The organism is Kitasatospora sp. NPDC058190, from assembly GCF_042883685.1.
GTDB lineage: Bacteria > Actinomycetota > Actinomycetes > Streptomycetales > Streptomycetaceae > Kitasatospora.
Genome location: NZ_JBHVVI010000033.1, coordinates 1 through 56,900, shown reverse-complemented (window position 1 = coordinate 56,900; position 56,900 = coordinate 1). Strand labels below are relative to the sequence as shown.

Annotated in this window: 54 protein-coding genes, 1 tRNA gene and 1 other RNA gene (1 of these 56 running past the window's edge); 26 read left to right on the top strand and 30 right to left on the bottom strand. The window is 70.3% G+C overall.

Going from position 1 to position 56,900, the window contains the following annotated elements:
• From ACFVWU_RS17530 to ACFVWU_RS17500, 7 genes are all read left to right on the top strand, one after another.
• Positions 1–1,055: the 3' portion of a DUF262 domain-containing protein gene (locus ACFVWU_RS17530; RefSeq protein ID WP_387621283.1), read on the top strand. Its footprint begins 73 nt before the window's first position; only the last 1,055 of its 1,128 coding nucleotides appear in the window; its start codon lies off the left edge, out of view; its stop codon occupies positions 1,053–1,055.
• A 3-nt stretch (positions 1,056–1,058) separates the two neighbouring features.
• A complete protein-coding gene (locus ACFVWU_RS17525; protein WP_387621280.1) occupies positions 1,059–1,775 on the top strand; it encodes an MAE_28990/MAE_18760 family HEPN-like nuclease in 717 nt (238 codons plus the stop codon).
• A 287-nt stretch (positions 1,776–2,062) separates the two neighbouring features.
• A complete protein-coding gene (locus tag ACFVWU_RS17520) occupies positions 2,063–2,725 on the top strand; it encodes an HNH endonuclease (protein ID WP_387621277.1) in 663 nt (220 codons plus the stop codon).
• 252 nt (positions 2,726–2,977) lie between these two features.
• Entirely contained in the window at positions 2,978–3,208 is a 231-nt protein-coding gene (locus tag ACFVWU_RS17515; protein ID WP_387621274.1) for a hypothetical protein, read from the top strand.
• 489 nt (positions 3,209–3,697) lie between these two features.
• Positions 3,698–4,165: a hypothetical protein gene (locus ACFVWU_RS17510; protein ID WP_387621271.1), complete on the top strand. Its 468-nt coding sequence runs from the start codon at positions 3,698–3,700 to the stop codon at positions 4,163–4,165.
• A gap of 188 nt (positions 4,166–4,353) precedes the next feature.
• Complete coding sequence (locus ACFVWU_RS17505; RefSeq protein ID WP_387621268.1) at positions 4,354–6,561, top strand: tetratricopeptide repeat protein; 2,208 nt, start codon at positions 4,354–4,356, stop codon at positions 6,559–6,561.
• A 434-nt stretch (positions 6,562–6,995) separates the two neighbouring features.
• Complete coding sequence (locus ACFVWU_RS17500) at positions 6,996–7,835, top strand: IS5 family transposase (RefSeq protein ID WP_387621266.1); 840 nt, start codon at positions 6,996–6,998, stop codon at positions 7,833–7,835.
• Positions 7,836–8,427: 592 nt separating this feature from the next.
• On the opposite strand, the gene ACFVWU_RS17495 is transcribed toward ACFVWU_RS17500, so the two are convergent.
• Positions 8,428–11,157, bottom strand: coding sequence for a helix-turn-helix transcriptional regulator (locus ACFVWU_RS17495; protein ID WP_387621263.1), 2,730 nt, complete (start codon positions 11,155–11,157; stop codon positions 8,428–8,430).
• Between the two features lie 158 nt (positions 11,158–11,315).
• Here ACFVWU_RS17495 and ACFVWU_RS17490 point away from each other — a divergent pair, with 158 nt between their 5' ends.
• From ACFVWU_RS17490 to ACFVWU_RS17475, 4 genes are all read left to right on the top strand, one after another.
• Positions 11,316–11,693: a nuclear transport factor 2 family protein gene (locus tag ACFVWU_RS17490; protein ID WP_387621260.1), complete on the top strand. Its 378-nt coding sequence runs from the start codon at positions 11,316–11,318 to the stop codon at positions 11,691–11,693.
• Positions 11,694–11,817: 124 nt separating this feature from the next.
• Complete coding sequence (locus ACFVWU_RS17485; RefSeq protein ID WP_387621258.1) at positions 11,818–13,317, top strand: MFS transporter; 1,500 nt, start codon at positions 11,818–11,820, stop codon at positions 13,315–13,317.
• 209 nt (positions 13,318–13,526) lie between these two features.
• A complete protein-coding gene (locus ACFVWU_RS17480) occupies positions 13,527–15,383 on the top strand; it encodes a S9 family peptidase (RefSeq protein ID WP_387621256.1) in 1,857 nt (618 codons plus the stop codon).
• A complete protein-coding gene (locus tag ACFVWU_RS17475; RefSeq protein ID WP_387621253.1) occupies positions 15,380–16,021 on the top strand; it encodes a hypothetical protein in 642 nt (213 codons plus the stop codon). Before ACFVWU_RS17480 ends, ACFVWU_RS17475 begins: the two co-directional genes overlap by 4 nt.
• 12 nt (positions 16,022–16,033) lie before the next feature.
• Here the strand turns inward: ACFVWU_RS17475 and ACFVWU_RS17470 are convergent, their stop codons facing one another.
• From ACFVWU_RS17470 to ffs, 10 genes are all read right to left on the bottom strand, one after another.
• Positions 16,034–16,819, bottom strand: coding sequence for an SURF1 family protein (locus ACFVWU_RS17470; protein WP_387621250.1), 786 nt, complete (start codon positions 16,817–16,819; stop codon positions 16,034–16,036).
• Positions 16,820–16,993: 174 nt separating this feature from the next.
• Complete coding sequence (locus tag ACFVWU_RS17465; protein WP_387621246.1) at positions 16,994–18,157, bottom strand: hypothetical protein; 1,164 nt, start codon at positions 18,155–18,157, stop codon at positions 16,994–16,996.
• Positions 18,150–18,788 (bottom strand): SigE family RNA polymerase sigma factor, encoded by a 639-nt coding sequence (locus ACFVWU_RS17460; protein WP_387621353.1) that lies wholly within the window; start codon positions 18,786–18,788, stop codon positions 18,150–18,152. Before ACFVWU_RS17460 ends, ACFVWU_RS17465 begins: the two co-directional genes overlap by 8 nt.
• Before the next feature lie 168 nt (positions 18,789–18,956).
• Positions 18,957–20,060: an aspartate-semialdehyde dehydrogenase gene (locus ACFVWU_RS17455; protein WP_387621243.1), complete on the bottom strand. Its 1,104-nt coding sequence runs from the start codon at positions 20,058–20,060 to the stop codon at positions 18,957–18,959.
• 28 nt (positions 20,061–20,088) lie between these two features.
• Positions 20,089–21,369: an aspartate kinase gene (locus ACFVWU_RS17450; protein ID WP_030288196.1), complete on the bottom strand. Its 1,281-nt coding sequence runs from the start codon at positions 21,367–21,369 to the stop codon at positions 20,089–20,091.
• Between the two features lie 306 nt (positions 21,370–21,675).
• A complete protein-coding gene (locus ACFVWU_RS17445; RefSeq protein ID WP_380612905.1) occupies positions 21,676–22,368 on the bottom strand; it encodes a DUF5063 domain-containing protein in 693 nt (230 codons plus the stop codon).
• On the bottom strand, positions 22,361–22,960 hold the full coding sequence (gene recR / locus ACFVWU_RS17440) for a recombination mediator RecR (RefSeq protein ID WP_355668740.1): 600 nt from the start codon (positions 22,958–22,960) through the stop codon (positions 22,361–22,363). Before recR ends, ACFVWU_RS17445 begins: the two co-directional genes overlap by 8 nt.
• Positions 22,961–23,207: 247 nt before the next feature.
• Positions 23,208–23,546 carry a YbaB/EbfC family nucleoid-associated protein gene (locus ACFVWU_RS17435; RefSeq protein WP_380612906.1) on the bottom strand — a complete coding sequence of 113 codons (339 nt, stop codon included), beginning with the start codon at positions 23,544–23,546 and terminating at the stop codon, positions 23,208–23,210.
• Between the two features lie 66 nt (positions 23,547–23,612).
• Complete coding sequence (locus ACFVWU_RS17430; protein WP_387621236.1) at positions 23,613–25,775, bottom strand: DNA polymerase III subunit gamma and tau; 2,163 nt, start codon at positions 25,773–25,775, stop codon at positions 23,613–23,615.
• 91 nt (positions 25,776–25,866) lie between these two features.
• Positions 25,867–25,957, bottom strand: an RNA gene (ffs, locus tag ACFVWU_RS17425) — signal recognition particle sRNA small type.
• Positions 25,958–26,067: 110 nt separating this feature from the next.
• On the opposite strand from ffs, the gene ACFVWU_RS17420 reads away from it, so the two are divergent.
• Positions 26,068–26,152, top strand: a tRNA-Ser gene (locus tag ACFVWU_RS17420).
• A gap of 81 nt (positions 26,153–26,233) precedes the next feature.
• On the opposite strand, the gene ACFVWU_RS17415 is transcribed toward ACFVWU_RS17420, so the two are convergent.
• Entirely contained in the window at positions 26,234–26,401 is a 168-nt protein-coding gene (locus ACFVWU_RS17415) for a hypothetical protein (RefSeq protein WP_387621233.1), read from the bottom strand.
• Between the two features lie 53 nt (positions 26,402–26,454).
• On the opposite strand from ACFVWU_RS17415, the gene ACFVWU_RS17410 reads away from it, so the two are divergent.
• Together ACFVWU_RS17410 and ACFVWU_RS17405 are read left to right on the top strand one after the other, a co-directional pair.
• On the top strand, positions 26,455–26,817 hold the full coding sequence (locus ACFVWU_RS17410; RefSeq protein WP_387621230.1) for an ArsR/SmtB family transcription factor: 363 nt from the start codon (positions 26,455–26,457) through the stop codon (positions 26,815–26,817).
• Complete coding sequence (locus ACFVWU_RS17405) at positions 26,814–27,527, top strand: cation diffusion facilitator family transporter (RefSeq protein ID WP_387621227.1); 714 nt, start codon at positions 26,814–26,816, stop codon at positions 27,525–27,527. Before ACFVWU_RS17410 ends, ACFVWU_RS17405 begins: the two co-directional genes overlap by 4 nt.
• A 74-nt stretch (positions 27,528–27,601) precedes the next feature.
• Here the strand turns inward: ACFVWU_RS17405 and ACFVWU_RS17400 are convergent, their stop codons facing one another.
• From ACFVWU_RS17400 to ACFVWU_RS17390, 3 genes are all read right to left on the bottom strand, one after another.
• A complete protein-coding gene (locus ACFVWU_RS17400; protein WP_387621224.1) occupies positions 27,602–28,846 on the bottom strand; it encodes a tyrosine-type recombinase/integrase in 1,245 nt (414 codons plus the stop codon).
• A gap of 10 nt (positions 28,847–28,856) precedes the next feature.
• Positions 28,857–29,162, bottom strand: coding sequence for a helix-turn-helix domain-containing protein (locus ACFVWU_RS17395; protein WP_387621221.1), 306 nt, complete (start codon positions 29,160–29,162; stop codon positions 28,857–28,859).
• A gap of 335 nt (positions 29,163–29,497) precedes the next feature.
• The gene (locus ACFVWU_RS17390) at positions 29,498–30,070 is read right to left on the bottom strand and encodes a helix-turn-helix domain-containing protein (protein ID WP_387621218.1); all 573 of its coding nucleotides are present in this window, start codon (positions 30,068–30,070) and stop codon (positions 29,498–29,500) included.
• Positions 30,071–30,276: 206 nt separating this feature from the next.
• Here ACFVWU_RS17390 and ACFVWU_RS17385 point away from each other — a divergent pair, with 206 nt between their 5' ends.
• Positions 30,277–31,827, top strand: a complete 1,551-nt coding sequence (locus tag ACFVWU_RS17385) for a DnaB-like helicase N-terminal domain-containing protein (protein WP_387621215.1) — start codon at positions 30,277–30,279, stop codon at positions 31,825–31,827.
• 726 nt (positions 31,828–32,553) lie between these two features.
• Here the strand turns inward: ACFVWU_RS17385 and ACFVWU_RS17380 are convergent.
• Together ACFVWU_RS17380 and ACFVWU_RS17375 are read right to left on the bottom strand one after the other, a co-directional pair.
• The gene (locus tag ACFVWU_RS17380; RefSeq protein WP_387621211.1) at positions 32,554–33,129 is read right to left on the bottom strand and encodes a GNAT family N-acetyltransferase; all 576 of its coding nucleotides are present in this window, start codon (positions 33,127–33,129) and stop codon (positions 32,554–32,556) included.
• A 23-nt stretch (positions 33,130–33,152) separates the two neighbouring features.
• Positions 33,153–34,559 carry a hypothetical protein gene (locus tag ACFVWU_RS17375; RefSeq protein ID WP_387621208.1) on the bottom strand — a complete coding sequence of 469 codons (1,407 nt, stop codon included), beginning with the start codon at positions 34,557–34,559 and terminating at the stop codon, positions 33,153–33,155.
• A gap of 305 nt (positions 34,560–34,864) precedes the next feature.
• Between ACFVWU_RS17375 and ACFVWU_RS17370 the strand changes: the two genes are divergently transcribed.
• The 6 genes from ACFVWU_RS17370 to ACFVWU_RS17345 all read left to right on the top strand — a co-directional run bounded on the left by ACFVWU_RS17370 (position 34,865) and on the right by ACFVWU_RS17345 (position 39,992).
• A complete protein-coding gene (locus ACFVWU_RS17370) occupies positions 34,865–35,122 on the top strand; it encodes a hypothetical protein (RefSeq protein ID WP_387621206.1) in 258 nt (85 codons plus the stop codon).
• 84 nt (positions 35,123–35,206) lie between these two features.
• A complete protein-coding gene (locus tag ACFVWU_RS17365) occupies positions 35,207–35,947 on the top strand; it encodes a hypothetical protein (RefSeq protein ID WP_387621203.1) in 741 nt (246 codons plus the stop codon).
• A gap of 2 nt (positions 35,948–35,949) precedes the next feature.
• On the top strand, positions 35,950–37,254 hold the full coding sequence (locus ACFVWU_RS17360; RefSeq protein ID WP_387621200.1) for a UDP-N-acetylglucosamine 1-carboxyvinyltransferase: 1,305 nt from the start codon (positions 35,950–35,952) through the stop codon (positions 37,252–37,254).
• Between the two features lie 2 nt (positions 37,255–37,256).
• Positions 37,257–38,300: a serine hydrolase domain-containing protein gene (locus tag ACFVWU_RS17355; RefSeq protein ID WP_387621198.1), complete on the top strand. Its 1,044-nt coding sequence runs from the start codon at positions 37,257–37,259 to the stop codon at positions 38,298–38,300.
• Positions 38,301–38,311: 11 nt separating this feature from the next.
• A complete protein-coding gene (locus tag ACFVWU_RS17350; protein ID WP_387621196.1) occupies positions 38,312–39,346 on the top strand; it encodes a UDP-N-acetylmuramate dehydrogenase in 1,035 nt (344 codons plus the stop codon).
• A gap of 79 nt (positions 39,347–39,425) precedes the next feature.
• Entirely contained in the window at positions 39,426–39,992 is a 567-nt protein-coding gene (locus tag ACFVWU_RS17345) for a peptide deformylase (protein ID WP_387621193.1), read from the top strand.
• A 1,119-nt stretch (positions 39,993–41,111) separates the two neighbouring features.
• On the opposite strand, the gene ACFVWU_RS17340 is transcribed toward ACFVWU_RS17345, so the two are convergent.
• Both ACFVWU_RS17340 and ACFVWU_RS17335 read right to left on the bottom strand, forming a co-directional pair.
• Positions 41,112–41,645, bottom strand: coding sequence for a hypothetical protein (locus tag ACFVWU_RS17340; RefSeq protein WP_387621190.1), 534 nt, complete (start codon positions 41,643–41,645; stop codon positions 41,112–41,114).
• A gap of 469 nt (positions 41,646–42,114) precedes the next feature.
• Positions 42,115–42,543, bottom strand: a complete 429-nt coding sequence (locus ACFVWU_RS17335; RefSeq protein WP_387621187.1) for a CBS domain-containing protein — start codon at positions 42,541–42,543, stop codon at positions 42,115–42,117.
• A 254-nt stretch (positions 42,544–42,797) separates the two neighbouring features.
• On the opposite strand from ACFVWU_RS17335, the gene ACFVWU_RS17330 reads away from it, so the two are divergent.
• Positions 42,798–43,247: a DUF5994 family protein gene (locus tag ACFVWU_RS17330; RefSeq protein WP_387621184.1), complete on the top strand. Its 450-nt coding sequence runs from the start codon at positions 42,798–42,800 to the stop codon at positions 43,245–43,247.
• 523 nt (positions 43,248–43,770) lie between these two features.
• Here ACFVWU_RS17330 and ACFVWU_RS17325 read toward each other — a convergent pair.
• The gene (locus tag ACFVWU_RS17325; RefSeq protein ID WP_387621350.1) at positions 43,771–45,021 is read right to left on the bottom strand and encodes an MFS transporter; all 1,251 of its coding nucleotides are present in this window, start codon (positions 45,019–45,021) and stop codon (positions 43,771–43,773) included.
• A 60-nt stretch (positions 45,022–45,081) separates the two neighbouring features.
• Here ACFVWU_RS17325 and ACFVWU_RS17320 point away from each other — a divergent pair, with 60 nt between their 5' ends.
• On the top strand, positions 45,082–45,993 hold the full coding sequence (locus ACFVWU_RS17320) for a LysR family transcriptional regulator (RefSeq protein ID WP_387621181.1): 912 nt from the start codon (positions 45,082–45,084) through the stop codon (positions 45,991–45,993).
• A 115-nt stretch (positions 45,994–46,108) separates the two neighbouring features.
• On the top strand, positions 46,109–46,579 hold the full coding sequence (locus tag ACFVWU_RS17315) for a GNAT family N-acetyltransferase (RefSeq protein WP_387621179.1): 471 nt from the start codon (positions 46,109–46,111) through the stop codon (positions 46,577–46,579).
• A 712-nt stretch (positions 46,580–47,291) separates the two neighbouring features.
• Here the strand turns inward: ACFVWU_RS17315 and ACFVWU_RS17310 are convergent.
• From ACFVWU_RS17310 to ACFVWU_RS17295, 4 genes are all read right to left on the bottom strand, one after another.
• A complete protein-coding gene (locus tag ACFVWU_RS17310) occupies positions 47,292–48,443 on the bottom strand; it encodes a Shedu anti-phage system protein SduA domain-containing protein (protein ID WP_387621176.1) in 1,152 nt (383 codons plus the stop codon).
• Between the two features lie 187 nt (positions 48,444–48,630).
• Positions 48,631–48,909: a type II toxin-antitoxin system RelE/ParE family toxin gene (locus ACFVWU_RS17305; RefSeq protein WP_387621173.1), complete on the bottom strand. Its 279-nt coding sequence runs from the start codon at positions 48,907–48,909 to the stop codon at positions 48,631–48,633.
• Between the two features lie 3 nt (positions 48,910–48,912).
• The gene (locus ACFVWU_RS17300; RefSeq protein WP_387621171.1) at positions 48,913–49,194 is read right to left on the bottom strand and encodes a type II toxin-antitoxin system Phd/YefM family antitoxin; all 282 of its coding nucleotides are present in this window, start codon (positions 49,192–49,194) and stop codon (positions 48,913–48,915) included.
• A gap of 325 nt (positions 49,195–49,519) precedes the next feature.
• A complete protein-coding gene (locus ACFVWU_RS17295) occupies positions 49,520–49,897 on the bottom strand; it encodes a MerR family transcriptional regulator (RefSeq protein ID WP_387621348.1) in 378 nt (125 codons plus the stop codon).
• A 147-nt stretch (positions 49,898–50,044) separates the two neighbouring features.
• Here ACFVWU_RS17295 and ACFVWU_RS17290 point away from each other — a divergent pair, with 147 nt between their 5' ends.
• Complete coding sequence (locus tag ACFVWU_RS17290; protein ID WP_387621168.1) at positions 50,045–50,710, top strand: class II aldolase/adducin family protein; 666 nt, start codon at positions 50,045–50,047, stop codon at positions 50,708–50,710.
• On the top strand, positions 50,707–51,111 hold the full coding sequence (locus tag ACFVWU_RS17285) for a carboxymuconolactone decarboxylase family protein (RefSeq protein WP_387621166.1): 405 nt from the start codon (positions 50,707–50,709) through the stop codon (positions 51,109–51,111). Before ACFVWU_RS17290 ends, ACFVWU_RS17285 begins: the two co-directional genes overlap by 4 nt.
• 457 nt (positions 51,112–51,568) lie before the next feature.
• On the opposite strand, the gene ACFVWU_RS17280 is transcribed toward ACFVWU_RS17285, so the two are convergent.
• The 6 genes from ACFVWU_RS17280 to ACFVWU_RS17255 all read right to left on the bottom strand — a co-directional run.
• A complete protein-coding gene (locus ACFVWU_RS17280) occupies positions 51,569–52,837 on the bottom strand; it encodes an ABC transporter permease (protein ID WP_387621163.1) in 1,269 nt (422 codons plus the stop codon).
• The gene (locus ACFVWU_RS17275; RefSeq protein ID WP_387621160.1) at positions 52,837–53,517 is read right to left on the bottom strand and encodes an ABC transporter ATP-binding protein; all 681 of its coding nucleotides are present in this window, start codon (positions 53,515–53,517) and stop codon (positions 52,837–52,839) included. Before ACFVWU_RS17275 ends, ACFVWU_RS17280 begins: the two co-directional genes overlap by 1 nt.
• A complete protein-coding gene (locus ACFVWU_RS17270; RefSeq protein ID WP_387621156.1) occupies positions 53,514–55,127 on the bottom strand; it encodes a peptidoglycan-binding protein in 1,614 nt (537 codons plus the stop codon). The genes ACFVWU_RS17275 and ACFVWU_RS17270 overlap by 4 nt, the downstream gene beginning before the upstream one ends.
• A gap of 50 nt (positions 55,128–55,177) precedes the next feature.
• Positions 55,178–55,690 carry a hypothetical protein gene (locus tag ACFVWU_RS17265; protein ID WP_387621153.1) on the bottom strand — a complete coding sequence of 171 codons (513 nt, stop codon included), beginning with the start codon at positions 55,688–55,690 and terminating at the stop codon, positions 55,178–55,180.
• Positions 55,690–56,595 (bottom strand): hypothetical protein, encoded by a 906-nt coding sequence (locus ACFVWU_RS17260; RefSeq protein WP_387621150.1) that lies wholly within the window; start codon positions 56,593–56,595, stop codon positions 55,690–55,692. Before ACFVWU_RS17260 ends, ACFVWU_RS17265 begins: the two co-directional genes overlap by 1 nt.
• A 34-nt stretch (positions 56,596–56,629) precedes the next feature.
• The coding region (locus tag ACFVWU_RS17255; protein WP_387621147.1) for a hypothetical protein at positions 56,630–56,900 on the bottom strand (271 nt) is incomplete at its 5' end.

The following is a 56,900-nucleotide window of genomic DNA, read 5'->3' as shown; positions in this document are numbered from 1 at the left end:
AACCTCTGAACCTTGCAGACCGTGAACGCCGCCTGGTTACTCAGCCTTACGACCTTTCCCTCAGCACCCTTGTTGATGACATTAAGAAAGATCGCCTACTCCTCAGCATTGAATACCAGCGCCAATATGTCTGGGATAATGCAAAGGCGAGCCGCCTGATTGAGAGCCTTTTGCTCAATATTCCAGTGCCGGTCTGCTATTTTGCAGAGAACGAGGAGGGAGCCTATGAAGTAATCGATGGGCTCCAGAGAATCACAACCATCAGCAACTATCTTGAAAACGGCTTTGCGCTAAAGGGAATTCCAGTCCTCTCTGAGCTCGAAGGGAAGACTTTTTCCGAGCTCAGCATGCGTGATCAGAGGCGGCTAAGCGGTCGCACTATCCGATGCATTGTAATTACCGAGGACTCCGACCCTGATATCAAGTTTGACGTGTTCGAGAGGCTCAATACCGGCTCGGCTCGATTGGGGTCACAGGAGCTACGGAACTGCATTTATCGGGGCGACCTAAATGACTTCTTGAAGCGGACGGCAAGGGTGCCCTACTTTGAGGGGATTCTGAGCGGCATCAGGAATCATCGAATGGATTTCCAGGAGCTAATTCTCCGGTTCTTTGCCCTGAACGAAGATATCGCTAAGTATCGCCCGCCGCTTCGGCAGCTTCTAAACGGGTATATGCGCAAAAACCGGGCCAAACCACCGGCAGAGGAAGAAGTCGATCTTTTTGCGGATGTATGTCGCACCGTCGGTGATGTATTTGGGTCAACGGCTTTCAGGCTCCCCACTGCCTCTGGGCGTCCAGCTCCTGGCATGAATAAGGCGCTGTTTGACGCAATTATGATTTCTTTTGCTCATGCCGACCGGTCCGCAATCCGGGCGAAAGCGCGCGAAGTAAATGAATTGCGATTGCAACTTCTTGCGGATGAGGATTTTCTATTCTCAATTGGGCGCGCGACCGCTGACCGCTCGCGTATGCACTACAGGGTACTCAGGTTCGCCGTTGGCCTTGAGGAGTTGGGCGTGCGGTGTGAGCTGACGAATCTTCTGGGTGCGTGAGGAATGCCGGCGAAGATTGCTGCGTATGATGATTTTGTCAATAGTACGGACGAGATCAATCACCTTCTTGCGGCGCGCCCATCCTCACCATTGATGCCCAGAGCAGAGGACGCGGTGAGATTGGAGAACGCTGTCCACCGCGCCTGCCTAGTTCTGCTAGTGGCCCACTTTGAGGGCTTCGCTAAAGCTGCTCTGCGGGAATATGTAGACGAGATCTGCGCAGTACGCCCGCCAGCTCGAAAAGTTCCACCTGCTTTCCTTGAGCTGTTCACGCGGGAACGCATTCAAGAAATTGCTTCACTCTCTCCCGGGGAGGAGAGGGTTAATAGAACTAGGAGGCTTTTTTCGGGGTTCTCCGGACTATGGGATGATGAGCGCTCCATAGACCCGAGAGTAATATCTTCAAAAATTCTCGCGCGGCAAATGACCAGCTTGCGCCCTGATGTTCTACGCGAGGCATTTGCCCTGATTGGAATTTCCGACATAATTCATGAAGCAACTGAAGCTCTGCACATAGACGGATTTAGCATTAGGGTCGATGTCAAGCTGGAGGAGATCGTAAATAAGCGAAACCTGATTGCCCATGGCGACTATTCCGTGAAACCCACTTCGGCGGAATTGGAGGGTTATGTCGAGTTCTTCATGTCTGTGGGTGGAGCATTCTCGGAGATCGTAGCGAAGGCAATTGATGGCGCATGCACGCTCCGACCATCGCGGTAGAGAGCGAGATTGTTACAAGTTTCGCTACTGGTTCAAGGGCGCGCACAGCACGCCAGCGCGCGGCCCAGCCGCTCGCCGTCGCTCCTGTCTTGCGCCCCGCTTCGGCGGCGGCCGGCCGCGCACGTCGAGCGTGCGGCCGGGAGGGATGCCGAGGTTAGAGCCCGCCGGGGCTGAGGGCGGGCCGGGTTCCGACCGTCGCCTTACCCCGAGGGAACTAGCTTCTGCTCAAGGGGATTTGAGGACCTGAGTCGCATGCGGTGTCAGTGCTCGTGGCTAGCATGGCGGGCATGGGAGCCAAGCGTCCAAAAGTGCCAAGCGACCTACGGCGGCGCGTGCTCATCGAGGCTGGTCATCGATGCGCCATTCCTACATGCCGTTCCACGCCTGTCGAGATCGCCCATATCGTTCCATGGGCAAAGGTTCGAACGCACGAGTTCAAGAATCTCATCGCGCTTTGTCCGACATGCCATGCCCGCTTCGATGACCCGCGTGGGGCTATCGATCGGACTGCAATGAGGCAGTACAAGGCGAACCTAAATCCGCTGCTTATAGCTGCCAGTGTTGGCAAGCCGGAGCAGATCGGACTCCTGGCGGCCTACCAGGAGTTTAGGGTGCGCTTCTCCTCGTGGATTACATCGGAGCTAGAGCATGCTGCGATGAAAAGAAAGCGGCGCTCGTCTCCTGAGATGGTAGAGGAGATTCGACTAAAGTCGATTGACTGTTTCGCATGGGCGCTCGGCGCGACTCTCGATTTTCAGCGAGCGTGGGAGAATTCTGACGCTTCCGGGCTGGCTGGCGCCATCTTCTTTCACGTTGCCGAATGGAGTGACGACTTGGCCGAAAGCCCTCTCCCTCTGCCCAAAAAGATCGCCCAGCGCGACATTATGGAGGAGATTTCCGAAGCGTCGGCAGAACTTCATCTTGCAGTGTGCGAGGCGGTCGGATTCTAGGGTCGGCCCGACCCGGTACATGCCCCCTACGCGAGGACTGCGATCGCCCCACCTACTGACGGCCCGCAGGCGGGATCCCGCGTGCCACAGGCGTGCCAGATTCGGCGGTACGTGGCGGTCAGTCGCGGGTGCCGGCGGTGCGGTGGCCGGGGAACGGGCAGGTCGGGTGGGGTACAGGTCACGCCGGGTGTCGAATGCCTGTCCTTGTAAAGAAGGTGTCCAGACCGACGGAACCGGACGATGATGGCCCGCATGATGCTCAACGGTTCACCGGCCGCGGCCCCCAGGATGCTGCTCCTGGACCGCGTCGACTTCGAACCTGGCTGCTATGTGTTCGATCTCGACCAGCCACTGTTCCTGAACCCTGGAGACCAGATCTGGGCGGAGCGCAGTTCGGTGATCGTGCAGCGCGCGGTCACCGGGCTGGTGGAGCGACCTGCTGGCAGCATGAACGCCGAGCGGTGGGCCTACAAGCTGTTGTAGTGCGGCCTGGCTGAGCCGCGCGCAGCAGTCAGGCTGAGTGTCTAACTGCGCTACAACAGGTGCGCACATCGGCGGACGGCTACGGACAGCCGGGGACCGTCCGGGCAGGTCAGTGGCACTACTCCCCAAGGTCGGACGGGTGGTCAGGTTGCTTCGGGACGAAGAGGCCGTGGGTTAAGTCCCGCCACCCCGACCCAGGTCAGAGGCTCTATCGGAGAGATCCGATAGAGCCTCTGACGTATGTGCCAGCAGGAAAGTACAGCAACCCCGTGAACACTTGATGCCCTTCATCGACCACGCCAGCGCAACTCATCGTGACACAGTCCGCCGACGGCCCGTGCAGCCGCCGTCGGGCCTCTTAGCGATTGACATCGCTTACACCTGCTGTCGCCTCAGGCCGGATTTGCTCCGCTCATCGTGATCGGCCCTCTGAGGGTGACGTCTTGGGGGTACGGTCTGAGACAGTGTCAGTGACGATTCGGGGGCACGATGACGGGCATTGAAATCGCGGTCGGGTACGTGTTCGCCTGGGTACTCCGCAAGACGCACCGACTGGCTGGTCGGGCTGATGCAGAGGTCGATCGTGGTCTGGACGCTGGAATGGACCGGCTGCATGACCTGGTTAGCCGCAAGTTGGGACAAGACCCCGCGCTTCAGCGGGCGTGTGAGGAGGCTGAGTCCGGGCACGAGGAGCTGCACCCGCGCACTCGTCAGCGCCTCGAACTTGCGTTGGAAGACGCGACGGAGCACGACGCAGACTTCGCTGCCGCACTGCAGCGGGAGGTGGACGAGTTGCAGGCGCTGTCTGGCTCGGCCGGAGGGGTGTCAGCTGGCAACGGCGGGCAGGCCGTAGGCGGGAACGTGGAAATCCGCGCCGACCATGGGTCTGCGGCTGCTTTCACCATGGGGGACGTGAGCCTGGGAAACCCTCCACAGCCGGGTCCGCACCAGGGCTGAACGCACCCGGCAATATCTCAGCCCCTCAGGTCACAGCGGACAACGCTGTCTACGCCGATCACCATGCGGTCGCCGTCGGCCACGCGGAGTTCGTCGCGTACTACTCCGCTCCTAAGCCTCCGGTGTCCTGGCCCCACCAGGTAGGTGTGATCCCTTCTCGCGCCCGCTCCTTCCAGCACCGGGCTGTCGTGGACGAGGTACGGAAGGCAATCGCCAACGGCGGGACGGCAGTGCTCTACCACGTACTGTCGGGAGCCGGCGGAGTTGGCAAGACCCAGCTGGCCGCAGACTATGCCCGCAACGCATTGCGGTCTGGCACGGTGGACCTGCTCGTTTGGATCAACGCCGGTACCCGCACGACGGCGGTGTCCGGGTATGCCCAGGCCGCTGTCGAGGTTCTGGGCGCCGACCCGGCCAATCCAGAGCGCGCCGCAGAGGAGTTCCTCGCCTGGCTTGAACCCAAGGCCGAAGCAGAGCCGTGCCGATGGCTGATCGTCCTGGATGACATCACCGACCCTGCCGATCTACGCGGTCTCCGGCCACCGGCCAACCTCAACGGCCGCACCCTGGTCACCAGCCGACGCCGTGATGCCGCCATAGTTGGGGATGGCCAGCTCCGGGTGCCGGTGGGTCTGTTCACCCCGAACGAGGCCACCGCCTACTTGCGCGCAGCGCTGGCCGCACACGGTCGCTACGAGCCAGCCCAGCATCTTCGGGGCCTCGCCGCCGACCTCGGCTATCTCCCACTCGCCTTGTCCCAAGCCGTCGCCTACCTCATCGACGCTGACCTGAACTGCGCCGACTACCGCGAACTTCTAGCCGACCAGACACGCCGCTTGGCGGATCTGCTGCCTGAGCCCGATGCCCTGCCGGATGACCAGACCGCAAGCGTGGCCGCCGCCTGGTCGTTGTCGATCACCCGCGCGGAACGGCTCAGCCCAGCCGGCCTCGCCCGCCCCATACTTCAGCTGGTAGCGATGCTCGACTCCAATGGCATCCCTGACGCTATTCTAACAAGTCGACCTTTTCTCGCCTTTCTCTCTGTAGTCCTCGACCGCAACGAAGTGACCAACGCTGCTAGGCCGCAAGGTCGGCGGTCCTGGCTTTGGAAACGTCAACGGTCGCCTAACTGGGTCACAGATATGCAAGTAACTAGTGCCATCAGGGCTCTGCATCGTCTTAATCTGATAGACCACACCCCTAGCACCCCCCTCCAGGCAGTAAGCATTCATCAGCTCATCCAGCGCGCGGTCCGAGATGGCATTACTTACGGGCAGCACCTCCTGATCACCCAAGTCGCCGCAGACGCAATCCGTGCCGTCTGGCCCGAGAGCGAACGGGAGGCCGACCTGGTCCGCGCCCTGCATGCGAATGCCGACGCCCTCACCCGTCACGCCGGTGATGCCCTGTGGCAACCCAGCTGCCACTCCCTGCTCGTTCACGCCGGACAAAGTCTCAGCAAGAGCGGCCAGTTCACTGCGGCGGTCAGCCACCACCAATATCTGGCGAACACATCCCACCGTCGTCTCGGCCCCGACCACCCCGAGACCCTAGCCTTCCAAGTGAGCCTCGCAATTGCGCGCGGTGAAGCTGGCGACGCCGTCGGCGCAGCCGTCGAACTCAGCGAGCTGCTGGATCGCACGCTGCGAGTGCTGGGCCCAAAACACATCCACACTCTGACGGTCCGGGGCTACCTCGCCCACTGGCGAGGCGAAGCAGGGGACGCAGCCGGTGCAGTCACAGCCAGCAGGGAGCTGCTGGAACGCATGAGGCGGGTGCTCGGCCCCAAGCATCCTCACACTCTGGCAGTCCGGGGCTACCACGCCCACTGGCAGGGACGTGCGGGGAACGCAGCCGACGCCGTCGACGATTTCGCCAAACTACTGGAGCACACCCTGCAGTTATCGGGACCTGAACACCCCGGCACGCTGACGATCAGGGGCTACTTGGCCCACTGGCGGTGTCAAGCAGGAGACCTAGCCGGGGCGAGCACCGAGTTCGCCCACCTACTGAACGTCAGGCTTCGCGTACAGGGCCCTGACCATCGCGACACCCTAATTACACGGGGCAGTCTCATCGAGTGCCAGGGGCGGGCCGGTGACGCCGCAGGGGCGGCAGCGGATCAAGCCGAGCTACTCGAGCACATGCTGCGGGTACTGGGCCCGGACCACCCTGACACCCTGGGGGTCCGAGTCGGTCTCGCCAAATGGCGGGGGATGGCGGGCGACGCAGCCGATGCTGTCAGTCTGCTTTCAGCGGCCTTTCCCGATGTCGTGCGGGTAATGGGCGCGGATCACCCTGCTGCTCTGGCTGTCGGGAGCAGCCTCACCTACTGGCGTGGCAAATCCGGAGACACAACCGCTGCAGCTGCTGCTGAGGAAACAACTGACGAATGACGCAGGGCGCAGCGCGCTGTGAACCCGCCACCCGGAAGCCGGCCGCTGGCCGATCTCGCAGCGAGGTCAGTGCCACCTACGCCGCCCTCGGCTCCGAGTCCAGCGATCAGAGCCCGTAACTGGCACGAAGTCTTGCTCCCGCCACCATCTCGGACCCTCATCACCCCACCGCCAGAGGCTGACGCTCCGGAAGGTGATCTAAGTGGGCGTTTCAGCTAGGAACATGCCCATTGATCCCGGTTCCTGGGAAGGTCTGCAGGCCCGCTCTGCGCGACTCCCGAGGCCAGGGTGGCTGGAGTGCCGCTGGTGCAGGATGGCCTGCCCGAACCGTGTGGCTCGTCCTGTCTCGTCCCAGGAGGCCGGGCCTGGCGGCACACGTCCCCCGACTGCCGCGGCCTCTGGCCACAGCGGCGATCCCGCAGTATGCCTTCATCATGACGGCCCGCCGACCGTATCCGAGCGACCTGTCCGACGCCCGCTGGGCCCTGGTCGAACCCACCCTCACCGCCTGGCGCGAGGAACGTACCGCACGAGCCCGCACCTTCGGCCGGCCACCCGAGCACGACCTACGCGACCTGCTGGACGCGATCCTCTACGTCGACCGCACCGGCATCCCCTGGCGATACCTCCCGCACGACTACCCGCCGCACCAGACCGTCTACGCCTACTTCGCCCGCTGGCAACGCGACGGAGTGTTCGAGCAGCTCAACGGCTTCCTGCGGCGCCTCGTCCGCACCGCCGAGGGCCGCGATCCAGCACCGAGCGCCTGCAACCTCGACTCCCAGAGCGTGAAGACCTCCACCAACGTCCCCACCGCGACCCAGGGAATCGACGTCGGAAAGAAGATCGTCGGCAGGAAGCGAAACATCGTCACCGACACCATCGGCCTGCTGCTGGCCGTGCTGGTTACCGCCGCGAGCGTGCACGACGGCACCGCCGGCCGACAGCTCCTGACGCGGGTTGCCACCGACCACCCCACCATCCGCAAGGCCTGGGCCGACATGGGCTACAAGAACGCCGTCATCGAACACGGCGCCACCCTCGGCATCGACGTCGAGATCGTCCTTCGCGACCCCGCAACCAGGGGGTTCGCCGTCCAGCCCCGCCGCTGGATCGTCGAACGCACCCTGGGCTGGCTAATGAACCACCGCCGCCTCGCCCGCGACTACGAAGCCCTCCCCGCCAGATCCGAAGCCATGATCCACGTCGCAATGATCAGCCTCATGACCCGCCGCCTCACCGGCGAAACCACCCCCACCTGGCGCGGAACCTGACCTCGCCAACCAGGAACGAAACGCCCACTAAGTTGGCCCGCTGCCTACGGGGCAGCGACTTGGGAGGAAGTTCGCAAGATCCTCGATGCTCGGCGCGCTGTCCCCGGAGACGGTAGAGCTGGGGAGTGAGCGGGGAGTGGATCTTGAATCAGCAACCCCGCTCAACCGCATGGAGCCAACGCCACCAACCTCCTCACATAGAGGTTCGAATCTTCCTCCTGAGTGCGGCCACACCGTGACCTCATTCGGGACGAAGAGGCCGTGGGTTCAAATCCCGCCACCCCGACCCAGCCCAGAGGGCCCATCGGAGAGATCCGATGGGCCCTCTGGCGTTTCCGGTTGCTGAGGAGCCGTCGGCGGGGCCGTGCGCCTCTGTCGGCGACTGCCGCGTGATCCACGACGCATGGCGGGCCCGAGGGCCTTTCGGCGTGACAGGGTGTCCGCTCGACGGCGGCCTGGCCGTCGCCCACCGTGCGCAGGCGGGCCCGGTTCCGGCCGTCACGCCCAGGTCCGAGCCGCCGATCAGGACTCCGCTGTGGCTGCCGGCCGCACTGGGGCCCTGGAGCCGGTGGGTGTCCCCGCCGGCGTCGCGTCAGAGCACGGACGCGAGGGCCGTGCGGGAGGTGATGCCCAGCTTGGGGTAGGCCTTGTAGAGGTGGTGGGCGACGGTGCGAGGGCTCAGGAAGAGTTGGGCGGCGATGTCGCGGTTGGTGAGGCCTTGGGCGGCCAGGCGAGCGATCTGGAGTTCTTGAGGGGTCAGCGGGGTCAGGGGGGTCTGCGGGCTCTGTGGGGACAGCGGGGTGTCGGGAGCGGGGGTGCCGGTGGCGGAGAGTTCGGTGCGGGCGCGGGTGGACCAGGGGTGGGCGGCGAGGCGGTCGAAGGTTTCCAGGGCGAAGTGGAGGTGGGGGCGGGCGTCGGTGCGGCGGCGGGTGCGGCGGAGCCATTCGCCGTAGAGGAGGGCGGTGCGGGCGTGTTCGAAGGGGCGGTGGGTGGTGGCGTGGAGGTCGAGGGCCGCGCGGTAGGCCGGTTCGGCGAGTTCGTCGGGGCCGAGGAGCGCCTGGCAGCGCAGGCGTAGGGCTTCGGCCCAGGGGCGGTCGGCGGCGGCGGTCCAGCGGGCGAAGCGTTCGTAGGGTTCGGCGGCGCGGTCCGGGGTGCCGAGGCGGACGGCGGCCTCGACCAGGTCGGGGACGGCGCGGGTGGCGCAGACGTGGTGGCGGTGCGGGCCGGTGGTGAGGGGGTGGAGGCGGTCCGCGGCGCCGGCGGCCCGGCCCTGGCCGAGGTCGAGCAGGGCGAGTGCCCAGTGGGCCCAGGGGCGGCCGGCGGCGGGGGCGGCGGTCTGCGGGCCGATGGTGGCGAGGGCGGTGGTGGCCAATTCGGTGCAGCGCTCGGTGCGGCCGTCCAGGGCGGCCAGGTAGGCGAGCAGGGCGCTGAGTTGGCTGACCCACTGGTGCTGGCCGGTGTCCTGGGCGAGTGCGAGGGCCTCGGTGGCGGTGAGTTCGGCGTCGGCGTGGCGGCCGTGGAAGAGCTCGGCCTCGGCGAGGAAGAACTGCAGGGTGGGCATCACCCCGACGGTGCCCCTGGCACGGGCCTCGGCGACCAGTTCGCCGCCCAGTTCGACGGTCTCCTCGTCCCGGCCGAGGATGAGGGTGGCGCCACAGAGCTGGACGAGGTCGACGGGGGTCTCGGCGCCGGCCCGGCGGGCGGCCCCGGCGCTCTCCCGGACGGGCGGCAGGGGCCCGGCGGGCCTGCCGAGGGCCGGGAGGACGGCGGCGGGCAGGTGGCGGGCGAGCGGGGCCAGGGGGTCGTCGGGGGCGAGCGGGAGCGCGGCGAGCCGGTCGAGCACCGCGACCACCGCCTCCTCCCCCGCGTACCAGGCGGCGTGGAAGGCCTGGAACAGCATCCGGGCGGCGTGCGAGGGCTCGATGTCCGTGCCGGCGGCGTCGAGCAGCAGCCGGTTCGCCGTCGGGTACGAGCCGCGCCAGAAGTGCGCGGTGGCCCGGACCTGGTCCAGCAGGGCGTGCGCGAGGACGTTGTCGGTGCGGCCGGCGGCCTCGTCCGCGAGCGCCTCGGCCCGTACCAACTCACCTTCCTCGGTGGCGGCTTCGGCGGCCAGGACGAGTCGGCGGGTGGCGGCGTCGCGGTCGGGGGTGAGCCGGGCGGCGCGCTCGTACGCGGCGGCACCGCCGTGGCCGCCGCGGCGCTCGGCGCGGACGGCGGTGCGTTCCAGCGCGTCGGCGAGGTCGGCGTCGGGGACGGTGGCGGCGAGGGCGCGGTGCCAGGTGCGGCGGTCGCCGTCGGGCAGCGCCTCGGCGATGGTCCGGTGGACCGTCAGCCGCTGGTGGTGCGGGGCGCGTTGCAGGATCGCGGAGCGCAGCAGTGGGTGGCGGAACGCGATCCGGCGGTCGGCGGTGACCGTCACCAGGCCGGATTCCTCGGCGGGGGTGAGCTGTTCGGCGCCGACGCCGAGCGCGGCCGCCGCGGGCAGCACGACGTCCAGCTCGCCGCTCTCCTCGGCGGCGGCGATCAGCAGCAGGGTCTGGGTGGCCGGGGGCAGGCTGGTGACCTGGCCGTGGAAGGCGATCAGCAGCCGGCTGGTGAGCGGCAGCCCGCCCGCGGTGTGCGGCTGCGGCCCGGCGGCGACCGGGAGTTCGGTGAGGGCGAGCGGGTTGCCGGCGGCCTCGGCGAGCAGCCGGTCGCGGACGGCGGCGGGCAGGTCGGGGCCGGCCCGGTGTGCCAGCAGGCGGGTGGCGTCGGTCTCGGACAGGCCGCTCACCCGCAGTTCGGGGAGGCCGAGTTGCCGCTCCGCGGAGGCGCCGCCCTCGGTGCGGGTGGCGAGCAGCAGGGCGACCCCCTCGGCCTGGAGCCGCCGGGCGGCCAGCAGCAACGCGTCCAGGGAGGCGCGGTCCAGCCACTGCACGTCGTCGATCACGCACAACAGCGGCTGTTCGGAGGCGAGTTCGGCGAGCAGTCCGAGGGTGGCGAGGCCGACCAGCAGCCGGTCCGCAGTCGCCGTCGACGAGTCGCCGAGCCCGAACGCCGCTTCCAGGGACCGTCGTTGCGGCCCGGGCAGGGCGTCCAGCCGGTCCAGACCGGGGGTGAGCAGCAGGCTCAGCCCGGCGAAGGGCAGTTCGGCCTCGTACTCGACGCCGGCCGCCCGGATCACCCGGAAGCCCGTCCCGGCCCGCGCGACGGCGTCGTCGAGCAGCGCGGTCTTGCCGATCCCCGCCTCGCCGCGCAGCAGCAGGGCCCCGCTGCGTCCGTCCCCCGCCGCCGCCAACAGCCCGGCCACGGCGGCCTGTTCGTGTTCCCTCCCGTACAGCATGCCCCCGACCCTACCCAGCCGGCCGTCGGTACCCCGCGGCGAGAGCTACGTACCGCCATGCCTATACGTGACCGATTCGCCCGGCCCGGCCCGTCCATACCTTGGTTGAGCAGCGGGAACGACCCGCCCAACCACCCACCGGAACACGGGAGACAGCCATGACCGAGATCACCGTCGCTGCCCTCCAGCAGCTCGCCGAGCGCTACCTCGCGGTCTGGAACGAGACCGACCCGGCGGCCCGCCGCAAGCTGATCGACGAGGTCTGGGCCGAGGACGGCCGCTACACCGACCCGCTGGCCGCCGTCGCCGGCCGGGACGCGATCGACGCGCTGATCGGCGCGGCCCAGGCCCAGTTCCCGGGGCTGGAGTTCACCCTCGGCCCGGTGGACGCGCACCACGACATCGCCCGGTTCACCTGGAACCTCGGCCCGGCCGGCGCCGAGCCGGTGGTGATCGGCTTCGACGTGCTGGCGGCCACCCCGGACGGCCGGATCGGCGCGGTGTACGGCTTCCTGGACCGCGTGCCGGGCGCCTGAGCCGCCGGCGCGACCCGCCCGGAGGGGCGCCGCCGGGCCACCCGGCGGCGCCCCTCCCCGAACCGGACCCCGGTCCCCGCCCCGATCCCCGCCCCGAGCCCCGAGCCCTTGAGGAGAGCCCGAGATGAGCACCGCCCTGGACACCCGGCGGTCGGCCGAAGCCGCGGCCGCCGCTGCGCCGAAGGCAGCCACGGCCCCCAGGGGCCTGCTGCTGGTCGTCCTGACCGCCACCTTCATGACCTCCCTCGACGTCTTCGTCGTCAACGTCGCCGTCCCCTCCCTCCAGGCCGACCTGGGCGCCGGCCCCGCCGCCGTCCAGTGGGTGATGGCCGGGTTCAGCCTGGCCCTGGCGGCCGGGCTGGTCACCGCCGGCCGGCTCGGCGACCGCTACGGCCGCCGCCGGGTGTTCGCGCTCGGCCTGGCCCTGTTCACCCTCGCCTCCGCCGCCTGCGGCCTCGCCCCCACCGCAGGTGCCCTGGTCGGCTCCCGGGTCGTCCAGGGCCTGGCGGCGGCGCTGATGGGCCCGCAGGTGCTGGCGATCCTGCGGACCGCCTTCGGCGGCGCGGCGCAGGCGCGGGCCTTCGCCCGGTACGGGCTGACGATGGGCGTCGGCGCGGTGTTCGGCCAGCTGATCGGCGGGCTCCTGATCCGCGCGGACCTCCTCGGTCTCGGCTGGCGCAGCTGCTTCCTGATCAACCTGCCGATCGGTCTGGCCGCCCTCGCCCTGGTCCGCCGCTGCCTGCCGGAGTCGCGCGCCCCGCAGCGGCCCGGCCTGGACCCGGTCGGCGTCCTGCTGGTCACCCTCGGGCTGACCGCCCTGGTGCTGCCGCTGATCCAGGGGCCGGGGCTCGACTGGCCGCTGTGGACCGGGCTCTGCCTCGCCGCCTCGCTCGCCCTGCTCGCCGCCTTCGCCGTCCACCAGCACCGCACCACGCGTGCCACGCGGGCCACGCGGACCACGCGGACCACCACCCACATCGGCGACACAGCCCCGCTGGTCGACACCCGGCTGTTCCGCAGCCGCGCGTTCAGCGCCGGACTGCTCGCCCAGCTCGCCTTCTGGCTCGGCCAGGCCTCCTTCTTCCTGGTGCTCGCCCTGCACCTGCAGTTCGGCCGCGGCCTGGACGCGCTCGGCGCCGGACTGGTGTTCACCGCGATCGGCCTCGGCTACCTGATCACCTCCAACACCACCCACCTGGTCACCGCCCGGCTCGGCGAGCCGCGCACGATCACCGTCGGCGGCCTGCTGATGGCCGCCGGGCTGGGGCTGCTCGCCCTCGCCGCCTACGGCGCGGCGGACGGCAGCGTCTGGTGGCTGGCGCCCGGGCTGTTCGTCGACGGCCTCGGCATGGGCCTGGTGATCGCCCCGGTCACCACCGTCGCCCTGGCTGCCGTCGAGCCGCAGCTGGCCGGTTCGGCGGCCGGGGTGGTGGCCACCGTGCAGCAGGTCGGCGGCGCCGTCGGGATCGCGCTGATCGGCCTGGTCTACTACGGCGCGGGCGACGCGACCGCCGCCTTCGGCCGCAGCGTGACGGCGCTCGCGGTGCTGGAGCTGGTCCTCGTGGGACTGGTCCGGCTGCTGCCGCGCACGGCCGGGCGTTCCCAGAGCCCCGGGCGCGGTTAGAACCCGAGCGCGGTCAGAACCCGGGCGCGGTTGGAACCCGAGCGCGGTTGGAACCCGAGCGCGGTTGGAACCCCGAGCGTTCTCAGGACTCCGAGCGTTCGTGAACGTCCCGGGAACGGAACGGACAGAACGGCGGGAACGGAACCGGCGGGTGGGTCGAACCCACCCGCCGGTTCCGTTCCCTCCCGCCGATCGGGTTGGATGGTCGGATGAGCGAGGAGAAGAGCGCCGTACCGGCGTGGGAGCAGCGCTTCAGGGCGGCCCGGGTGTCGCTGCCGGACTGGGCCGAGGACGCCCCCGGCCGGGCCCTGTACGTGTCCAACTCGACCGGCACCTACGAGGTCTACGCCTGGGACCGCGCCACCGGAACCCACCGTCAGGTCACCGACCGCCCGAACGGCACCACCGACGCCGAGCTGTCCCCGGACGGCGCCTGGGTCTGGTGGTTCGACGACCACGACGGCGACGAGTTCGGCGTCTGGCGCCGCCAGCCCTTCGCGGGCGGCCCGGACGAGGAGGCCGTGCCCGGTCTCGCCCCCTCCTACTCGGCCGGTCTGGCCCTCGGCCGCGACGGCACGGTGGTCGTCGGCCGCTCCACCGACGAGGACGGCACCACCCTGCACCTGCGCCGCCCCGGCGCCGCCGAGCCGGTCGAGATCTACCGGCACGAGGAGTACGGCGGCGTCGGCGACCTGAGCCACGACGGCACCCTGCTCGCCATCGACCACACCGAGCACGGCGACGCGATGCACTCCGCGATCCGCGTGGTCCGCCTCGGCGGGGACGGCGTCGAGACGGTCGCCGAGCTGGACGAGGTGACCGGCCGGGACGAGCCGCGCGGCGTCGCCTGCCTGGGCTTCGCCCCGGTCGAGGGCGACACCCGCCTGCTGGTCGCCCACCAGCGCACCGGCCGCTGGGAGCCGATGATCTGGGACGTCGCCACCGGCGCCGAGACCGTCCTCCCGCTGCGCGACGAGCAGGGCCGCGAGCTGCCCGGCGACGTCTCCGCGCAGTGGCGCCCCGGGGCCGGGGAGCTGCTGGTCGAGCACGAGTACGAGGCCCGCAGCGAGCTGTTCTCGTACTCGCTCGCGGACGGCCGGCTGACCCGTCTGGACACCCCGCGCGGCACCGTCGGCGGCGCCACCGCCCGTCCGGACGGCACCGTGGAGTACCTGTGGTCCTCCGCCGCCGAGCCCTCCGCCGTCCGCTCCACCGCCGGTGCGGTCGTGCTGCGGGCGCCGGGTCCGGTGCCGCCCCGTTCCGTCCCGGTCGAGGACGTCTGGGTGGACGGCCCCGGCGGGCGGGTGCACGCCCTGGTGCAGCGCCCGGCCGGCCACGCCCCCGGTGACGGCCCGCTGCCGACCGTCTTCGAGATCCACGGCGGCCCGACCCATCACGACAGCGACTCCTTCGCCGCCGGCCCGGCCGCCTGGCTGGACCACGGCTTCGCGGTGGTCCGGGTCAACTACCGGGGCTCGACCGGTTACGGACAGGCCTGGACCGACGCGCTGCACGAGCGGGTCGGCCTGATCGAGCTGGAGGACATCGCCGCCGTCCGGGAGTGGGCGGTGGCCGACGGCCTGGCCGACCCGCAGCGCCTGGTGCTGACCGGCGGCAGCTGGGGCGGCTACCTGACCCTGCTCGGCCTGGGCGTCCAGCCGGAGAGCTGGTCGCTCGGCGTCGCCGCCGTGCCCGTCGCGGACTACCACGCCGCGTACGCCGACGAGATGGAGGCGCTGAAGTCGCTGGACCGCACGCTCTTCGGCGGCACCCCGGAGGATGTCCCGGAGCGCTTCACCGCCTCCTCGCCGCTGACCTACGTCGAGCGGGTGCGGGTGCCGGTCTACATCAGCGCCGGGGTGAACGACCCGCGCTGCCCGATCCGGCAGATCGACAACTACGTCGAGGAGCTGGAGCGGCTCGGCAAGCCGCACGAGGTGTACCGGTACGACGCCGGGCACGGGTCGCTGGTGGTGGAGGAGCGGATCAAGCAGCTGCGGCTGGAGATCGACTTCGTCCGGCGCCACCTCGGCATGCCCGGCGGGGCCGCGGGAGGGGCTGAGTGAGGCGTCCGCTGACGCTCGCGGGGGCGGCGGTGGCGGGGGCGCTGGTGCTCAGCGGTTGTTCGGGCTCGCACGCCGCCGAGGCGGCCTGCCCGCCCCCGGTCGGTCCGGGGCTGCCCAGCCCCACGGCCGCCGTGCCGACCGTGCCGCCCGCTCCGACGGCGGGCGCCTCGACGCCCCCGGCGGGCGCCGTGCCCGGCGCGCCGCTCGCCACGGCGACGAAGGCGGGCGCAGCGGGGGCCGGGGGCGGCTCGTTCGTCGTCCGGGCGGCGTACCAGCCCGGCGACGGCACGGTCCAGCTGGCCAAGGGGTCCAGCGGGTCCAAGGGCTCGTCCGGCTCGGGCTCGAAGGGCTCGAAGGGGTCCAAGGGGCCCAACGGGTCCAAGGGGTCAAACGGGCGCACCGTGCACCACCACATCGACCGCTACGGCTCGGATGGTGTCGGTGGTCACGGCCACTGCCGCAACGCAGTGCCCGAGCAGGACGACGACCTGTCGACGCCGTTCGGCGGCGCCAGCCCGACCTCCCCCTCGCAGACACCGGGCCAACCGCCGACCCAGCCGCCGACCACCGCCGCGACCCCGTCGCCGGTCGCCACCCCGGCCAAGCCGGTGCCCGCGCCCGGCAAACCCACCCGGTAGGGCTCCGAAGGGTCAGTCCAGGACCGGGTCCAGCCCGAGGGCCCGGTCCTGCTCCGCCTCCACCTCGCGGCGCAGCAGGCGGAACCACATGAAGACCACGAAGCCCGCGAAGACGAACCACTCCAGGGTGTAGCCCAGGTTCTGGAAGGCGCGCAGGGTGAGCCCGTCGCCGCCCTGCGGCTGCACGGTCGGTACGGCCGTCAGCCCGGTGGGCACCTGGTCGGCGGCCACCCAGCCGTCGTACCAGCCGTCGTATTCGAGGACGTTCAGCAGCGAGGCCCGGTTGATCATGCCGAGCTGCCCGGCGGGCAGACCACCCGCCACCGCGCCGTTGCTGCCCACCGCCTCGTTGGCCTGCAGCCGTCCGGTCACCGTCACCTGTCCGGTCGGCGGCGCCTCGGCCACGGCCCCGGACGGGGCTCCGGGCACCCAGCCCCGCACCACGGCGACGGCGTGTCCGTCGGCGGTGCGCAGCGGGGTGAGCACGTAGTAGCCCTGCTTGCCGCCCAGCACCCGGTTGGGGACGAGGAGTTGGTGCTCGGTGTCATAGCTGCCGGACACCGTGACGGGCTTGCCGACGGTCTGCGTGGTCACCTGCGGGCTGGCCTGGGTGAGCAGGTCGTCGATCGGCGTGGCGTCACCCGAAGCGGTGAGGGACTGCTTGGTCTCCTGGTGCGTGGTGACGCGGTCCTCGAACCGGCCGAGCTGCCAGGTGCCCAGCCAGACGCACACCGCCACGGCCGCCATGGCCAGTGCGGTGCCGCTGAGCCAGCGCGGAGTCAGGAGGAACCGGTACACACCCCCCACGGTAACCATTCCTCACACCGTCCCGGACCACAGGGTCCACCGAGGACAGAAGGACCGCCGGGCGCGGGCGACGCGGGAACGGGAGGACCGCCGGGCGCGGGCGACGCGGGAGACGCGGGGGCCCCGAGGGGCCGAGCCCGAGAAGCGGAGCCCGGGAGCGCCCCCTCAGCCCGCCGCCGGCGTCCCCGACGGCGGGGCGGCCGCCCCGCCCGTGGACTGCACCCCGCCCCGGTAGAGGGTCCCCCCGCAGGCGACCGGCAGCGAGGCCGTCGCGGCCGCCGGGCTGCCGGGGGCCGGGGTGTGGGCGATGGTGGCGGTGGCCGGGCCGGTGGTGGGGCTGCCGGTCGGGGTGGCGGTCGGGCTGGGCGCCGGGGTGGGACCGGAGGTGGGCGTCGCGCTGGCCTGCGGGTTGGAGCTCGGGGCCGCGGAGTTGCCGGAGGCGGGGGCGTCCGAGGCGGCGCCGGGGGCCCGGGTGGTCAGGGCCACCTGGTTGGCGCCGGTGGGTGCGCTGGTCGCGGTGCCGCCTGAGCCGCAGCTCTGGTCGGGGATCCACGCGAACGGCACCCGGTACCCGGCCTGCGGCGCCAGTACGGGTGGCTCGGTGTCCATCGCGGGCAGGCTGCCCGCCGGGTCACCGGGGGTGTGGTCGGCCGTACGGACCCGGCTGCGGTCGGCGCCGCTGACGTCGGTGACGGCCACCGCGCCCGGTCCGCCGAGGCGGCAGCTGCGCCCGGAGACGTTGTAGACGGTGAAGGAGCCGTAGATCCGCCCCTGCCCGTCCGCCGCACCGACCTGCGCGGTGCCCTGCCCGAGGTCCGTCCGGGTGCAGAGCGGGATGATCCCGCCGTCCCCGGCGCCGGGGGCCCCGGTGGGGGTGGGGGTGAGGCCCGGCCGGGTGGTGTCCACGCCGGGGCTGGGCGACGCGGAGGCGGTGCCCGAGGCGGACGCGGTGTCCCCGGTGCCGCTCGGGCCGGTGCGCACCGCCGTGCCGGTGCCGGCGGGCCCGCCGGCCGTCCTGCCGCCGGGGGTTGTGGGGGTCGGGCTCTGGACCTCGGCCGAGCCGGGCCCGCCGGAGAGCCCGAGGTGGTCCCCGTCGTGCAGGACGGGCAGGGCGATCGCGACGGCCAGGGCCAGCGCCGCCGCGCCGGTCCAGGCCCCGCGCCGGGCGGCCCGGCGCCGGGGTACGGCCTGACGGATGCGGGGCAGGGCGCCGGACTCGGGCTGGATCCCGGCCACCGCGTGGTGCATCAGCTCACGCAGTGCACGCTCCTCGGAGGAGAGACCCGAGAGGTCGTCGTCCCCGGGCCGCTGCCAGGCTCCGTCAGCCATGTCCGGCCTCCATCTGGGTCCGGAGGGCGGCGAGTCCGCGTGATCCGTACGCCTTCACGGAGCCGAGTGAGATGCCCAGGGTCTCGGCGACCTGCGCCTCCGTCATGTCCACGAAGTAACGCAGCACCAGAACCTCCCGCTGACGGCGTTGCAGACCACGCAGCGCGGCCTTCAACTGGTCGCGCTCCAAGGCATCGTAGGCACCTTCTTCTGCACTGGCCATGTCAGGCATGGGCTTCGGCAGCAGTCGCAGACCGAGGATGCGGCGGCGCAGCGTGGAACGCGACAGGTTCACCACGGTCTGCCGCAGGTAGGCCAGGGTCTTCTCGGGTTCGCGCACCCGGCGCCGGGCGGCGTGCACCCGGATGAAGGCCTCCTGCACGACGTCCTCACAGGTGGAGAGGTCGTCCAGGAGCAGCGCGGCAAGCCGCAGCAGCGAGTGGTAGTGCGCCTGGTAGGTCTCGGTGAGCAGGTCCTCGCTGGTACCCGCGTCGGTACCCGCGCCGGAGTCCGCCGCACCGGGTGCGGCCGCCGTCATCTGGTCGTCTTCCGGCCTACTCGAAGACCACGGGGCGCGCGAGGGGAAGGCCACCGCGGCTCTCGCCGGGATGCCCGCCCTTGCCCCCACCATCACGTTCGCCACGCCCGTTGGACACTCGATCCCCTGTCATGGTTGCCCAGCCCGGGGGCCATTCTTCCGCATCGGCGGAAGAGGCCTCCAGGGGATTCCCACGGGATTCCGGACAGATTGTGTCGAGGAGCGGACACAGGTGCGGACATCCCCGGGCACAAGGGACCCTCAGGTCCCGTGCTCCGAGGGCCCGTCCGGGGTGTCGGGGGCCCGCTCTTCCCCCGCCGTCAGCTCACGGGCCACCAGCTCGGCGATCTGCACCAGGTTCAGCGCGGCGCCCTTGCGCAGGTTGTCTCCGCAGAGGAAGAGGTCGAGCGCGTCCGGCTCGTCCAGCGCCCGGCGCACCCGCCCGACCCAGACCGGGTCGGTGCCGACCACGTCGTTCGGCGTCGGGAACTCCCCGGCCGCCGGGTCGTCGTAGAGGACCACACCGGGCGTCTCGCGCAGGATGTCCTGCGCGTGCTCCTGGCTGACCTCGCGTTCGAAGCGCGCGTGCACGGCCAGCGCGTGGGTGCGCACCACCGGAATGCGCACGCAGGTCGCGGAGACCCTCAGGGCGGGCAGGCCGAGGATCTTGCGGGCCTCGTCGCGCAGGCCCAGCTCCTGGGCGGACCAGCCGCCCTCGCGCAGGCCGCCGGTCCAGGGCACGGCGTTGAGGACGAGCGGGGCGGCGAACGGCCCGTCGTCGGCGATCACGGCGCGCAGGTCGCCGGTCTGCCGGCCGACCTCGGTGCCGGCCACCAGCGCGGTCTGCTCGCGCAGCGCGGCGACGCCCTCGCGGCCCTCACCGCTGGCGGCCTGGTAGGTGGCGACGACCAGCTGCTCCAGCCCGTACTCGGCGTGCAGCGCGCCGACCGCCGCGACCAGTGCGAGCGTGGTGCCGGCCGGGCTGGCCACGATGCCGCGCGGACGGATCCGCAGCGCGGCCGCGTTGACCTCGGGGACGACCAGCGGCACGTCCCCGCGGGTACGGAAGGCGGCCGAGTCGTCGACCACCACGACGCCCTTGGATGCCGCGATCGGCGCCCACTGGGCGGACACCTGGTCGGGGACGGCGAACACGGCGACGTCGATCCCGGCGAAGGCCTCCTCCGTCAGCGGGACGACCCCGACCGCCTCCCCGCGCACGACCGGCGCGCGGCCGGCCGAACGCGGGGAGGCGACGAGTCGGACCTCGCCCCAGATGTCCTGACGGAGGGAGAGCAGGCCGAGCAGCACCTCGCCGACCGCGCCGGTGGCGCCGACGACGGCGAGGTTCGGACGCCGGGTCATCGCCCGGAGCCCCCGCCCGGCTGCCGGGTCATCGCCCGGTGCCGCCGTAGACGACGGCCTCGTCCGACTCGCTGTCCAGGCCGAAGGCGCTGTGCACGGCGCGGACCGCCTCCGGCACGTCGTCGGCGCGGGTGACCACCGAGATGCGGATCTCCGAGGTGGAGATCAGCTCGATGTTCACGCCCGCGGCGGACAGCGCCTCGAAGAAGGTCGCGGTGACGCCCGGGTTGGAGCGCATGCCGGCGCCGACCAGCGAGATCTTGCCGATCGCGTCGTCGTAGCGCAGCGACTCGTAGCCGATGCCCTCCTTGACCCGGCCGAGCGCGTCGATGGCCTTCTGGCCCTCGGTCTTGGGCAGGGTGAAGGAGATGTCGGTGAGGCCGGTCGACGCGGCGGAGACGTTCTGCACCACCATGTCGATGTTGACCTCGGCGTCGGCGATGGCGCGGAAGATGCGCGCCGCCTCGCCCGGCTTGTCGGGCACCCCGACGACCGTGACCTTGGCCTCGGAGGTGTCGTGGGCGACTCCGGAGATGATGGCCTGCTCCATCTCGCCCCCTTCGGGCTTGTTCGGGTTGTCGTTGCTGACGATCGTCCCGGGAAGACCCGAGAAGGACGAGCGTACGTGAATCGGGATGTTGTAGCGGCGGGCGTACTCCACACAGCGGTCGAGCAGCACCTTGGAACCGGACGAGGCCAGCTCCAGCATGTCCTCGTACGCGATCCAGTCGATCTTGCGGGCCTTCTTCACCACGCGCGGGTCGGCGGTGAACACGCCGTCCACGTCGGTGTAGATCTCGCAGACCTCGGCCTTGAGCGCCGCCGCGAGGGCGACGGCCGTGGTGTCCGAGCCGCCGCGGCCCAGCGTGGTGATGTCCTTGCTGCTCTGGGACACGCCCTGGAAGCCGGCCACGATCGCGATGTTGCCCTCGTCCAGGGCGGTGCGGATGCGACCCGGCGTGACGTCGATGATGCGCGCCTTGTTGTGGACGGAGTCGGTGATGACACCGGCCTGGCTGCCCGTGAAGGACTGGGCCTCGTGACCCAGGGATTTGATCGCCATGGCCAGCAGCGCCATGGAGATGCGCTCTCCAGCGGTCAGCAGCATGTCGAACTCACGGCCGGCAGGAAGCGGTGACACCTGCTCCGCGAGTTCGATGAGCTCGTCCGTCGTGTCGCCCATCGCGGACACCACGACGACGACCTCATGGCCGGCCTTCTTGGCGTCAACGATTCGACGGGCCACGCGCTTGATGCCTTCGGCATCCGCAACGGATGAGCCGCCGTACTTCTGCACGACAAGGCCCACGTGCGCTCCTCGACTTGTGTCGTTTTCCGGGGGCGCCAGGCCCCCGTACCCCCCGGGGGAGAGGGGGGTGCGGTCGGCGTCAGTCTACCGAGCAGGGGTGTCCCGACCGGCGCCTTCCGTATGATGAGACGGACGTTTCAGCACGTGAGCGGCGGCGGGCGGGGTGCCACCGGCAGGTCTGCGGGGCATTCGGCGCGGCTCCGAAGAATCGTCGGACGAATGGACGCCGCCACGGCCGGATTTCTCTTCCGGGCGGACGGCTGAGGCTTTCGTCACATGCGCGCCGCGGCCCGCCGCCCGGACGGTTTACCGCCCGAGACCGAGCTCGGCCGCCATCAGATCGCCGGCCTGCTGCTCCAGCTGCTCGTCGGTGAGGCCGTCGTCGTCGGTGTCCGCACCGTCGGGCACCGCGCCGATCGGGCTGTCCAGCCGGACGTGGGCGATCAGCGACTGCAGCGCCCGCAGCACCGCGGTGCAGGTCGTGCCCCAGTTGGAGAGGTACGAGAACTGCCACCACCACAGCGCCTCGCTGACCCGGCCCTCGCGGTAGTGGGTCAGGCCGTGCTGGAGCTCGCTGACCACGCCGGCCAGGTCGTCCGAGATCCGGAAGGCGTTCGGCTTCTCCGGCGGGCCGTACGGGTCGAAGACCTCGTGGTAGACGTCGATCGGCGCGAGCAGCGCGGCGAGGCGCTCGCGCAGCTGCTCGCCGTCCGGCTCGGGACCGGCGTCGGGCTCGAAGCGGTCCTCGGGGACGACGTCCTCGATGGCGCCCAGTCGGCCGCCGGCCAGCAGCAGCTGGGAGACCTCCAGGAGCAGCAGCGAGACCGCGCTGCCCGGTTCGTCGCCCTTGGCGACCTCGGTGACGGCGAGCACGAAGCTCTCCACCGAGTCGGCGATCTGCACGGCGAAGTCGTCCGGCTCCGAGCCGTGGCCGTGGGTGTGCGGGGCGTGGGTCTCGGGCTCCCCGTGGGGCTGCTGGTTGATCGTCCGGTCAGACATCGAGCAGTCGTCTCCCTTCGAAGGCGCGGCCGAGGGTGACCTCGTCCGCGTACTCCAGGTCCCCGCCGACGGGCAGTCCGCTCGCCAGACGGGTCACCTTCAGGCCCATCGGCTTGCAGAGCCGGGCCAGATAGGTGGCGGTCGCCTCCCCCTCCAGGTTGGGGTCGGTGGCCAGGATCAGCTCGGTGACCGTACCGTCCGCGAGGCGCGACAGCAGCTCGCGGATGCGCAGGTCGTCCGGGCCGACGCCCTCGATGGGGCTGATCGCGCCGCCCAGCACGTGGTAGCGGCCGCGGAACTCACGGGTGCGCTCGATGGCGACGACGTCCTTGGGCTCCTCGACCACGCAGATGACGCCGAGGTCGCGGCGCGGGTCCAGGCAGACCCGGCACTGCTCGGCCTCCGCGACGTTGCCGCAGACCACGCAGAAGCGGACCTTGTCCTTGACCTCCAGCAGCGCGTGCGCGAGGCGGCGCACGTCCGTCGGGTCGGCCTGCAGCACGTGGAAGGCGATCCGCTGCGCGCTCTTGGGCCCGACGCCGGGCAGCCTGCCCAGTTCGTCGATCAGGTCCTGAACCACGCCCTCGTACACGTCGCGCCTTCCCTCGGATGGTCGGTGGTGCTCCCGTGCCATCATCCAACGAATCGGGCGCCGGACACACCGCCCGACGCCCGACTCCCACAGAAATCACATTGGTCTGTCGTGTGAACTCCAGACCGTCTGCTGTACGGACCGGGCGCTGATCGGCGCCCTGGCCCGTGCTCTGCCTCTGTCCTGTCTGTGCCCTGAACTGCGGCGCAGACGTGCTTGCCGACCTGCGACGCAGACCTGCGTCAGATCAGAACGGCAGACCGGGGATGCCGCCGCCCAGGCCCTGGGTGAGCGGGCCCATCCGCTCGGCCTGCATCTTCTGGGCGGCCTGGTTGGCGTCCCGAACGGCCGCCAGGATCAGGTCGGCCAGGGTCTCGGTGTCCTCCGGGTCGACGGCGGCCGGGGCGATGGTCAGCGCCACCAGCTCACCGGAACCGGTCACGGTGGCCTCGACCAGGCCGCCGCCCGCCGTACCGTTCACCTTCGCCTCGGCCAGCTCCTGCTGGGCCTTGGCGAGCTCTTCCTGCATCTTCTGCGCCTGCTTGAGCAGCTGCTGCATGTTGGGCTGACCGCCACCGGGGAACACGGCTCACTCCTTGCTGTCATGCGGTTCGTCGTTCGTCACCGCCGAGCCTACGGGCCCGGGGCCCGCTCAGTTGCCGCGGTGGTGGATCTCCTCCAGCACCGTGGCGCCCAGCTCGCGGATGATCAGCTCCTGACCGGAGAACGCCTCCTCGTTGAGGTCCGGGTCGTCCTCCTCCGGAATGTCGTCCTCCGGGGCCACCGACTGCACCGGACGGGCCTGCGGCGCCGCCGCGGGCGGCGGGGCCTGGACCGGCGCGGGGGCCTGCGCCTGGGGCTGGGGCCGCACCGGGGCGGGGGCCTGCTGGACCGGCGCCGGGGCCGGCGCGGGGGCGGGGGCGGCCATCGGCGGCGCGGCGGCCGCCGGACGGGCCGGGGCCCCCCAGCCGCCACCGGCGGGGGCGGCGCTCGGGGCCGCGCCGGCACCGCCGGACGGGTCGACGATGCACTCGATCCGCCAGTCCACGCCCAACGCGTCGGCCAGCGCCTGGCGCAGCACGTCGTCGCTGTTGCTGCCGACGAAGCTGTCCCGGGCTCCGGCGTTGATGAACGACACCTGGAGCACGCTGCCGTCGAACCCGGCCACCTGGCCGTTCTGGCTGAGCAGGATCCAGGTGAAACGGCGGCGGTTCTTCACCGCCTCCAGGATCTGCGGCCACAGCTGCCGGACCTGCGCGGCGCCCTGCTGCGCGGCCGCGGACGGCTGACCGCCGGGGGCGGCCACCGCGGGGGCGGGGGCGGGCGTGGGCACGGGGGCCGGTGCCGCGACGGGCGCGGGCGCCGGGGCGGCCTGCGGCTGCGACGCGGGAGGGGCGGCGGGGGCCGGAGCGCCTCCCGCGGGCGGGAAGCTGCGCGGGATCGGCCAGGCGCCCGGCGCGGGCCCGGCGGGGGCCGGGGGCGGCGGGGCCTGCACGGGGGCGGGCTGCACGGGGGCGGCCACCGGCGGCGCGACGGCCTCGGCCACCGGGGCCGGGGCCGCGACGGGCGCGGGCGCCTCCATCGACGGGACGCCCATCGGAGCAGCCATGGGAGCGGCCATCGGCGCCACTCCCGCCGCGGCGGCGAACCCGCCGGCCGCCGCCCGCCGCTCCAGCTTGTCCAGACGCGCCTGCAGCGACAGCTCGTCGCTGTACGCGCCCGGCAGCATCACCCGGGCGCAGATCAGCTCCAGCTGCAGCCGGGGCGCCGCGTTGCCGCGCATCTCGGTCAGCCCGGTGTTGACGATGTCCGCCGCCCGGCTCAGCTCGGCCGCGCCGAACGCGTCCGCCTGCGCCTGCATCACCGCGACCCGGTCCGCCGGGGCGTCGATCAGCCCCTTCTCCCCCGCGTCCGGCACCGTGGCGAGGATCACCAGGTCGCGCAGCCGCTCCAGCAGGTCGGTGACGAAGCGGCGCGGGTCGTGCCCGCCCTCGACCACCCGGTCGATCACCTGGAACACCGTCGCCCCGTCGTGCGCGGCGAAGGCGTCCACCACCTCGTCCAGCAGCGCGGAGTCCGTGTACCCGAGCAGCGCGGTCGCCATCTGGTAGGTGACGCCGTCGTCCGCGGCACCGGCCAGCAGCTGGTCCATGACCGACATCGAGTCACGCACCGAGCCGGCGCCGGCCCGCACCACCAGCGGGAACACCGGGTCCTCGACCTGGATCTCCTCGCGGCGGCAGACGTCCGCCAGGTAGTCGCGCAGCGTGCCGGGCGGGACCAGCCGGAACGGGTAGTGGTGGGTACGGGACCGGATCGTCCCGATCACCTTCTCCGGCTCGGTGGTCGCGAAGATGAACTTGAGGTGCTCCGGCGGCTCCTCGACCACCTTGAGCAGCGCGTTGAACCCGGCCGAGGTCACCATGTGCGCCTCGTCCAGGATGAAGATCTTGTACCGGCTGTGCACCGGCGCGAAGAAGGCCCGCTCGCGCAGCTCGCGCGCGTCGTCCACACCACCGTGCGAGGCCGCGTCGATCTCGATCACGTCGATCGAGCCGGGCCCGCCGGTCGCGAGGTCCCGACAGGACTGGCACTCCCCGCAGGGCGTCGGCGTCGGCCCCTGCTCACAGTTCAGGCAGCGGGCCAGGATGCGCGCGCTCGTCGTCTTGCCACAGCCGCGCGGCCCGCTGAACAGGTACGCGTGGTTGACCCTGTTGTTGCGCAGGGCCTGCTGGAGCGGAGCGGTCACGTGCTCCTGCCCGATGACCTCCGCGAAGGTCTCGGGGCGGTAGCGGCGGTACAGGGCTAGGGACACACCCCCGACGATATCGGGACGGACCGACAAACGCGTCGCCCCTTCACCCCCGGGCCCCGCTCCGCCCGAACCCGCACGGCCCGGGGAACGCAAAGACCCCCCGTGCACCCGCCAGAGCCCTCCTACCCTTGCTGCCTTCCGGCCCTGGGGGGGTTCAGAGAGATGACGCCACACGAGGGGCTGACACCCACACTACCGGATCCTGGCCCCGACGATCCACAGGCCACCCCCACCTCCGGCCTGCGGGATAGCTGGTCGCGAGCACCCCGAAACATGTACTAAGCTCTCCCACGGAGGATTCGCCTAGAGGCCTAGGGCGCACGCTTGGAAAGCGTGTTGGGGGCAACCCCTCACGAGTTCGAATCTCGTATCCTCCGCCTTTGCCTAGCAAGGCAGTTGAAGGCCCCGACCGGGTTCCCGGTCGGGGCCTTCTTCGTGTCCTGGTCTCAGTTTTGGTCTCAGTCGGGATTTTGGGCCACGCCGCCCCGCTCTGCGGCAAGGCCCCGGCAACCACCAGGGACCTCGATGAGCTCCCAGGCCACCACGCTGGAGGCGCCGAGCTCGATCAGCGAGTCCAGGCCGAAGCCGGCCAGCGCCACCGAGCGGGCATCGATCGCGTCGTTCACCGGCGGACTGTCCCTCACGGCCTATTGACCGCCACAGGCTCTATCATCGCAATATGGCGATGATAGCTCCAGAGATGGCTGGCGGGCGGGATGCGCTGGCACCGGCCGCAGCGCTCTTCCGTTCGCTGGGCGACCCGGCCCGGCTGGCGATCGTGCGACGGCTGGCGACCGGCGAGGCCCGCGTGGTCGACCTGGTCGACCAGCTCGGCCTGGCCCAGTCCACCGTCTCCAAGCACCTGGCCTGCCTGCGCGACTGCGGCCTGGTCGACTCCCGCCCGGTCGGCCGGGCCTCGATGTTCTCCCTCGCCCAGCCCTCCCTGATCGGGCTGCTGGCCGCCGCCGAGACCGTGCTCGCCGACACCGGCGACGCGGTCGCACTCTGCCCCACCTACGGCACCTGCGAGGACGACAAGTGAGCACCGACCAGACCCTCCCGGCCGCCCAGGCCCCGGCGACGGAGCCGAGCGGGTGCCACTGTGCCCCCGGCTGCACCGACGCCTGCTGCCGCCCCCAGGTCGAGAAGAGTGCCGAATGGCACGAGGCTGCCCGGAAGGCCAAGCAACTGTCCTGGCTGTCGCTCGCCTACATGGGACTCGAAGGCGCAGTCGCCATCACCGCCGCCGTGCTCGCCGGCTCGGTCGCCCTGCTCGGCTTCGGCCTCGACTCACTGATCGAGGGCCTGGCATCAGTGATCGTCGTATGGCGGTTCAGCGGCTCCCGGACCCTGTCAGAGACTGCCGAGGGCCGAGCGCAGAAGGCCGTGGCCGTCACGTTCTTCCTGCTCGCCCCGTACATCGCCTACGACGCCGTCACCACCCTCGCCGAAGGCGACAAGCCGTCCACCAGCTGGCTCGGCATCGCGCTGGCCGTCTCCTCGCTGATCGTCATGCCGTTGCTGGGCCAGGCCAAGCGCCGTCTGGGCAAGGTGCTCGACTCCGGCGCCACCTCCGGTGAAGGCACCCAGAACCTGCTGTGCGCCTATCTGGCCGCCGCCGTCCTGGTCGGCCTGCTCGCCAACACCCTGTTCGGCCTGTGGTGGCTCGACCCCGTCGTCGGCCTGTTGGTCGCCGGCCTCGCCGTCCGCGAGGGCGTCGAAGCCTGGCGCGGCGAGGAGTGCGGCTGCTGAGGAAGTGACCAGCGAGGGCCCAACGCCACATCGGCGTTGGGCCCTTGTGGTCAGCCACCTGAGCAGGCGTGAACTCAGGCAGCGACCTCGCCGGGGTCTTCCGTGTCGAGCTCGGCTTCGCCCCACAGCGCCTTGCCGATCTTCTTGCCGACCTCGTTCAGCATCGGCTCGGTGACGTGCTGGTAGCGCTGGGCCATCGAGGTCGAGGACCAGCCCATGATCGCCATCACGATCCGCTCCGGCACGCCGAGCAGGAGCAGGACGGTCGAGGCGGTGTGGCGGGCGTCATGCAGGCGGCCGTCACGGATGCCGGCCTCGCGCAGGAGCCGCTTCCAGTGGTGGTAGTCGGTGCTGGGGTTGAGCGGCTCGCCGGTCTCCGAGGTGAAGACGTAGCCCTTGTCCGTCCAGAGGTCGCGTGCGAGGGCCCGCTCGCGGTCCTGCTCCTCCTTGTGCATCCGGAGGATCACGACGAGCTGCTCGGGCAGCGGCACCGCGCGTCGCCCGGCCCGGGACTTGGTGTCCTTGGTCTCGCGGCGGATCGGCACCTTCTGCGGACAGAAGCCGGGCTTGCGCCCGCAGCGGTCGCCGCAGCCATGCCGGTACTTGGGTCGCAGCCTGCCGCGCTTGACCCAGGCGACGCCTCGGGCGAAGTTGACGTCCTTCCACTGGAGCCCGAGCACCTCGCCCTGACGCAGGCCGAGGGCGAGCGCGAAGATCCAGCGGGCGGAGTTGCGGCGCTTGCGCGCCGTGTCCATGAGCGCCTGGACCTCCTCGATCTCGAACGGCTCGACCTCTTCCTCTTCGAGCTTCGGGGCCTTGGCGATCGTGGCCACGTTGCGGGTGAGGTGGTCGCGCCGCAGGGCCTCGCCGAGGGCGACACGGATGGTGCGGTGGGCCTGGTGGGCGGTACCGGCGGCGCTGCCGGCGGCCTGCATCTTCTTGTAGAAGCGCTCCAGGTGCTCGGGCTCCAGCTTCTCCAGGCGGTGCGCGCCGAGGCCGGGGACGAGATGCACGCGGACGGCGACCTCGTATCCGGCGTACGTGTTCTCGCCGACGGTGCCGGGGACGATCTCGGTGATCCAGTGGGTCAACCACTTGCCGACCGTCCACTTCTGGCCGGCCTTGGGCACGGTGCCGTCGTCGCGCAGCTTCTCCAGCTTGCGGACCTTGGCCGTGACCTCGGGGCGGGTCTTGGCGCTGACGTGGCGGCGGTCCGGGGTTCCGTCGTCCTTCACGCCGACCGTGACGCGGCCGTGCCAGCGGCCGTCGCTGCCTTCGTAGATCGAGGAGTCGCCGTTGGGCTTGCGGGTGTTCGCCATCGGTTCCCCCTCAGGCCGCGAGCGCGGCGGTCGAACCGGCGGTTTGCGTACGGGCGGCCACGTACTCCTTGAGCGCCTCGGCGGGCACTCGGCGGAGGCGGCCGATCGTCACGGACGGCACCTCGCCCGACGCCACGAGGGCGTACATCGTGGTGCGGCCGACACCGAGGCGCCGGGCGGCTTCCTCGACGGTGAGCGCGACGAGCGTGGGGTCGGCTGCAACACGGCCCTGATCTGCGATCAGGCGGAGGAGAACGTGCTCTGTGGTCCCGAGGGCATGGGCCACTCGGGCAAGCTCCAACGGCGTTTCGGACATGGGTGTCCTATCCCGGCGGCGCTTTCGGCTATGCACCGCCGTTGTCGATGTCCCAGGGATGGGCGATTCGGATGTACGGATCCGCGTGGTGACCTCCGGCGTTCGTAGCACCGAGGGGTCGCGGAAGGCATGACTGGTCGAGGCTCCATGGGCTGGCAAAGCCCGTGGTCGGACCGGCGGGAGGGGACGTTAGCGGTTGATTCCGGCCGCACCAAACCACCGGACGTCCAGCATGATGCCGGTCATCATCGGATCAGCGGCAGGAGTGACGTGCGAGCCCAGCAGCGTGCAGCAGGTGCCCTCAAGTGGCCAGGGCAGCAGTCGGGAGCGACGGACTATGTCGCGACTCCCGGGTCAGCGAGACCCTGGGAGTCGGACGAGCCAGGAGGAAGGCCGGGCAAGCGGTAGTCGTCACCGGCCTCGTCAGCCACGACCCGGGTGATCATCGCTCTGATGAGTTCGGCGAGGTTCGGATGGGCGGCGCCATAGGCATCGAGGGCGTCGCGGGCACGGTCCATCTCCTTACGAGCCGCGACGGACTTCTGCCAGCTCTCGGCGAACTCGGCCAGCAGCCGCTTCACGTGAGCGTTCGCGGCGATCTCGGGCGGACCGACCAGGTTGTCCAGGGAGATGTCGAAGACCTTGGCGAAGCCGATGGCCTCGTCCAGGTTGACTCTCCGGCGAGGTTCGCCGCTCTCGATGCGCCACACCGCCGACTGGTTGAGCGGATAGCCGGCCTCAGTCAGCCGCTCGGCGAGCGTGGCAGTACTCCACCCGCGCGCCTCGCGCTCCATCTTGATGCGCCGGGCGACGTTCTCCTCCCCTTCCAGTCGCTGTCTTGGATCCGCGCCAGCCACGGTCAACCCTCCATGCATCGTCATTAAGCCCATTTGCAATGCGTCGAGCACGACGTTAACGTGATGCAAAGCGAAACGCAACCAAGCCGAACCGCATCGCGGAGCCGGGCTAGCCACCCGGCATCGCGACAACACAAAGGCCCCCGGCGCTACGAACGCCGAGGGCCGAAGCAGAACCTCGAAACCGCCCATCCCTGGAACAGTCGACAACGGAGGAACCGGGTAGCCGCCCAGCGCCTCCGAGTGAGGACACCGCTGTGGACAAGCCTACGGCCCCGCCGTCAAAGCCGTCATCCCTCGACGGGCGAGCGGGCGGCGCGTCGAACGCTCATGCCGGCCCCACCTCCGGGGAGCCGCCGCACAACGTCGACGCCGAACAGGCCGTCCTCGGCGCCTGCATGCTGAACCACCAGGCGGTGGATAAGGTCCGCGGCATTTTGGACGCGGGCGACTTCTACCGGCCCGCCCACGAGACCATCTGGCGCGCGATCCTGGCCCTGCGCGCCGAGGACGCGCCCACCGACCCCATCGCCCTCACCGACCACCTGCGGGCAAGGGAAGATCTCTCCCGCATCGGGGGCGCGCCGTACCTCCACAAACTCGTCGCCGTCGCGCCGCCCTCTGCCGACAACGCCGACCACTACGCCCAGATCGTGCGCCGCGACGCCCAGCTGCGGACCCTGCACGCCACCGGCATCCGCACGGTCCAGCGAGCCTTGACTCCGGGCGCCGACCCGGACGAGATCCGCACGGCCGTCGAGACCGAGATCCGTGCCGAGCGCGAACGCGCCCTGGCCTCCGGCAGCAGCCGCCTGTCCCGCTACATCGTCAACGGCTGGGACTTCGTCACCAAGACGGGCGCGGACAAGGAACCCTTGTGGGGCACCCGCGAACAGACCGCCTGGGCCTCCGGCGAGAGCCTGATGATCGTCGGAGCACCGGGTGTCGGCAAGACCACCATCGCCCACCAGGTCGTCCTCGCCCGTCTCGGCCTCCAGGCCGCCGTCCTCGATCTCCCCGTCGCAGAGGGAGAACGCGTTCTCTACCTCGCCATGGACCGCCCCCAGCAGATCGCCCGCGCCATGGCCCGCCGCATTCTGCCTGCCGACGAGGCCCACCTGCGCGACCGCCTCACCGTGTGGCAGGGACCGCTCCCCGCCACCCTGGACAAGGAACCCGACCTCCTCGCCGAACTCGCCGCCGCCCATCGCGCCGACACCATCGTCATCGACAGCCTCAAGGACGCGGTCAGCACCCTCGTGGACGACTCCCTGGCCGTCGCCTTCAACAACGCCCGCATGCGGGCCCTGCGCGCAGGCGTCCAGATCATGGAGCTCCACCACCAGCGCAAGGCCACCGCCGACGCGCCACGCGGCCAGCGCCCCACCCTGGACCGCGTGTACGGCTCGACCTGGCTGACCGCCGGAGCGGGCAGTGTCCTGTTCATCGCCGGAGAGGCCGGCGACCCGGCGGTCACCATTCACCACCTCAAGACCGTGACCGGCGAGATCGGCCCGCTGCCGGTCGTCCACGACCACCAGCGCGGAACCACCTACGTCGAGCCGACCCTGGACCCGGTCACCCTCCTGCGCGCCGCCACGGACGGTCTGACCGCCCGTGACCTGGCGACCGCCCTGACCGGCGAGGCCAATCCCGACCGCGCCGACATCGAGAAGGCCCGTCGCCACCTTGACCGCCTGGTCAAGAGCGGGCTGGCGGTCAAGGCCGAAGGCACCGCCGGCGGCGCCGGGGGCGGCCAGCAGGCCCGTTACCGCCCGTCCGCCCGGCACATCGCCGCCGTCTCCTGACCGCCACGCGGTGACAGGAGTGACCGGGGACAGCGCAGTGACCGCGTCCCCGGTCAGTCCGTCGTACTGACCGACCGCAGTGACCGGGGTGACCGCGTCGGCCAGCGGGCAGCACCAACCGCCGCAACCAGCCCGCCGGTGAACAGGCAGACCATCGCCACCACGGGGCACCTTCCGGGCGTGGACCGCACACGGGACCGTCCACGCGCGCCTTCCGCACAGGACCCTGCGAGAGCTGCTCACACCGTCCACGCTCGACGAAGGAATCGCAGGCAGAGCGATCACGAAGGCGTACATACCGTCCACGCGACCCAGCGTTCACGCGCGAGCCCCCCTCTAGAAGGGGGCTCGCGTGTACGCCCCGCCGTGAACGCCCTGCCTTCAAGCAGATTTCCGAGCTTCCACCGCACGCCGTAACGTCCCCTGACCTGCTCTGCATAAGGCCAGGAACAGCACTGCCAGCGCATCGGCAGCTCCTGGCTACATGAGATCACCTGCGACCGAACCCAGGTCAGACCGCCGGAAGCCGGAGCAAGTTGTGGGGTAAGTCATCCTTACCCCGGCTCGCTCCTGACGGAGCAAGTTGTCGCACCGGACGGTCTCACCGCCCTCCGCATGCATCTGCCCTCGCCCAGGGGTGCGAGGACAGACCCCGGAGCGAAGCGCCAGCGGGAAGGCCGCAGAGGTGCTGCGCCACCAGACCCATAGGCACAGATCCCCGAGGACTCAGCTCTCGTGATCGGCGGCGATTCCCATCACGCCGTTCGGCGACCACTCCTGCTCCAGGATCGAGTAGGTGATCGAGTCGCGCCAGGCGCCGTGAACGAAGACGTGGTCGCGGATCCGCCCGTCCTCGGTCATACCGGCTCGCAGCAGGGTGCGCGCCGATGCCTCGTTGAGGGGTGACCGGGCGGCCCAGATGCGGTGCAGGCCGAGGACGTTGAAGCCGAGGGCACACAGAAGGTGCACGGTTTCCGTGCCGAGACCCTTGCCCCACTCGGCCTGGTGGAGGGCGAAGCCGATGGTGGCGGCCTTCTGCGGCTCGGTGGCCAGGCGGGCATACCCGATCAGCTGGTGCTCGCCAAGGCGGGTGATGGCCAGGCAGTACTCGGTCCTGGGGCTGGCGTTCGCGGCGGCGATGGAGCGGTCAGTGATCGCCTGGACCTGCTCGCGGGTGCGGGGTTCGAAGCTGAGGTGCCGGGTGGCCTCGGGGTCGCCGTAGATGGCCAAGAGGTCTTCGGTGTCCTCGGGTTCGACTTCGCGCATCGCCAGGCGGGGGCCGGCCAGGTGAACTGGGGTCATGGCCGCGGAGCCTACCTGCGCGTTCACCGGATGAGGACGGACGTCGGGCTGGCGGTGAACGCCTCGATCTCCTCGCGCAGGTCGGCCGCCACGCCGGTGGCCCGTCGACCGCCGGAGGGCAGCGCGGCGTGGACGCGCTGGGCACTGCTGGTGATGCCGAAGTTCCGCTGTTCGACGGGGAGGTCGAGCACGGGGCGGACGGCCTCGGCGACGCCCTCGATCTCGCCGCGGGCGAGGCGAGCGAGCGCGAGGTCCGTCTGGGCGCCGGCCTCGTCGCCGAAGGCCCACTCCTCCTCGGAGGCGGTGCGGTAGGCGGCGACGGCGGCCTCGGACTGGCTTTCGCCGAGGGCTGCGTCTTCGCCGAGGTGCACGGTGGCCTCGGCTACGTAGTAGAGCTGGCGGGGCTCCGGGAAGGTCATGATGCCGCCGAAGCCGTCCAGGTCGTCGGGCTGGACGGCGGCGCGAGCGTCCTCGGCGCGCTGGATGGCGGCGCGGGTGGCTTCCCCGTCACCGAGGAGCGCGTGGGCGCGGGCGGAGAGACAGGCCAGCCACACGCTGGTGGTGCCCCGGACGCTGCCGGCGGCAGCCTGCCCGAGGTCGGCGTAGTCGGCGGCCTCAGCCGGGCGGCCAGCCCAGTAGGAGATGAGCGACTGGAGCGAGCGGACCCAGGCGCGCATGGCGTGGTGGTCCGCGTTGTTGGCGCAGACGAAGGCGGTGCGGGCCTGCATCATCGCGGCGCTCGGGTTGCCCAGGTCGTGGCTGGCCTTGGCAAGCATGCCGGAGGTGATCCCGGCGAGCAGGTACAGCTCGCGGGCCTGCAAGGGCTTGACCCGGCCGTGCTCCAGCAGCCGGAAGGTGAGGTCCTGTACCTCGACCAGGTCGCCGAGCAGGGTCGGCAGCGCCAGCTTCGGGTAGGCGACGGTCAGCCGCCGTACCTCGTCGTGGATCTGTCCCAGGGTCTCCGGGCCGATGCTGCTGCCCTCCGCCATCGCGGTGAACCGAAGTGCACGACGAGCCGCCATTGCGACCTGCCTTTCCAATTCCGTGGTGCCCGCGTCGAAGCGGGTCTCGCTGTTGGACGGGCCACCAGCAGGCAGTACCACTGCCTGCTCGGAGGGGAGGAGGGCAGGGACCGGCCGTGGCGGCGGGACGACGAACGAGGCTGCGGTTGCGGGCGCAGGCAGCGAAGCGGTCGGTGCGGGCGCGAGGAGCTGCACGACGCTGACACCGAACATGGCCTCCAGCACTCGGCACTGGTCCGGGTAGGGACGGGTCTTCACCGCGCCGCCGTACCAGCGCTCGAACTGCCGCTTGGAGACCGACAAGCCCCGGAGCCGGGGGTCGTTCTCCTGCTCGGCGGCCGAGTTCGCGGTCGCCTCGAACCGGAGGCGGAAGGTCTCGTAGACCTGCCAGTGCCGCTGCAGCGTCAAGACCCTTAAGAGTGTGGGAGTTTCGACCACTGCGGATCCTCTCCGTCCCCGTTCGTCTGCTCTGACGATAGCCCTGGCCAGGCGGCAGGAAACGCGTTCGAGGGCCGTACGGGCCAGATGACGGCAGCCATGACGGCGGTCATGACGCACGACGCCGTCTGCCGCACAAACCAGCTCCGGCGACGACGCCGCCATGACGGTGGCGATGTCGTATCCATGCCCAACCGCCCGCCGCCATGCTGAACAGCCTTCGCAATCCGCGCACAACCGACAGCGAAGCGTGAGATCGAGGTGGGAGGGATCCGATGGACAACGCCACGACCGAACACACCGCCGAAGCGCGGTCCCTGGCGGATACCGAGACAAACGCAGCTGCCGAAGAAAGCCGCGTCACTCGCACCGAGCATCGCCCGGGTCTGACCGTCCGCACTTTCAGGGTCGCCCAGGACGGCACCCGCTACGACGACTCCGGCGTGACCAGCGCCTACCCGGGCCCCGACGAGTACGTCGCCCGGATCGAGGTCTGGCCCGCCTGCACCTGCCCGCAGCATCGCGCCGGCTGATCCGCGCGAGTCGCACCCACCAACACGGGAGCGCAACAACGCCCCAACCCTTTTCCACTCGCTCGCCCGAGAGGAGAACCAGCCATGCACCGGCTGACCGACGCGCCCGCGCTGCACACCGAACTGGAGCGCATCGACTACCGCACCACCCCCGCGTACTACTTCGACACCGAGCAGATCACCGACCCGGTGGTGCTGCACCTGCTGAGCCGCTGCCCGACCGTTTTCGGCATCAAGAAGGCCATCACCGACCTGCTGGCCGGCAACCTGGACATCCCGCTGCCGGAGGCCACCGGGGCCATCGAGCCCGGCGCCAGCGTTCGGGGCCAGGTGATCGTGGCGCCCGGGGCCGTCATCGCCGAAGGCGCGTTCGTCACCGGCCCGGTGCTGGTCTGCCCCGGCGCGGTGATCGAGGCCGGCGCCCGGGTGCGCGACAACACCGTCGTCGGCCCCGGCTGCCGCATTGGTTTCGGAGCCGAGGTCACCCGCTCCTTGCTGACCGGTGGCGTCTTCATGAAGCACACCAGTTTCGTCGGGGACTCCGTGCTCGGCCTCGGCGTCAACATCGGCGCGTTCGTGTCCACCACCGGCCTGCGGGTCACCTCCGGGCCGGTCACCGAACCGGCCACCGAAGAGGTCTGCGCTCACCTCGACGGCCGGCGAATCGCCACCGGCCAGACGAAGTTCGGCGCGGTGATCGGCGACGGCGTGATCGTTCCCGCCGGCACCGTGCTCCAGCCCGCCACCCTGATCGGCGCACACACCCTGCTCTACCCGAAGACCCAGGTCGGTGGCTTCTTCCCGGCCGGAAGCCAGGGAAGGTGACCATGCCCACCACCGACACCACAACGACGACCGACCAGCGGGCCGTACGGATCACCGGAGGCCGCCGCCTGGCCGGCACCGCCACCGTCCAGGGCAGCAAGAACATCGCCCTGCACCTGTACGCCGCCGCGATCCTCGCCGACGACCCGCTCACCCTGGCCGGTGCGCCCGAGATCCTGGACACCCTGGTCGTCGCCGACATCCTGCACCGCACCGGCACCCTCGCCACCGTGACCGGAGACGAGTTCGCCACCCGACCGGCCGACTCCTACTTCCCCGTCATCCCGGACGACCTCGGACGGCGCATCCGCACCACCGCGGTGATGGGCGGGGCTCTGCTGGCCCGCGCCGGCAAGGTCACCTTCCCCACCCCCGGCGGGGACGCCTTCTGCGCCCGCTACATCGACCGGCACCTGGCCGCGATGGAAGCCGCCGGGGCCGAGGTCGAGGTGAGCCGGGGCCGGGTGCGGGCCCGCTTCACCGGCAAGCGGCTGCCGTTCATCACCGACGCCGAGACCCGCTCCTGGGGGCCGAGCCTGGGTGCGACGGTCACCGCGATGCTGCTGGCCGCCCGCACCCCGGGCACCTCCGCGATCCTCAACCCCAGTGTGGAGCCCGAGGTCACCCACACCGCAGCCCTGCTCTCGCAGGCCGGCGTCGGCATCGAGTGGCACGGCAGGAAGGCCCTGAACGTCACTGGCACCGACCACATCCGGGGCGGGGTGTTCACCGTACCGCCGGACCGGCTGGAGGCTGCCACCCTCGCGCTGGCCGCCGCCATTACCGGCGGCACCGTCCACCTGGACGGCTTCCCGCCGGCCGCCTTCCCGGACGGCCTGGTGTCGGTGTTCGCCGACGCCGGAATCCAGCTCGACTCGCTGGACGGCGGAACGGCTGTCAGCACCCCGGCCGGGCCTCGGGCGGTGCAGATGGCCACCGGCCCGCACCCAGGGTTCCCGACCGACGTGCAGCCGCAGCTGACCGCCTTCCTCACCCAGGCCGAGGGCACCTCCCGCACCGACGAGCGGATCTACACCCAGCGCGACACCCACCTGCCGGCCTTGGCCGCGTTCGGCGCGGCCGTCAACGCGACCGGCTCGGTGATCACCGTCCGGGGCCGGTCCGCCCTCACCGCCGCCGGCGTGGCCGGGGAGGACATCCGGGCGGTGACCGCTCTCGTGATCGCCGCCCTGGCCGCCGAGGGCACCTCTACGATCCGAGGGATGTATCACCTGCGGCGCGGATACGGCAGCCTGCTGCCGAAGTTGGCCGCGCTCGGTGCCGACCTGACGATCGACCAGGAGTAGCCGTGACCAACACCGTGCCGTGGACCCCGAACGCGCTCGCCGACCTGCGCGAGTGCCTGGACCTGATGACCGTCGACGGCACGGTCCCCGGTGGTGTCATCGCCCACGGCACCTTCGACACCGAGCCCGGCTACCTGGCCTCCGGTGTCGTCGCCCCCGAGTGCGGCGACGCCCGGCCGGGGCCGGACACGGTGTACGACGTGGCCTCGCTGACGAAGGTCCTGGCCACCTGGCCGCTGGTCGGCACCTCCCTCATGGATGGCTTCACCCTGGACACCCCGATCCGCGAACTGCTGGCCGGCATCCCGGCCGAGGCGCCCGGCAGCCAGGTGACGGTTCGCCAGGTCCTGGCCCACACGTCCGGCCTGCGGGCCGACACTCGCCTCGACCAGTACCGGCACCGCGTCGAGCCGCTGGCCGAACTGATCTGCGGAGAGCCGCTGATCGCCGACCCCGGAGCCGGCCACCGCTACATCAACCGCGGCTTCATCCTCCTCGGTCTGGCCCTGGCCCACTACCGCTGCCGGCGCCTGGACGAGCTGGCGGCCGAGCTCTGGCAGCACCTCGGCATGACCAGCACGACCTACGGACCGGTGCCCCGCTCCGCTCAGGTCGCCCCGACCGAGCAGCGGCTGACCGGCGGGCCCCGGCTATGGGGGATGCCGCACGACGACAACGCCGCCCTGCTCAGCGGAGTCGCCGGCCACGCCGGGGTTTTCACCACCCCGGCCGATCTCGCCGCCTTCGCCACCCACCTGCTGTCCTCGCACGCCACCAGCGGGCCCCTGGGCCGCTGGCTCACCGCCAGCATGCAGCCACAGGCCGAGATCGAGCCGGGCCTCGACCGTGGCCTGGCCTGGATCCTCGCCGACGAGGGCCGGGTCGCCTACCACCACGGCTTCACCGGGACCAGCCTCTACCTCGCCCCGGCCACCGGCCGCTACCTGGCCATCTGCACCAACGCCGTCTACCACCACCAGGACAACCGCACCCGCCTCGCCCCGCTGCGGACCCTCGCCCTGAAGGCGATCACCGACGAACCCTAGGAGGGCCACCTGTGCCCAACACCACGCTCGCGTCCCTGACCACCCTGCGGCTCGGTGGCCCAGCCAGCGACGTCCTGCAGGTCGCCGACCCCGACGACTGGTTCGAACTGGTCCGTACGATCGGCGACCGGCAGGAGGACGCGCCCCTCGCCCTCGGCCACGGCAGCAATGTCATCGCCTCCGACGCCGGCCACGAGGGCACCGTCGCCGTGATGAACACCCGGGGCATCACCGTGAAGCGGGTGGACGACGACACGGTGGCCGCGACCGTCCAGGCCGGCCACCCGCTCACCGACCTCGTCCAGTGGGCCGCAGCCGAACACCTCGCCGGAATCGAGTGCCTGGCCGGCATACCCGGCACTGTCGGCGCCGCCCCCGTCCAGAACGCCGGAGCCTACGGCCAGCAGGTCTCCGACACCCTCGACCACCTCACCGCCTGGGACTGGGACATGGGCCGACTGCGGACCCTGCCCGCCCAGGCATGCCGCCTCCGCCACCGCGACAGCCGCTTCAAGAACGACCCCGGCCGCTGGACCATCCTCACCGCGACATTCCACCTCACCCGCTCACCGGCTGCCCCGATCACCTACCAGCCGCTCGCCGACGAACTCGGCGTCCACGTCGGCGCCCGACCGCCCGTGGCCGAGGTGGCCACCGCCGTCCTCACCAACCGTCACCGCCGCGGACTCCTCCTCGACCCCCACGGACCCGACGCCCGCCAGGCCGGATCGGTCTTCCTCAATCCGCTCGTCACCGCCGCCCAGGCCGCCCACTGGTCCGCCGCCGGCTGTCCGGTCCACGCCGACAGCGACGGCCAGCTGCGGGCCAGCGCCGGTTGGCTGCTCGAGCACGCTGGCTACCACCCCGGCAGCCAGGTCGCCAGCGGCATCCGCTGCTCGGACCAGCGGACCCTCACCCTCACCGCTCACGACGAGGCGACTGCGACGGGCTTCGCCCGGGCCCTCGGCGAGCTCTCGGCGCGGGTGGAGATCACGACCAGCATCAGGCTCCGCCCCGAGCCGGTGATGGTCGGCATCTGGCCGTAGAGCCCAGAACGGCCCGGTAACGTCTGGAGTGGCGGTTCCGGGCCCGACCCGAACGCGACACGAACCAAGGGAAGTTCAGGTGAGCCAGGTGCGGCCCAGCGAACAGATGCGTGACCTCGGAGTCGTCCAGCAAGGTGCCCCCGTCCTCGCCGAGCCCGCTCGCCCGTTCGACCTGCCCGCCGGGCGCGACGCCGCCGAGCAGGTCATCGAGAAGCTGTTCATCGCGATGGAGCGCATTGGCCAGGTTCACCCCTTCGCCAAAGGCATGGGCATCGCGGCACCCCAAATCGGCATCGGCCGGGCCGCCGCCGTCGTCCAGCCGGCGGAGCCGGGCGCCCCAGCGATCGTTCTGCTTAACCCCCGCATCACCAACCGGTCCGACGAGGCAGACGAGCAGTTCGAAGGCTGCCTCTCCTTCTTCGACGTCCGTGGCAAGGTCCCCCGACCGCTACGGATCACCGTGGAAAGCACCACCCTGGACGGCCAGCTGGCAACCACCACCTACGAGCGCGGACTCGCCCGCCTGATCCACCACGAGATCGACCACCTCGACGGCCTCCTCTACACCGCGCATGCAGACCGGCTCGCACCTATCCCGGTTGAGCGGTACCGACAGACAGGGCAAGCATGGGCCTACGAACAGTAGGCAGGCGAGGGTCTCTCTGTGTCTTAAAGCAGGCGACCATCACCGTGACACACCACGAGCCCATGCCAGCAGAAAGCTCTTACCCCAAGGGGTACGTGAAGCCATTGCATGCCTGGAGACACCGATAGCACGCGAGTGGCTGTCCTTCTTGGGCTGCCCCCAGCGCCCGCTGTAGCTTCTCGGGCGAGATATCCATACGAGTGATCCGAGCGAGAGGATCGCGTGGGTTTGGAACAAAAGACATCTCGTGGACTGACATCTCCCCGACCACCGCGTGCGGACGCACTCGTGCCTTTTCACCAACCGCGTGCCTGCATGCAAGCCCCCCACAGGCCGTACAGGACCCGTCCGGGTCGCGTGAGACCGTCACGTCGTACAAGGTATCGGTCATGTGGGGGCACTCATCGATGTCTTCTCCGCACAGGGAGCAAAGGCGCAATGCGGTGAAGCCAATGGAGATCCCCCAACGGTGGTGCATAAGCGAGATTGGACACACATCCCAATACGTGCCGTCCTCGAACACAATCTCGCAACCGAACAGACCTCCGACAAAGGCTGCGACCTCGTGTGCGTGACGATGTGCTGCGTCATGCCCTGCTGTGTTCTCTAGGAAGTTGAAGGCATCCACTGCGCGTGCAAGAGCCCGGCCGGGCAAGCCGTTCGGCATCCTCCCAGTATGCATAGGTTGTTGTGGTGGTGAGCTCCTCAACACTCGGCACCGTGAGGTGGTGGTTCGCAAACCGACTTAGATCGAGTACTGGCAGTCGCGCCTGCCGGGCGTACACCACGCCAACGTCGGACCCAACCGAGCGCCGCCGAGTTGCATGGCGCAATCGACTGGAAACCGTCTCCCAAATGCCACGCAAGTAATATTGCTGGTTCCCCATCCCATGGAGACCACGTCGGACCAGATCTACAGTCGTCTGCCTCCAGACGGGGATATCAGATAGGTCAGCACTCGCATATTCGGCGAGCAGCCTATAGGAGCCAGCGTAGGCCTGCGCCGATTCCACGAGAGCCGCGAACCCGTCCCGCCAAAGCATCTGCTGCCGCTCTGGCCCAGCTGGCGGCGGCAGAGGCACTCCAGCACGAATTGCTCGCCCTTTAATTTGCATCGACTCACTCCGCCTCCGCTCCGGGAAGAGGCTGGGGAGCTGCACTCCCTTCTGGGTACTGAATCGGCGAGACTGGTCGGAGCAGCGCTTCACCAGCGAGACGCTCAATCTGGTCCGCATGGGCAGTTATCTCGACACCACGCAGAATGACGCCCGGCTGACCGATTTCGAGTTCAGCGATCTTTACTGTCACGAGTGCAGCCTCAACATCGACCGCAGGATCGCTTCGCCGCAGGGCCGCCCGAATCCTCGCTCGGGCCGTCGTTGCGATGTTCTTGGCTACAGCTTTCGCCACTTCAGTGGAGAGGTTGGTTAGGACAGCGACCCCGATCGTGGCGAGGATGGCATCCGCGCTGTACTCGCTCAGATAGCCGCGGGCGTCCTTCGGGACCGCGAAGTCGATGGCAACCCCGTCCCGCTTCAGGGTCTTGACTAGTCCGGCAATGTCCTCGTGGTAGGCGGCTACACCGTCGACAGTCTTGTCGGGCAACAGATACAGGCACCCTGCATGAACGGGCACCTGCAGATGCTCAGCCACCAACTGCGCCCCGGCCGACCATTCCCCCACCCACTCCGGCGACGATCCTTGACCCACCATGCAGACGCTCCCCTCAGCCAGCACGACGGCAGGGGGCCGTCGAGCACTCACCCATGCCCCACCAAGGCTATCTGCCTCGTCAGACACGGCACCGCCCTTCGCGGTAGCCAGTGCCCTGGTCTCAGTTTTGGTCTCATTCACCCCCGTCCAGCCAGGTTCAACCCCTGCCTAGTGGTCCGCTCCGCCGCAGGTCAGAACGAATGCGGACCCCGGCGGACCCCCTTCGAGAGAATTGGAAAGCGTGTTGGGGGCAACCCCTCACGAGTTCGAATCTCGTATCCTCCGCCTTTGCCTAGTAAGGCAGTTGAAGGCCCGGACCACTCAACGGTCCGGGCCTTCGTCATGCCGTGGCCTCAGTTTTGGTCTCAGTCGGTCCGACCGGTTCTCACCGCGGGAAACATCGACGGCTTCACGGAGTCGGTGCGACGGCGAGCAGGCTGGTGGCGCGGTCCGCAGTGAGGACGCCGAGGATGTAGCCGTCCTCGTCGACGACGGGCCAGACCGCCAGGTGCTTGATCCGCATCGCGAGCGAGGCCAGGGCCAGGCCCATGGTCGGCCAGGCGAACGGGCCGCGCTGGTGCGAAGTGGCGCTGATCGTGGTCCGCTCGGTGTACCAGGAGCGGGCCAGGAACGGGTGGAGCCCGGTCCGGGTGACCAGCCCCTCGCACCGGCCGTCGTGGTCGCGGACGAGCAGGTACTCGATGTCGGCGCGGCGGAAGATGGCGTTGGCCTGGTCGACGGTGTTGTCGTCGGCTATCTGGTAGTCGCAGGGGTCCATGGCGTCGGCGACCGTGAGGCCGTAGCCGGGGCGTGGCGACTGCGGGGAGTGAGTGGTCACGGTGTTCACCGTTCCCGTCTCCGGCTGCCCGCCGGGGACTGCCGGACTGTCCTTCACCCAGAACGAAGCCGGAACAGGTACCGGAATGCGGGATGCCCTGGATCTCGTCGAGCCTACTCCCGTGGCGGGCCGCCCGCGCAAGACCGCTGCGGAGTACCGTGGGAGACAACCAAGGACATTTCGCACACCGGCATCAGCGCCGACGTCGCCCTGGGTCGTGATGGGTCCCTCGTGGACCGGACGGGCGGCTTCGCATGATGCCGATTCCTTTCCCCACCTCTTCCTCTCCCGGGCCGTGGTCGGCGCCCGGCACCCCGCTGCTGCCCCGCCTGGAACTGGAACCGACGATGTCGCGGGACGGCGTCTTCGACGGCGCCTGGTGGCCCCGCTCGAACCACGTCCTCGCCGAACTGCCGGACCTGATCACCGCGCTCGGCGCCCACTTCGGACGCATCGTCCGGGTCGGCCTCGACACCACGGCCTGGGACGGCGTGCCCCGGTCCGTCGCGGCGAACGGCTCGACGGTCAGGATCAACTGGTTCGCCGGCAGCGACGCGACGATCAGCGTCACCCGGGGCCTCCAGGACCACTTCCTGCTCCTGGTGGTACCGCCCGGCACCGATCCGGCGACGGCCGCCTCGGCGATGGCCGGCGCCTCCGCGACCGGAAACCACACCCCGGCGACAGAACTCCTGCTCGGCTGAGCGGTCCGACGCCGCCGCGTGCCGGACCACTCCGACCGAGGTCATCTCCGCCGAGCCACCCGGCGCTTCCGCTGTGAGCGTCGGCGGATCTTTGGGTTCTCAGAGGTCACCGCGCTCCTGCGTCAGAACACTGCCGCACTGCCGCACCGGTTGCAGTTTTGGTTGCGTTCACCCCCGTCCAGCTACGTCCGGAGCCAGAAGGCAAGGCGACTTAGCTGCAGGTCAGGACGCCTGCGACCTTCCCCGGACAACCGGACGAACATTTGGAAAGCGTGTTGGGGGCAACCCCTCACGAGTTCGAATCTCGCATCCTCCGCCCTTGCCCAGTAGGGCAGTTGAAGGCCCCGAATGGGTTTCCGGTCGGGGCCTTCTGCGTGTCGGTTGCCGTTTTGGTTGCAGTTGCCCCAGCCAAGGCGACTCCAGGACTGCAGATTGCCCGGCGGTGCATCAGCTCAGCCGAGTTGCCGGAAGCTCCAGCGCCTCGACATCAGGCGGGTGCGCGAGCCGGCTTCGTGCTCCGTCCTCATGCCAGGAGCCGGCGGCCCACCGCGCCGATCAGGGCGAGCATGGCGGCGGCGAATCCCAGTAGCGCGACCTGGCTGGAGACGTAGAGCGTGGCGACGCCGATGCCGAGGACCGGGACGGCGACTCCGAGATAGCCGGCGAGGAAGAGGCCCGCGAGGGTCTCGCCGCGCGTGGCGGGGGTGGCGAGTTCAGCGACGGTGGTGATCGACCCCTTGAGGAGGATGCCGGCTCCGGCGCCGGCCGCCGCGCCGCCGATGAGGAAGAGGGGCAGGCTCGGAACCCACAGGGCCACGCTGGTCGGGACCAGGCCCGCCGCGCTCAGGACCATGCCGACCAGGAGCTGGCGCCTGACCCGGGCCCGGCCGAACAGCATCTGAGCCACGGCCGCCGTACCGAAGGCCATCAGCGCGACCAGACCGGCCAGGGCCCGGGAGGGGTGGTGCATCGTGCCCGCGACGAATCCCGGGGCCAGCGAGCTGAACAGGGCGAGGATCGCGAAGCTGGCGAAGGAGGCCGTCGCTGCGGCGAAGAACCGGGGTCGGGCTTCCCGGGGGACCGAGACACGCTGCGGGCGGTAGGGCATGCGCGCTGAGACCGGTTCGACGGTTTCCGGCGCGAGCGCGACCCCGAGCGTGCCGGCGAGCAGCAGGCCGATGAAGACGAGGTAGGGCGTGCGCAGCGGCGAGCCGGCGAACTGTGCGAGGAGGCCGGAGATCAGCGGCCCGAGTCCCAGGCCGCCGAGGTTCGCTGCGGTGGAGGTCAGATCGGCGCGGGCCCGGTGGGCGCCGGGTCGGGCCTTGGCGTGGAGTTCGCCCAGGTGGGCGGTGGCGGTGGCGGTGATCATGCCGATGCCCAGGCCGGTGACCAGTCGTGCCGCGATCAGGCCGCTCAGTGTCGGCGCGTACAGGAACAGCAGGGCTGCGACGACTTCGAGGAGCAGCGCCGGCATCAGGATTCTGCGGCGGCCGAGCCGGTCGGACAGGTGGCCCGCGAGGAACAGGCTGATGATGACGCCGGCGGCGTAGGCCGCGAAGACGATCGAGACCGTGAACGCCGAGAAGTGGTCGCGCCGCTGGTAGAGGGCGTAGAGCGGGGTCGGGACCGCCGAGAAGGCCATCGCGACGAGGAAGGCGGCTGCGATCAGCCAGAAGCCCGGACCGTGCGGGAGGCGTGCGGAACGGTTGTGCGGACGCTGCTGTGGCCGGTGAAGGGTCTGGATCGGCATGGCACTGAGTGTCGCGATCACCAGGCGATCACTTCCAACGATTGCTCGTGCTCGTGGCCATCACCTCTCGCGATAATGCCAGCCATGGAACTGCGCCACCTGGAGTACTTCGTCGCCGTCGCCGAGGAACTCAACTTCACCCGTGCCTCCCGGCGACTGCACGTCGTCCAGTCCGCCGTCTCGGCGTCGATCAAGGTCCTGGAACGCGAACTCGGCGCCCAACTGCTGGATCGCAGTTCCCAGCGGGTCACCCTCACCGACGCCGGAGCCGCCCTGCTGCCGCAGGCCCGTGCGACGCTCGACGCGGCGCAGGCGGCGCGGGACGCCGTGGACGAGGTGCGCGGCGGGCTCCGGGGCAGCCTCACCATCGGGACGCTGATCTCCGTGGCGGTCGTCGACGTCCCCTCGCTGCTGGGCCGCTTCCACGCCGAGCACCCCGAGGTGGCGGTGCGCCTGCGTCTGTCGCCGGCCGGATCGGTCGGGCTGGCCAAGGCTCTCCAGGCCGGCGACCTGGACGTCGCCTTCCTCCTGCTCCCCGGCAGCCCGCCGCCGGGCATCGCCGCCCGCGACCTGCTCACGGTCCGCCTGGTGGCGGTCGTCCGCGCCGACCATCCGCTCGCCGAGGCGGACGAGGTCACCCTGGCCGAGCTGGCGGCCGAACCGTTCATCGACTTCCCGGTCGGGTACGGCAACCGCACCGTGGCCGACCGGGCGTTCGCGGGCGCCGGTCTCGAACGCCAGGTCGCCCTGGAGGTCACCGAGATCACGACCGGCGCGCAGTACGTGCGGCACGGTTTCGGCGTGGCGCTCCTGCCCGACTTCGTCGCACCGACCGACCCCGACCTCAGAACGCTGAACGTGTCGGACCACCCCCTGACCTGGACACTGTCGGTCGCGACGGCCACGACGCGGCGCCCCAGCGCCGCCGTCCGTGCGCTGCTGGGAATGGTCGACCGGTTCGTGACGATGCCCGGCCACTCCCGCGGAAACGGGTGAGCAACGGTCGCTGATGCCGTGCCAGTCGGCGTTCGCCCCGTTCGGCGATGCGCCATGACGCCCGAGCAGGAAATAACTCAGCGCTCGGGCGTCGGCGGTGTGGCAGGCTGGGCCGATGCCGATAACCCTCCGCCCCCTGGACGTCCGACGCTTCCCCGCCTGGCTCGAACGCAGTCGAGCCGAGTACGCCAAGGATCTCGTTGCCCTGGGGCAGACGTCCGAGGACGCCCACCGGCAAGCGGACGCGAGCATGGCCGACTTCTTTCCGTCCGGGATGCCGACCCCGGGGCACGTGGTCTTCGACGTGGTCGACGATGCCGGGGTAGCTGTCGGCTACCTCTGGATCGGACCGGACATGAGCGACGACGCCGGCGCATGGTGGGTCTGGGACATCGTGATCGACGCCGACAAGCGTGGCCGGGGCCTGGGACGAACGGCCATGCTCCTCGGAGAGGAATACGCCCGGACGCAGGGCGCTCATACGCTGGGTCTCAGCGTCTTCGGGTTCAACACAGGCGCGCGTGGCCTTTACGAGTCGCTCGGCTACGAGACGACCTCGGTGAAGATGCGCAAGAAACTCGGCTGAACCAAGGCGACGTCTGCCCCGTTTACCACCGCGTGCCTCGTTCACGTGCAACCCCGGTCAAGCCACGCAAGGATTCTGGGCTGCGAGGGGCTCGACCACGAACCGGCACAACGGCCCGGTCCTCCGGCCGAGAACTCGCCGCCGGCGGGTTCTCGGACGATGTCGCCATCGCGACCGAACTCGATGCCAGCACCGTCGTCCCCGTCCTGACCGACAGAGCGTTCACCGCCGCCGAGTGATCCCTCACCGCCGCGGGCCGGACCGGCACCGAAGCCAGCCGCCGAAGGAGCCGGGTCCGCCCCCGCCGAGCCTGTCAGGGACACCGGCCGGAGATGGCCCGATGACCAAAACCTATCGGCAGCACCTTCACGCCCGAAGTCACCACCCACTTGGACCCAGCCGCTTCGCGAAGCCACCCGATCGGGGTGGCTCCCAAAGCCCTGGCGATCCCCCCGCGTGGTCTCAGTTCTGGTCTCATTCACCCCCGTCCGGCCGGGTTCACCCACCGTCCAGCGGTTCGCTTCGCCGCAGGTCAGGACGGGTGTGAACCCCGGCGGACGGTGTTCGGGAGAATTGGAAAGCGTGTTGGGGGCAACCCCTCACGAGTTCGAATCTCGTATCCTCCGCCTTTGCCCGCCAGGGCAGACGAAGGCCCGGACCGCTCAGCGGTCCGGGCCTTCGTCTTTCACCGCGCTCAGACAGCGCCGGACCACTACAGCTCGGATGGACTCCCCAGGGAGCGCTCAGCGTTGTCTATGAGCTCCTTGTACGTGAGCACCTCGACCCGGTTCACGTGCGTGTTGAACGTTCGTAGCGCCTCGTTGATCTCCTGCTCCGGGACCTCCGGTTGGGCAGCCGGATGGCCGATCAGAACGATTGCACTTGCCCGACGTGTCTCGATGCCGAACTCCTCGTAGATCCGCTCACGGTTCTCATCCAGCCCGACGAGGTAGTTGACCGCTTGGCCCACGGCGTCGTGCACCTGAGCAGCAGGAGCCCAGGCTCCGCGGTATCGCTTAACCAAGGGACCCTTCATGCTCATGGCCCGTTTCAACTCGACGACGTGGAGGCTTCCGTCGCCGCGGATCAAAGGAATGTCGACCTCGTCACCGGACACCAACCTGCGCTGAGCCGCCTCTCCAACGAAACGTCCACCGAAGATCCAGTGCTGCCCTTCCAGGGCTCGTTGAAGGTCCAACTCTGCTGCTGCCCTGTCCTCTGCCACTTTGCGCAGGCCGGCCAGGCGGGCCGAACGCTGCTGAAGCTGGGCCGCCCGCAAGATCATCTGCCCTTCTTGATCGGCCGCGAGGAGGGCCAATGCCTCAGGTGATGCGGCTAGCCGCTGGGCGGCTTCCTCCGGGGCCTCGAAGTCGATCCGTTCCTGGAGCACACGCTCCAGCCACATCATCTTTTCCGCCCGGCCGCGGAAGAGCGAGTACCGCCCCGGCCGGCCTTCCGGCGCTACGAGATAGCGCGCGTCGTGGCTGAGTGAGTTGATGTAGGCGAGCAGTTCCTCCACACCTGCGTCAGGGTGCTGGTCCAGGAACTCGCGACCTGCTTCGACAACGTACTTGAAGTTGATCTCAAGCGTGCCGGCGACGTACCTCCGCAGTCGCTGGTTGCGTATACCGTCCTGAAACAGCCGATATCTCTCCTCGAACTCCGGCTGCAGGATCCGCTCCTCGGCATAGTCAATGGAGTCCTGCAGCAGCCGCACGACCTCCCACTCGCCCACGTCAGCCGCCCGCTCGCGTGCCTCCGCCAAGAATTCGACGAGCGCCTTGCCGCCCCTGCGGTGGCCTCCCCGTCCACTCCTCATGTGCTGGAGCGCGGAGGTGACCGCCCGCTTCACCTCGTCGTCCACTGCCTGCTCGTGAACACACCCGAGCTGCAAGTCCAATGAGAAATCTGATCTAACGCCCATGCAGCTGGATTGTGGCTGACAGGTCTGACAGCCCTTCTCGCAACCTAGCCAGCGAAGCACCAGCACGTCCGCAGGCGGAGTTCAGGACGAGCGGCTGCCACCACCGGCCTTCACAGTGTTCGGCGCCCTACAGATTGCGATAGACGTCGCGGCGGTTTCCGACGGTCATGACCCAAACGATCAGCTGACCGTCCTCGGCGGTGTACACAACGCGATAGTCCCCGACCCTGAGACGCCACCTCGAGCTTTGCCCTTGGAGAGCCTTGATATCGAAGGCGGTGGCGTCACCCTGGTCCAGGGCCTTCTGCAGCTCGGTAAGACGATGGAGGATCCGCAGGGCGTCGGGCCGGGGAATCTTGAGCATGTCCCGCTGGGCATGCGGCGTGAACCGCGTGACGTAGCCCATGGATCAGGCGTGGTGGTCGCGGAGCATGGCGGCCATTTCCTCAAGCGATACAGATCCCTCGGAGCCTTCGGCCTCCGCCTCGTCGGCCAACCGGTTGAGCCATGCGTCTTCGGCCTGTTCCGCCAGCCTGCGCAGATGCTGGTACTCGCGGATGTCGATCACTACGGCTTCGTGCTTGCCGCGGCGCGTGATGATCGTCGGGGTCTCGTCCCGACGCGCGCGATCGAGGACGTCGGCAAGGTGACTACGGACCTCGGCCATGGATTCGATCACCGGCTCACTCATGCAACAAATGTAGCAGATGTACATCCATGACATCTTTCGGCTGCAGCACTCCTCAGGCGGAGCACGCATGACGCCAAGCCCGGTTGGTTGCAGTTTTGGTTGCATTCACCTCCGTCCAGCACCGTTCGAAGCCCGCCCTTCGGACCGCCTCGCCGCAGCTCAGGACATCGGCGGGCACCCCTGAACAGGAGGACGAACATTTGGAAAGCGTGTTGGGGGCAACCCCTCACGAGTTCGAATCTCGTATCCTCCGCCTTTGAGCGAAGGCCCGGACCGCTGCGAAGCGGTCCGGGCCTTCGTCGTCCCGTGGTCGCGGTCTTTGCCGTCAGCTGGACCGGCTCCACGTCGCCATCTGTTCCCGGAAGGTCGGGCAGCTGACGATGTCCGTCTTGCTGCACTGGAGGGCATGGGTCAGGAGCTGGTGGGCGTGGTCGAGATCGACCATGCGCTGCTCGATCTCGGCGACCTTGGCGCGGATCATCGCCTGCCTGCGCGGCTGGTCCTGCTGGAACTCCCTGACCTCGGCCAGGCTCAGCCCGGCTTGCTGGAACTTGCGCAACAGCACGATCCGCTCCGCGGCCTGCGGCGGATAGCGCCGCTGCCCGCTCTGCCGTTCGGGCGGAGGCAGCAGGCCGTGGCGTTCCCAGAACCGGATGGCCGACGCGGGAACGTTGGTGATCTCGGCAAGCTGACCGATCGTCATGCGCACGCTTCGCCCCTCCCCTTTCTCTCGTCATCTCGTCGCACCGGCCCGACGCTTGACTTGAACCTTAGTTCAAGTCGCAGAGTGGCCGGCACGTGCAGCGGCGGCGAACCAGCCGCCGCCGACAGAGAATTGGGAGATGAAGAGATGACAGACGCACCTGAAGTGACGAGCCGGGCCCACCAGCTCGTCGAGGCTGCCCGGCAGCTCTTCGTGGCGGGGGTGATGTCGCACTCCGGACACGCCAACCTGAGCGTCAGGCTCGACGCCGACCGCTTCCTGCTGACCCCGGGGTTCGTCCGCGACCTGGAACCCCACCAGCTGGCGACCGTCGGTCTCGACGGGCAGGTCCTGGAAGGAGAACTGCGCTCCGTCAGCGTCGAGATCATCGCCATGCACAGCGTCGTCTACCGCGCCCGCCCGCACGTGGGCGCGGTCATCCACACCCACTCACCCGCCGCGACGGCCTTCGCGGTGGCCCACCGGCCGCTGCCGTGCCGCACCGAACCGATGCTCCGCTTCGGACAGCCCGAGGACGTACCGGTGGTGCCCTGGGGGCCGCGCGGGTCGGACGTGTCGGTCCGGGGCATCGCCGACGTCCTGGAACGACGCCCGACGACGGCCGCGGTCCTCCTGGCCAACCACGGGCTGCTGGTGTTCGGCCCGGACGCGGCGGCTGCCGGCCACCTCGTGGTGGCGATCGAGGAAAGCGCCGAGGCCGAGATCGCCGCCGCGGCGATCGGCGGGGCCGTGGACTTCCCCGAGGGCGCTCTGGAGGCCGTCCGGGCCTCGATCGCACGGGTCTCGTCATGACCGACCACACCTTCGCCGAGCGTTCCGAAGCCCTGCGGGACCGCTACCGCACGACGCTCGGAGCCGTCCCGGGCGCGGTGGAGGACCGTCTGCGGGTGGCCCAGGCCTTCGGCCGGCTCCCCACGGAGGAGGCGTTCGCGACCCTGCGCCACATCGTGCTGGCCGACAGCCCACTCGGTGGTCGAGTGCAACAGTTGGTCCACTTCGGGCAGCTGCTGGCTCTCGATCGGGCGGAACCTGCCCGGATCCACGCCCGGGGAGCACTCCACGCGGGCGCCGGCATCGCCGACCTCATCGGAGTCGCCGAGACCGCGCTCATCACCTCGGGCACGCCGGCCTACGCGCTCGGCATCGAGATCATCGTCGAACTCCTGCAGGACGACGACGGCAAGGCCGACTGACCACCGAACACGGGTGACGCAGGGCGCGCGAAGTCGCTGTCCTCTGCCCGGGGCTGGTCGAGCGACGGGCCCCACGACTCCTCCCGGCCGAAGGCGGGGGCGGATGGCGCAGCTCGCCCGGAGTCTGCTGATGGCCCCGGGAGAGCCCGGTCTTCGAGGCCACCAGCGCCCCGGGCACCTGTTTCGGCGCATGGCCCGGCCCGGCTCTGGTCTCAGTTCTGGTCTCGTTCACCCCCGTCCGGCTGGGTTCGGCCGCTGCCCAACGGTTCACTTCCCCGCAGGTCAGAACGCGTACGGACGCCGGCGGACAGAGTTCGGGAGAATTGGAAAGCGTGTTGGGGGCAACCCCTCACGAGTTCGAATCTCGTATCCTCCGCCTTCGCCCGCCAGGGCAAACGATGGCCCGGACCGCTCAGCGGTCCGGGCCATCGTCGTGTGGTGGCCGGTTGGCCGGGGGTCAGCCGCTGCGGAGGGCCTTGAGGGGGTCGGTGCGGGCGGCGCGGAGGGCTGGGTAGAGGCCGGCCAGGAGGCCGACGACGGTGCCGATCAGGGGGGCGGGGAGGGTCGCCAGGGGTTGGAGGACGGCTGTCCAGGAGCGGGCCGCGGCGACCGCGAGGACGACGAGGACGCCCAGGCTGGTGCCGATCAGGCCGCCGAGGGTGCCGAGGGCGGTGGACTCGGTGAGGAACTGGGCCGCGATGTGGTGGGTGCGTGCGCCGAGGGAGCGGCGCAGGCCGATCTCCTGGGTGCGTTCCAGGACGGCGACCAGGGTGGTGTTGGCGATCCCGACCGCACCGACCACCAGGCAGATCGCGGCGAGCGCCAGGAACAGGCCGGTGAGGTCCGAGGTGATGTGGTCCTGCAGGCTGTGCGGGTCCGGCGGCGGGGTCACCGTGAGCCGGGATGCCGCGTCGGGGCGCAGCGCCACCGCCAGTTGCCGGGCGACCACCGGAGCCGCCCCGACCCTGGTCGCTGCGACCAGGTGGGCGCCCAGGTCCTCGCCCTTGCCGGGGTTGCCGAAGCGGTCCAGCGCCGTGGTACCGGGGATGATCGCCCCGAGCAGGGTGTCGGGGAGCCGCTGGACGTCCGAGTAGACGCCGATCACGGTGTACGGCAGGCCGTCGATGAAGATCGCCGGCTGGGCGTCGAGACGGTTGACGCCGAGCCGGCTCGCCGCCGTCCGGCTGAGCAGCACCACGGGCAGCCGGGCCTGTTGGGCGTACGAGTCCAGGGTGACCCCGGCGGCGAGGGTCGGCTGCATCGCCGCGACGGCGCCGGGCGTGGCCGCGAAGAGGGAGAGCCCCTGTCCGGTGGAGCCGTCGGCGGTGGGCGAGGTGGAGATCCGGTGCTCACCGCCCGGGACGCGCCACCAGACGCCGGCCGCGGTGACGCCGTTGATCTGCCGGGCCCGGGCGTCCGCGTCCTCGGGGAAGCTCATCGGTGGGTTGGTGCCGGGGGGCGCGCCGTCGTCCGTCGGGTTGTCGGCGACGGTCACCGTGGTCGCCTTGGTGAGATCGAACTGCCGGCCGATCTGTCCCGAGGCGGTCGCGGTCAGGCCGAGGACGGCGACGAAGGCGCCGATGCCGAGCACCGTGCCGAGCATGGTCAGCACCGAGCGGCCGGGCCGCTGCAGCACCCCGGCCAGGGCCTCCTCGACCAGGTCGCGCAGGCTCAGCCGGGAGGGGGGATCGCCGATCGCGCTGCGGCCGGCGGACTTACCGGCCATCAGGCGTTCACCGGCTCACTGAGGCGGCCGTCGCCGATCCGTACGGTCCGCTGGGCCCTGGCGGCCACGGCCGGGTCGTGGGTGATCACGACCAGGGTGTAGCCCTGGTCGTGCAGCCGCTGGAAGTGGTCCATCACGGTCTTGGCGTTGGCCGAGTCCAGGTTGCCGGTCGGTTCGTCGCAGAGCAGCAGGCTGGGCCGGTTCACCAGTGCCCGGGCGATCGCCACCCGTTGCCGCTCGCCGCCGGAGAGGACGGTCGGCAGGGAGTCGATCCGGTGGGCGAGGCCGACCTGGCGCAGGGCGGCCCTGGCAGCCGCCCGGCGCCCGGCGCGCGGGGTGCGGTTGTAGACCTGGGCGAGCAGCACGTTCTCCTCGGCCGTTCGGTTCGGCAGCAGGTGGAAGGACTGGAAGACGAAACCGATCCGCCGCCCGCGCAGGGTGGAGCGGTCGCGGTCGGAGAGGCGCCCGGTGTCGATGCCGTCCAGGGCGTAGCTGCCGGTGGTCGGGGTGTCGAGCAGGCCGAGCAGGTGCAGCAGGGTGGACTTCCCGGATCCGGACGGGCCGGTGATCGCCACGTACTCGTTCCGGCCGATCGTCAGGTCGCAGGGGTGCAGTGCGACGACGGGTGGGGTGCCGGGAAAACTCCGGCCGACCCCGGCGAGTTGGATGACCGCCGTCACTGACCGACCACCACTTGGTCGCCCTCCGTGAGTCGGGCGCCGCCGGTGGGTGTCACGCCGACGTAGCCGTTGGCGTTCACCCCGGTCGTCACGGGGACGGTGGTGCGCTGCCCCGCCTGGTCGACCCTGGTGACGGCGGTCTGCCCGGCAGAGTCGGTGAACACGGCCGCGACCGGGACGCTCAGCACCGGGTCCGGCGCGCTGCTCTTCAGCACGGTGATCCGTACGTTCTGGCCGCTGAAGGCAGCGGGCAACGGGTCGGTCGGGGTGATCTGCAGGGGCACGTAGGCGGCGACCGGCTGGCCGCCGGGCGCGTTCGGCGCGCCCGCGCCGGTTCCCGCGCCCCCGCCTGCCCCGGCACCGGTCCCAACCCCCGTCGTGGAACCCCCTCCGGCCCCGCCGCCTATCGCGATCACCCGGCCGGCCGGTGGAGTCGTGCTCTGCGCGCCGAGTTCGGCCACGGTGCCCTTGACCGTCGTCCCGCTCGCCTCGGAGAAGACCTCGACCGCCATCCCCGGCTTGATCCCGGCCGCCTGGGCCGGGGTGAGCTGCCCGGTGACGGCGAGGCCGCCGCTGGTGAGCGAGAGCAGCGGGCCGGAGAGCGGCGCGCCGACCGATGAGTTGACGGCCGTGACGGTGGCCGGCAGCGAGGGCAGGAAGACCACCTCACCGGCCGGGACCATCGGGCCGTTGACGGCCTCCGCCTTGGCGAGGGCGTCCTCGTCGGCGGACAGCTTCTTCCGGGCGTTGACGAGCTGCTGGTCCAGGCCGAGCCCGGCGGGGGCGCCCTGGGCCTGCCCTCCGGAGGTCGCACCTCCGGAGGTCGCACCTCCCGAGCTCACACCCCCCGAGCTCGCACCGCCCGCTGCGGTGCCCGCCGGCGTCGGTGCGCCGGTCGGCGTCGACACCGCGGCCGCCCGCTGCGCCTTGAGATCGGTGATGGCCTGCCGGTCGGCCTCCACGATCTTCCGCGCGGTGTCGACGGCCTGCTGGGTGGTCGCACCGGTGGTCGGCGCGGGGTAGCCGAGGTGGCGGTAGTAGCCGGTGACGGCCTCGGCCGTGCCGGGACCGTACGTCCCCTGCGCGTCGTCGCCGCGCCCGTAGCCGAGTTGCTCCAGTGCGGCCTGGAGCTCCGCGACGTCCGGCCCGCTGGAGCCCGGCTTGAGATCCCGGTACGCGGGCACCGGGCCCTCCAACACGAACAGCGGCTGGCCGGAGACCTCGGCGAGCTGCCTGCCGTTGGCGACCTGGTCGCCGGACTTGACCGGGAGCGCCGAGACGTAGAGCTGGGTGATGTCCGCCGAAGCCGCCGTCGGCGTGACGTTGTACTGCGTCGGCGGGTACACCTGGCCCCGAACGACCGTGGTCTGGGTGAGCGGTTGTTTGGTCACCCGAGCGGTCATCAGCGTGCTGGGCGGCGGCGCAGTGTCCGCGGCCCGCTCGGCGGGCGACTTGATCAGCGAGGCGGCGCCCAGCCCCCCGCCGGCCACCACTGCGGCGACCACCGCGACCACCAGGAGCGCCCGGCGGCGGCGCGCCATCCGTGGCCGCCCCGGTTCGACCGGGTCCTCCCCCTGGCCGCCGGACGGCTCGTCCGTCTGCACCGACATGGCGTCGGCCCCTCTCCGCTTCCCGCGCCTGCGCTCCGGGACCCGCCCGTTCAGCACGTCCCGCCCGTCTTGCTGTCCGTCACCATCCACTGACCATCTTTCAATGCCAATGTGTAGCTAGCCAGTTGATTGGGGCGATCGATTATCTGCCCGGTCCGTTGTGCGCCGGTGGCAAGGTCGTACTGGACCCAGTTCCGCACGTCGACGCAGTCCACCAGGGTCGCGACGCCGTCCTCGACGGAGATGCCGCGCACCGCGTGCCCGACGGTGCCCCTGGCCACCGCGCCCTGGCCGTGCAGGTGCTCCACGTTCTGCCGAACGACGTTCAGCTGGTTGCTCGCCGCGGCGCCGGCCAGCGCCGGGGCGTCGGCGTCGCCGGAGGCGTTGGCCTGCAACAGCGCGTCCCAGTAGGCGAGATAGCGCTGCCGGACCTGGTCCTGCTGCGGGGTCCAGGACGTGTCGGCACGGGAGTGGTCGGGGCCGCCGACCAGGAAGCCGACCCCGCACGCCCCGGCGACCAGCAGGCCGAGCGGCAGCAGCACCCGCTTGCGTGAGAGCGCCATCAGCCCGCCCCGAGTACCTTCTTGGCCGTGGCGACCCGCTGGTTCGCCCGGTCCTTGACCGCCTGCAGGGCCGGCTCGTTCTGCTGGATGAGCTCGGTCTGGTACCCCGCCTCGACCGCGTACCAGGTGCCCAGCAGCTGGGCCTGGGTCTTGCACGCCATGTCGGCCGCCGCGGTGTCCTTCTCCTGCTGCGAGGCCGGGTCCGCCCAGGCGGCCGAACTGGCCTGTGTCGGCGTGGAGTAGTGGTATCCCTGCCCGGTCATGCAGCCCGCCCACTTGGTGATCGCGGCCTTGACCCGGCTGTCCCCGGTGGCGTGCTCGTACGCCTTGGACCTCAGCCCGCCGACGACGTCGTCCTTGGCGGGGGCGGCGGGCGTCGCACCGGGCTGCTGGTCGAACGCGGCCATGCAGCCCCGGTCGGGCGCCTGATCAGCGGCTCCGGGCGTGCCCCCGGAGCCCTCCAGGGCCTTGCGGTACTCGGGGCTGTCGTTGCGCTGCTGCTGGACGGCGCCCTGCCCGGCGGGCGGGGGCGGGCGGTGGTAGCCGGTCTGCCGGGCCGCCGCGGCCGAGAGGATGCCGAGGAAGTCGGGGTCGAGCGGGGACGGCGGGGGCGCGGCCGGGAACACGGCAGGCGCGTAGTCGAAGCCCTTCGACTTCATGCACGTCCGGGTGGCCGCTTCCCGAGCCTGGAAGATCAGCGCCGAGTCCGCGCTGCTGACGGTGTATCCGTCGAGGGGCAGCGGAACCGCCGCCCCGTCGGAGGGCTCGGTCAGCACGGCGGGAAGGGCGGGTTCGGCCAGCGCGGCGTCATGGCTGCCACCCCCGCCGGAACCCCCACAGCCGGTGGCCAGCCCCGCCAGGACGACAGCCGCGCCGAATCGTCGCAGCCCGCGGGCTCGCACCACGAATTCCACCCCCCTGGTCGGACGGTGATCGAATTCAGTGATCATTCACCGTCGAAGGCTCTCGAACCGATTCAATCAGGGACGGGCGGCCGGGACCGCCGCATCCGCGATATTTCAGGAGAACTTCCGATGCGCCGAACGACGCATCGGACGGCATATCGGACGCCGCGTCGGACGACCCATCCGGCGGCACACCGAATGCGCGGTGCGCACGGAGCGGTCGATTCCGCTCCGGGCGCCCCGCGTCGGGTGCTGTGTGGGATAAAAAAAAAACAGCCCCCCACGCAAAAAAAAAAAAAGGATTG

Coding starts and splice junctions, on each gene's coding strand:
- ACFVWU_RS17315 (WP_387621179.1), top strand. CDS start 46,109: ATGCCGATAACCCTCCGCCCCCTGGACGTCCGACGCTTCCCCGCCTGG.
- ACFVWU_RS17280 (WP_387621163.1), bottom strand. CDS start 52,837: ATGGCCGGTAAGTCCGCCGGCCGCAGCGCGATCGGCGATCCCCCCTCC.
- ACFVWU_RS17285 (WP_387621166.1), top strand. CDS start 50,707: ATGACCGACCACACCTTCGCCGAGCGTTCCGAAGCCCTGCGGGACCGC.
- ACFVWU_RS17360 (WP_387621200.1), top strand. CDS start 35,950: ATGCCCACCACCGACACCACAACGACGACCGACCAGCGGGCCGTACGG.
- ACFVWU_RS17295 (WP_387621348.1), bottom strand. CDS start 49,897: ATGACGATCGGTCAGCTTGCCGAGATCACCAACGTTCCCGCGTCGGCC.
- ACFVWU_RS17460 (WP_387621353.1), bottom strand. CDS start 18,788: ATGGTGGGGGCAAGGGCGGGCATCCCGGCGAGAGCCGCGGTGGCCTTC.
- ACFVWU_RS17290 (WP_387621168.1), top strand. CDS start 50,045: ATGACAGACGCACCTGAAGTGACGAGCCGGGCCCACCAGCTCGTCGAG.
- ACFVWU_RS17520 (WP_387621277.1), top strand. CDS start 2,063: ATGGGAGCCAAGCGTCCAAAAGTGCCAAGCGACCTACGGCGGCGCGTG.
- ACFVWU_RS17485 (WP_387621258.1), top strand. CDS start 11,818: ATGAGCACCGCCCTGGACACCCGGCGGTCGGCCGAAGCCGCGGCCGCC.
- ACFVWU_RS17320 (WP_387621181.1), top strand. CDS start 45,082: ATGGAACTGCGCCACCTGGAGTACTTCGTCGCCGTCGCCGAGGAACTC.
- ACFVWU_RS17270 (WP_387621156.1), bottom strand. CDS start 55,127: ATGTCGGTGCAGACGGACGAGCCGTCCGGCGGCCAGGGGGAGGACCCG.
- ACFVWU_RS17455 (WP_387621243.1), bottom strand. CDS start 20,060: ATGACCCGGCGTCCGAACCTCGCCGTCGTCGGCGCCACCGGCGCGGTC.
- ACFVWU_RS17330 (WP_387621184.1), top strand. CDS start 42,798: ATGATGCCGATTCCTTTCCCCACCTCTTCCTCTCCCGGGCCGTGGTCG.
- ACFVWU_RS17395 (WP_387621221.1), bottom strand. CDS start 29,162: ATGTCCGAAACGCCGTTGGAGCTTGCCCGAGTGGCCCATGCCCTCGGG.
- ACFVWU_RS17525 (WP_387621280.1), top strand. CDS start 1,059: ATGCCGGCGAAGATTGCTGCGTATGATGATTTTGTCAATAGTACGGAC.
- ACFVWU_RS17445 (WP_380612905.1), bottom strand. CDS start 22,368: ATGTCTGACCGGACGATCAACCAGCAGCCCCACGGGGAGCCCGAGACC.
- ACFVWU_RS17370 (WP_387621206.1), top strand. CDS start 34,865: ATGGACAACGCCACGACCGAACACACCGCCGAAGCGCGGTCCCTGGCG.
- ACFVWU_RS17300 (WP_387621171.1), bottom strand. CDS start 49,194: ATGAGTGAGCCGGTGATCGAATCCATGGCCGAGGTCCGTAGTCACCTT.
- ACFVWU_RS17515 (WP_387621274.1), top strand. CDS start 2,978: ATGATGCTCAACGGTTCACCGGCCGCGGCCCCCAGGATGCTGCTCCTG.
- ACFVWU_RS17500 (WP_387621266.1), top strand. CDS start 6,996: ATGACGGCCCGCCGACCGTATCCGAGCGACCTGTCCGACGCCCGCTGG.
- ACFVWU_RS17265 (WP_387621153.1), bottom strand. CDS start 55,690: ATGGCGCTCTCACGCAAGCGGGTGCTGCTGCCGCTCGGCCTGCTGGTC.
- ACFVWU_RS17490 (WP_387621260.1), top strand. CDS start 11,316: ATGACCGAGATCACCGTCGCTGCCCTCCAGCAGCTCGCCGAGCGCTAC.
- ACFVWU_RS17495 (WP_387621263.1), bottom strand. CDS start 11,157: ATGCTGTACGGGAGGGAACACGAACAGGCCGCCGTGGCCGGGCTGTTG.
- ACFVWU_RS17410 (WP_387621230.1), top strand. CDS start 26,455: ATGGCGATGATAGCTCCAGAGATGGCTGGCGGGCGGGATGCGCTGGCA.
- ACFVWU_RS17480 (WP_387621256.1), top strand. CDS start 13,527: ATGAGCGAGGAGAAGAGCGCCGTACCGGCGTGGGAGCAGCGCTTCAGG.
- ACFVWU_RS17305 (WP_387621173.1), bottom strand. CDS start 48,909: ATGGGCTACGTCACGCGGTTCACGCCGCATGCCCAGCGGGACATGCTC.
- ACFVWU_RS17365 (WP_387621203.1), top strand. CDS start 35,207: ATGCACCGGCTGACCGACGCGCCCGCGCTGCACACCGAACTGGAGCGC.
- ACFVWU_RS17380 (WP_387621211.1), bottom strand. CDS start 33,129: ATGACCCCAGTTCACCTGGCCGGCCCCCGCCTGGCGATGCGCGAAGTC.
- ACFVWU_RS17510 (WP_387621271.1), top strand. CDS start 3,698: ATGACGGGCATTGAAATCGCGGTCGGGTACGTGTTCGCCTGGGTACTC.
- ACFVWU_RS17465 (WP_387621246.1), bottom strand. CDS start 18,157: ATGGCTGACGGAGCCTGGCAGCGGCCCGGGGACGACGACCTCTCGGGT.
- ACFVWU_RS17400 (WP_387621224.1), bottom strand. CDS start 28,846: ATGGCGAACACCCGCAAGCCCAACGGCGACTCCTCGATCTACGAAGGC.